62 protein-coding genes and 1 riboswitch (2 of these 63 only partly in view) are annotated in these 56,112 nt (G+C 45.7%); of the genes, 28 read left to right on the top strand and 34 right to left on the bottom strand.

Annotated elements, in window-relative coordinates; all coding sequences use genetic code 11:
- The 3 genes in view from DN730_RS13440 to DN730_RS13430 are tightly spaced (at most 37 nt apart) and all read left to right on the top strand, a layout consistent with a single transcriptional unit that may run on beyond the window.
- Nucleotides 1-471, top strand: partial view of an NADH:flavin oxidoreductase gene (locus tag DN730_RS13440; protein ID WP_115468663.1) — the final stretch only. 1,566 nt of this gene lie to the left of the window's left edge; 471 of the gene's 2,037 nt are visible here — the last part of the coding sequence; the start codon falls outside the window, past its left edge; it ends in the stop codon at nt 469-471.
- A gap of 37 nt (nt 472-508) precedes the next feature.
- Complete coding sequence (locus tag DN730_RS13435) at nt 509-1,273, top strand: electron transfer flavoprotein subunit beta/FixA family protein (RefSeq protein WP_115468662.1); 765 nt, start codon at nt 509-511, stop codon at nt 1,271-1,273.
- A gap of 16 nt (nt 1,274-1,289) precedes the next feature.
- Complete coding sequence (locus DN730_RS13430) at nt 1,290-2,222, top strand: electron transfer flavoprotein subunit alpha/FixB family protein (protein WP_115468661.1); 933 nt, start codon at nt 1,290-1,292, stop codon at nt 2,220-2,222.
- A gap of 1 nt (nt 2,223) precedes the next feature.
- On the opposite strand, the gene cpxA is transcribed toward DN730_RS13430, so the two are convergent.
- On the bottom strand, nt 2,224-3,642 hold the full coding sequence (cpxA, locus tag DN730_RS13425) for an envelope stress sensor histidine kinase CpxA (RefSeq protein WP_115468660.1): 1,419 nt from the start codon (nt 3,640-3,642) through the stop codon (nt 2,224-2,226).
- Nucleotides 3,642-4,331, bottom strand: a complete 690-nt coding sequence (locus DN730_RS13420; protein ID WP_115468659.1) for a response regulator — start codon at nt 4,329-4,331, stop codon at nt 3,642-3,644. Before DN730_RS13420 ends, cpxA begins: the two co-directional genes overlap by 1 nt.
- 180 nt (nt 4,332-4,511) lie before the next feature.
- On the opposite strand from DN730_RS13420, the gene DN730_RS13415 reads away from it, so the two are divergent.
- From DN730_RS13415 to galU, 3 genes are all read left to right on the top strand, one after another.
- Nucleotides 4,512-5,021 carry a Spy/CpxP family protein refolding chaperone gene (locus DN730_RS13415; RefSeq protein ID WP_115468658.1) on the top strand — a complete coding sequence of 170 codons (510 nt, stop codon included), beginning with the start codon at nt 4,512-4,514 and terminating at the stop codon, nt 5,019-5,021.
- A gap of 288 nt (nt 5,022-5,309) precedes the next feature.
- A complete protein-coding gene (locus tag DN730_RS13410) occupies nt 5,310-6,596 on the top strand; it encodes an MFS transporter (RefSeq protein ID WP_115468657.1) in 1,287 nt (428 codons plus the stop codon).
- 358 nt (nt 6,597-6,954) lie between these two features.
- Nucleotides 6,955-7,788, top strand: a complete 834-nt coding sequence (gene galU, locus DN730_RS13405; RefSeq protein ID WP_115468656.1) for a UTP--glucose-1-phosphate uridylyltransferase GalU — start codon at nt 6,955-6,957, stop codon at nt 7,786-7,788.
- Nucleotides 7,789-7,857: 69 nt separating this feature from the next.
- Here the strand turns inward: galU and DN730_RS13400 are convergent, their stop codons facing one another.
- Nucleotides 7,858-8,649, bottom strand: coding sequence for an inositol monophosphatase family protein (locus DN730_RS13400; protein WP_115468655.1), 792 nt, complete (start codon nt 8,647-8,649; stop codon nt 7,858-7,860).
- A gap of 241 nt (nt 8,650-8,890) precedes the next feature.
- Between DN730_RS13400 and DN730_RS13395 the strand changes: the two genes are divergently transcribed.
- Nucleotides 8,891-9,613, top strand: coding sequence for an RNA methyltransferase (locus tag DN730_RS13395; protein WP_115468654.1), 723 nt, complete (start codon nt 8,891-8,893; stop codon nt 9,611-9,613).
- A 102-nt stretch (nt 9,614-9,715) separates the two neighbouring features.
- On the opposite strand, the gene gndA is transcribed toward DN730_RS13395, so the two are convergent.
- The gene (gndA, locus tag DN730_RS13390) at nt 9,716-11,242 is read right to left on the bottom strand and encodes an NADP-dependent phosphogluconate dehydrogenase (protein WP_115468653.1); all 1,527 of its coding nucleotides are present in this window, start codon (nt 11,240-11,242) and stop codon (nt 9,716-9,718) included.
- A gap of 496 nt (nt 11,243-11,738) precedes the next feature.
- On the opposite strand from gndA, the gene DN730_RS13385 reads away from it, so the two are divergent.
- The 4 genes from DN730_RS13385 (at nt 11,739) to DN730_RS13370 (ending at nt 15,503) form a co-directional block, all read left to right on the top strand.
- Nucleotides 11,739-13,295 (top strand): phosphoenolpyruvate carboxykinase, encoded by a 1,557-nt coding sequence (locus DN730_RS13385; protein ID WP_115468652.1) that lies wholly within the window; start codon nt 11,739-11,741, stop codon nt 13,293-13,295.
- A 112-nt stretch (nt 13,296-13,407) separates the two neighbouring features.
- Nucleotides 13,408-14,190, top strand: a complete 783-nt coding sequence (locus DN730_RS13380) for a TatD family hydrolase (RefSeq protein ID WP_115468651.1) — start codon at nt 13,408-13,410, stop codon at nt 14,188-14,190.
- Nucleotides 14,183-15,064 (top strand): sugar nucleotide-binding protein, encoded by an 882-nt coding sequence (locus DN730_RS13375; RefSeq protein ID WP_245957968.1) that lies wholly within the window; start codon nt 14,183-14,185, stop codon nt 15,062-15,064. Before DN730_RS13380 ends, DN730_RS13375 begins: the two co-directional genes overlap by 8 nt.
- Before the next feature lie 25 nt (nt 15,065-15,089).
- Nucleotides 15,090-15,503 carry a hypothetical protein gene (locus tag DN730_RS13370; RefSeq protein WP_115468649.1) on the top strand — a complete coding sequence of 138 codons (414 nt, stop codon included), beginning with the start codon at nt 15,090-15,092 and terminating at the stop codon, nt 15,501-15,503.
- 70 nt (nt 15,504-15,573) lie between these two features.
- Here the strand turns inward: DN730_RS13370 and DN730_RS13365 are convergent, their stop codons facing one another.
- Both DN730_RS13365 and DN730_RS13360 read right to left on the bottom strand, forming a co-directional pair.
- Nucleotides 15,574-16,425: a hypothetical protein gene (locus DN730_RS13365; protein ID WP_115468648.1), complete on the bottom strand. Its 852-nt coding sequence runs from the start codon at nt 16,423-16,425 to the stop codon at nt 15,574-15,576.
- An 11-nt stretch (nt 16,426-16,436) separates the two neighbouring features.
- Nucleotides 16,437-16,976, bottom strand: a complete 540-nt coding sequence (locus DN730_RS13360) for a YceI family protein (RefSeq protein WP_115468647.1) — start codon at nt 16,974-16,976, stop codon at nt 16,437-16,439.
- Nucleotides 16,977-17,118: 142 nt separating this feature from the next.
- Between DN730_RS13360 and DN730_RS13355 the strand changes: the two genes are divergently transcribed.
- Nucleotides 17,119-18,012, top strand: coding sequence for a LysR family transcriptional regulator (locus DN730_RS13355; protein WP_115468646.1), 894 nt, complete (start codon nt 17,119-17,121; stop codon nt 18,010-18,012).
- Between the two features lie 27 nt (nt 18,013-18,039).
- Here the strand turns inward: DN730_RS13355 and DN730_RS13350 are convergent, their stop codons facing one another.
- From DN730_RS13350 to DN730_RS13340, 3 genes are all read right to left on the bottom strand, one after another.
- On the bottom strand, nt 18,040-19,956 hold the full coding sequence (locus tag DN730_RS13350; protein WP_115468645.1) for a beta-ketoacyl synthase: 1,917 nt from the start codon (nt 19,954-19,956) through the stop codon (nt 18,040-18,042).
- Nucleotides 19,957-20,098: 142 nt separating this feature from the next.
- Nucleotides 20,099-21,022 (bottom strand): glucosaminidase domain-containing protein, encoded by a 924-nt coding sequence (locus DN730_RS13345; protein WP_115468644.1) that lies wholly within the window; start codon nt 21,020-21,022, stop codon nt 20,099-20,101.
- Nucleotides 21,023-21,198: 176 nt separating this feature from the next.
- The gene (locus DN730_RS13340; RefSeq protein ID WP_115468643.1) at nt 21,199-22,173 is read right to left on the bottom strand and encodes a glutathione S-transferase family protein; all 975 of its coding nucleotides are present in this window, start codon (nt 22,171-22,173) and stop codon (nt 21,199-21,201) included.
- 104 nt (nt 22,174-22,277) lie between these two features.
- On the opposite strand from DN730_RS13340, the gene DN730_RS13335 reads away from it, so the two are divergent.
- Both DN730_RS13335 and DN730_RS13330 read left to right on the top strand, forming a co-directional pair.
- Nucleotides 22,278-23,408, top strand: a complete 1,131-nt coding sequence (locus tag DN730_RS13335) for a GGDEF domain-containing protein (RefSeq protein ID WP_158541215.1) — start codon at nt 22,278-22,280, stop codon at nt 23,406-23,408.
- A gap of 430 nt (nt 23,409-23,838) precedes the next feature.
- Nucleotides 23,839-24,567, top strand: coding sequence for a hypothetical protein (locus DN730_RS13330; RefSeq protein WP_115468641.1), 729 nt, complete (start codon nt 23,839-23,841; stop codon nt 24,565-24,567).
- 10 nt (nt 24,568-24,577) lie between these two features.
- Here the strand turns inward: DN730_RS13330 and DN730_RS13325 are convergent, their stop codons facing one another.
- The 20 genes from DN730_RS13325 to DN730_RS13235 all read right to left on the bottom strand — a co-directional run bounded on the left by DN730_RS13325 (nt 24,578) and on the right by DN730_RS13235 (nt 34,888).
- On the bottom strand, nt 24,578-24,766 hold the full coding sequence (locus DN730_RS13325; protein WP_115468640.1) for an HP1 family phage holin: 189 nt from the start codon (nt 24,764-24,766) through the stop codon (nt 24,578-24,580).
- Entirely contained in the window at nt 24,766-24,930 is a 165-nt protein-coding gene (locus DN730_RS19095; protein WP_158541214.1) for a hypothetical protein, read from the bottom strand. The genes DN730_RS13325 and DN730_RS19095 overlap by 1 nt, the downstream gene beginning before the upstream one ends.
- Nucleotides 24,927-25,403 carry a structural protein gene (locus DN730_RS13320; RefSeq protein ID WP_115468639.1) on the bottom strand — a complete coding sequence of 159 codons (477 nt, stop codon included), beginning with the start codon at nt 25,401-25,403 and terminating at the stop codon, nt 24,927-24,929. Before DN730_RS13320 ends, DN730_RS19095 begins: the two co-directional genes overlap by 4 nt.
- Nucleotides 25,403-25,609 (bottom strand): hypothetical protein, encoded by a 207-nt coding sequence (locus tag DN730_RS13315; protein ID WP_115468638.1) that lies wholly within the window; start codon nt 25,607-25,609, stop codon nt 25,403-25,405. Before DN730_RS13315 ends, DN730_RS13320 begins: the two co-directional genes overlap by 1 nt.
- A complete protein-coding gene (locus DN730_RS13310; RefSeq protein ID WP_115468637.1) occupies nt 25,609-26,151 on the bottom strand; it encodes a hypothetical protein in 543 nt (180 codons plus the stop codon). Before DN730_RS13310 ends, DN730_RS13315 begins: the two co-directional genes overlap by 1 nt.
- A complete protein-coding gene (locus DN730_RS13305; RefSeq protein WP_115468636.1) occupies nt 26,151-27,185 on the bottom strand; it encodes a hypothetical protein in 1,035 nt (344 codons plus the stop codon). The genes DN730_RS13310 and DN730_RS13305 overlap by 1 nt, the downstream gene beginning before the upstream one ends.
- Nucleotides 27,185-27,844 (bottom strand): hypothetical protein, encoded by a 660-nt coding sequence (locus DN730_RS13300; RefSeq protein ID WP_115468635.1) that lies wholly within the window; start codon nt 27,842-27,844, stop codon nt 27,185-27,187. Before DN730_RS13300 ends, DN730_RS13305 begins: the two co-directional genes overlap by 1 nt.
- Nucleotides 27,844-28,221 (bottom strand): hypothetical protein, encoded by a 378-nt coding sequence (locus DN730_RS13295; RefSeq protein WP_115468634.1) that lies wholly within the window; start codon nt 28,219-28,221, stop codon nt 27,844-27,846. The genes DN730_RS13300 and DN730_RS13295 overlap by 1 nt, the downstream gene beginning before the upstream one ends.
- Nucleotides 28,218-28,421 carry a hypothetical protein gene (locus DN730_RS13290; RefSeq protein ID WP_115468633.1) on the bottom strand — a complete coding sequence of 68 codons (204 nt, stop codon included), beginning with the start codon at nt 28,419-28,421 and terminating at the stop codon, nt 28,218-28,220. Before DN730_RS13290 ends, DN730_RS13295 begins: the two co-directional genes overlap by 4 nt.
- An 80-nt stretch (nt 28,422-28,501) precedes the next feature.
- On the bottom strand, nt 28,502-28,651 hold the full coding sequence (locus tag DN730_RS19090) for a hypothetical protein (protein ID WP_158541213.1): 150 nt from the start codon (nt 28,649-28,651) through the stop codon (nt 28,502-28,504).
- Nucleotides 28,648-28,947, bottom strand: coding sequence for a hypothetical protein (locus DN730_RS13285; protein ID WP_115468632.1), 300 nt, complete (start codon nt 28,945-28,947; stop codon nt 28,648-28,650). The genes DN730_RS19090 and DN730_RS13285 overlap by 4 nt, the downstream gene beginning before the upstream one ends.
- Before the next feature lie 10 nt (nt 28,948-28,957).
- Nucleotides 28,958-29,755: a major capsid protein P2 gene (locus DN730_RS13280; protein ID WP_115468631.1), complete on the bottom strand. Its 798-nt coding sequence runs from the start codon at nt 29,753-29,755 to the stop codon at nt 28,958-28,960.
- 270 nt (nt 29,756-30,025) lie between these two features.
- A complete protein-coding gene (locus tag DN730_RS13275) occupies nt 30,026-30,718 on the bottom strand; it encodes an ATP-binding protein (RefSeq protein ID WP_115468630.1) in 693 nt (230 codons plus the stop codon).
- Nucleotides 30,715-31,200 (bottom strand): hypothetical protein, encoded by a 486-nt coding sequence (locus tag DN730_RS13270; protein ID WP_115468629.1) that lies wholly within the window; start codon nt 31,198-31,200, stop codon nt 30,715-30,717. Before DN730_RS13270 ends, DN730_RS13275 begins: the two co-directional genes overlap by 4 nt.
- Nucleotides 31,197-31,619 (bottom strand): hypothetical protein, encoded by a 423-nt coding sequence (locus DN730_RS13265; protein ID WP_115468628.1) that lies wholly within the window; start codon nt 31,617-31,619, stop codon nt 31,197-31,199. The genes DN730_RS13270 and DN730_RS13265 overlap by 4 nt, the downstream gene beginning before the upstream one ends.
- Nucleotides 31,612-31,830 (bottom strand): hypothetical protein, encoded by a 219-nt coding sequence (locus DN730_RS13260; RefSeq protein ID WP_115468627.1) that lies wholly within the window; start codon nt 31,828-31,830, stop codon nt 31,612-31,614. The genes DN730_RS13265 and DN730_RS13260 overlap by 8 nt, the downstream gene beginning before the upstream one ends.
- A 13-nt stretch (nt 31,831-31,843) precedes the next feature.
- Nucleotides 31,844-33,553, bottom strand: coding sequence for a replication endonuclease (locus DN730_RS13255; RefSeq protein ID WP_115468626.1), 1,710 nt, complete (start codon nt 33,551-33,553; stop codon nt 31,844-31,846).
- Entirely contained in the window at nt 33,546-34,100 is a 555-nt protein-coding gene (locus tag DN730_RS13250) for a hypothetical protein (protein WP_147290583.1), read from the bottom strand. Before DN730_RS13250 ends, DN730_RS13255 begins: the two co-directional genes overlap by 8 nt.
- 215 nt (nt 34,101-34,315) lie before the next feature.
- The gene (locus tag DN730_RS13240; protein ID WP_115468623.1) at nt 34,316-34,585 is read right to left on the bottom strand and encodes a DUF3850 domain-containing protein; all 270 of its coding nucleotides are present in this window, start codon (nt 34,583-34,585) and stop codon (nt 34,316-34,318) included.
- Between the two features lie 12 nt (nt 34,586-34,597).
- The gene (locus DN730_RS13235) at nt 34,598-34,888 is read right to left on the bottom strand and encodes a hypothetical protein (protein ID WP_115468622.1); all 291 of its coding nucleotides are present in this window, start codon (nt 34,886-34,888) and stop codon (nt 34,598-34,600) included.
- 132 nt (nt 34,889-35,020) lie between these two features.
- Between DN730_RS13235 and DN730_RS13230 the strand changes: the two genes are divergently transcribed.
- The 6 genes from DN730_RS13230 to DN730_RS13205 all read left to right on the top strand — a co-directional run bounded on the left by DN730_RS13230 (nt 35,021) and on the right by DN730_RS13205 (nt 42,210).
- Nucleotides 35,021-35,683 (top strand): S24 family peptidase, encoded by a 663-nt coding sequence (locus DN730_RS13230; protein WP_115468621.1) that lies wholly within the window; start codon nt 35,021-35,023, stop codon nt 35,681-35,683.
- Complete coding sequence (locus tag DN730_RS13225; protein WP_115468620.1) at nt 35,673-36,674, top strand: phage integrase; 1,002 nt, start codon at nt 35,673-35,675, stop codon at nt 36,672-36,674. Before DN730_RS13230 ends, DN730_RS13225 begins: the two co-directional genes overlap by 11 nt.
- 198 nt (nt 36,675-36,872) lie before the next feature.
- Nucleotides 36,873-37,523: a TetR/AcrR family transcriptional regulator gene (locus DN730_RS13220; RefSeq protein WP_115468619.1), complete on the top strand. Its 651-nt coding sequence runs from the start codon at nt 36,873-36,875 to the stop codon at nt 37,521-37,523.
- Nucleotides 37,520-38,137 carry a LysE family translocator gene (locus DN730_RS13215; RefSeq protein ID WP_115468618.1) on the top strand — a complete coding sequence of 206 codons (618 nt, stop codon included), beginning with the start codon at nt 37,520-37,522 and terminating at the stop codon, nt 38,135-38,137. The genes DN730_RS13220 and DN730_RS13215 overlap by 4 nt, the downstream gene beginning before the upstream one ends.
- Before the next feature lie 138 nt (nt 38,138-38,275).
- On the top strand, nt 38,276-40,705 hold the full coding sequence (gene lon / locus DN730_RS13210; RefSeq protein WP_115468617.1) for an endopeptidase La: 2,430 nt from the start codon (nt 38,276-38,278) through the stop codon (nt 40,703-40,705).
- Nucleotides 40,706-40,818: 113 nt separating this feature from the next.
- A complete protein-coding gene (locus DN730_RS13205) occupies nt 40,819-42,210 on the top strand; it encodes an MATE family efflux transporter (RefSeq protein WP_115468616.1) in 1,392 nt (463 codons plus the stop codon).
- Here the strand turns inward: DN730_RS13205 and DN730_RS13200 are convergent, their stop codons facing one another.
- The gene (locus tag DN730_RS13200; RefSeq protein ID WP_115468615.1) at nt 42,211-42,969 is read right to left on the bottom strand and encodes a TlyA family RNA methyltransferase; all 759 of its coding nucleotides are present in this window, start codon (nt 42,967-42,969) and stop codon (nt 42,211-42,213) included.
- A 108-nt stretch (nt 42,970-43,077) separates the two neighbouring features.
- Here DN730_RS13200 and DN730_RS13195 point away from each other — a divergent pair, with 108 nt between their 5' ends.
- The 3 genes from DN730_RS13195 to DN730_RS13185 all read left to right on the top strand — a co-directional run bounded on the left by DN730_RS13195 (nt 43,078) and on the right by DN730_RS13185 (nt 46,124).
- Entirely contained in the window at nt 43,078-43,923 is an 846-nt protein-coding gene (locus DN730_RS13195) for a sulfurtransferase (RefSeq protein ID WP_115468614.1), read from the top strand.
- 68 nt (nt 43,924-43,991) lie between these two features.
- Entirely contained in the window at nt 43,992-45,161 is a 1,170-nt protein-coding gene (locus tag DN730_RS13190) for a nucleotide sugar dehydrogenase (RefSeq protein WP_115468613.1), read from the top strand.
- A 75-nt stretch (nt 45,162-45,236) separates the two neighbouring features.
- The gene (locus DN730_RS13185) at nt 45,237-46,124 is read left to right on the top strand and encodes a glycosyl transferase family 90 (protein WP_245957967.1); all 888 of its coding nucleotides are present in this window, start codon (nt 45,237-45,239) and stop codon (nt 46,122-46,124) included.
- Nucleotides 46,125-46,203: 79 nt separating this feature from the next.
- Here DN730_RS13185 and DN730_RS13180 read toward each other — a convergent pair whose 3' ends face one another.
- Nucleotides 46,204-47,238: a glycosyltransferase family 4 protein gene (locus DN730_RS13180; protein ID WP_115468611.1), complete on the bottom strand. Its 1,035-nt coding sequence runs from the start codon at nt 47,236-47,238 to the stop codon at nt 46,204-46,206.
- Nucleotides 47,239-47,320: 82 nt separating this feature from the next.
- On the opposite strand from DN730_RS13180, the gene DN730_RS13175 reads away from it, so the two are divergent.
- Nucleotides 47,321-48,061, top strand: coding sequence for a glycosyltransferase family 2 protein (locus tag DN730_RS13175; RefSeq protein WP_115468610.1), 741 nt, complete (start codon nt 47,321-47,323; stop codon nt 48,059-48,061).
- 57 nt (nt 48,062-48,118) lie between these two features.
- Here the strand turns inward: DN730_RS13175 and waaF are convergent, their stop codons facing one another.
- From waaF to DN730_RS13160, 3 genes are read right to left on the bottom strand one after another with little or no spacing between them, the layout of a single operon-like run.
- Nucleotides 48,119-49,117, bottom strand: a complete 999-nt coding sequence (waaF, locus tag DN730_RS13170) for a lipopolysaccharide heptosyltransferase II (protein ID WP_115468609.1) — start codon at nt 49,115-49,117, stop codon at nt 48,119-48,121.
- Nucleotides 49,110-50,057 (bottom strand): ADP-glyceromanno-heptose 6-epimerase, encoded by a 948-nt coding sequence (gene rfaD / locus DN730_RS13165; RefSeq protein WP_115468608.1) that lies wholly within the window; start codon nt 50,055-50,057, stop codon nt 49,110-49,112. The genes waaF and rfaD overlap by 8 nt, the downstream gene beginning before the upstream one ends.
- A gap of 13 nt (nt 50,058-50,070) precedes the next feature.
- Nucleotides 50,071-51,210, bottom strand: coding sequence for an AGE family epimerase/isomerase (locus DN730_RS13160; RefSeq protein ID WP_115468607.1), 1,140 nt, complete (start codon nt 51,208-51,210; stop codon nt 50,071-50,073).
- A gap of 80 nt (nt 51,211-51,290) precedes the next feature.
- Here DN730_RS13160 and hldE point away from each other — a divergent pair, with 80 nt between their 5' ends.
- The 4 genes from hldE to thiB form a co-directional block, all read left to right on the top strand.
- Nucleotides 51,291-52,718, top strand: a complete 1,428-nt coding sequence (gene hldE / locus DN730_RS13155; RefSeq protein ID WP_115468606.1) for a bifunctional D-glycero-beta-D-manno-heptose-7-phosphate kinase/D-glycero-beta-D-manno-heptose 1-phosphate adenylyltransferase HldE — start codon at nt 51,291-51,293, stop codon at nt 52,716-52,718.
- On the top strand, nt 52,718-54,481 hold the full coding sequence (gene msbA, locus DN730_RS13150; RefSeq protein ID WP_115468605.1) for a lipid A export permease/ATP-binding protein MsbA: 1,764 nt from the start codon (nt 52,718-52,720) through the stop codon (nt 54,479-54,481). Before hldE ends, msbA begins: the two co-directional genes overlap by 1 nt.
- 8 nt (nt 54,482-54,489) lie before the next feature.
- Nucleotides 54,490-55,722: a 3-deoxy-D-manno-octulosonic acid transferase gene (locus DN730_RS13145; RefSeq protein ID WP_115468604.1), complete on the top strand. Its 1,233-nt coding sequence runs from the start codon at nt 54,490-54,492 to the stop codon at nt 55,720-55,722.
- Nucleotides 55,723-55,759: 37 nt separating this feature from the next.
- Nucleotides 55,760-55,865, top strand: a riboswitch (TPP riboswitch).
- A 45-nt stretch (nt 55,866-55,910) separates the two neighbouring features.
- Nucleotides 55,911-56,112 carry the start of a thiamine ABC transporter substrate binding subunit gene (gene thiB / locus DN730_RS13140; protein ID WP_115468603.1) on the top strand. 791 nt of this gene lie beyond the right edge of the window, so only the first 202 of its 993 coding nucleotides appear in the window; the start codon lies at nt 55,911-55,913; its stop codon lies beyond the right edge, outside the window.

The raw sequence follows: 56,112 nt of genomic DNA, 5'->3' as shown, positions 1-56,112 counted from the left end.
CAGGCGGCTGAAATTATCGCGCGTTCTGGGGCTAAGGTCGAAATCATGACGCCGGACCGGTCATTCGCTCCAGAAGTCATGGCAATGAATCTAGTGCCTTATATGCGTAGCTTACAAGCCTTAGACACCACATTCACAGTGACGTACCGATTGCAGGCATTAGAAAAAGATGGATCGGTTCTGAAAGCTCATATTGGCAGCGATTATGGCGGCATTTCTCGCGTGAAAGAGTTTGATCAGGTGATTGTGAACCACGGCGTTATTCCCCTCGATGAGATTTATTTTGATCTCAAGTCGAATTCATCCAACCACGGTGAAATCTCTCATGATCAACTGATAGAAGGTCATCCGCAAAGTGTTGTACGCAATAGCGAAGGAACCTATCAATTGTTCCGTATTGGGGATGCCGTCGCAACGCGCAATACCCATGCCGCGATCTACGACGCACTTCGATTGGTTAAAGATCTGTAACGTATGAGTCCTATGGGCAATATGAAGGGAGATAAACATGAAAGCACTAGTCGCTGTAAAGCGCGTGATTGATTACAACGTAAAGCCTCGACTGAAGTCTGATGGCTCGGGTGTAGATCTGACAAACGTAAAAATGTCCATCAATCCGTTTGATGAAATAGCGGTAGAAGAAGCGATTCGGCTCAAAGAGGCAGGTAAGGTCTCAGAAGTGGTTTTAGTCTCTATTGGTTCGAGCAAGTCGGAAGAAACGATCCGAACAGGGTTAGCGATGGGCGCGGACCGAGGTATTTTAGTTAATACGGGCGATCCGGCCATCGAGCCGTTGGCGGTTGCGAAAATCTTAAAGTCGATCGCAGAGTCGGAACAAGTTGGCATTGTGATTGTAGGCAAACAAGCCATTGATGATGATTGCAATCAAACGGGGCAAATGTTGTCAGCTTTGCTGGATTGGCCTCAAGGAACGTTTGCTTCCGTTGTGGATATTCAAAGTGCTGATAAAGTCCTCGTCACCCGTGAAATTGATGGGGGGTTGCAAACCCTTGAGCTGGACTTACCAGCGGTTGTGACAACGGACCTTCGTCTTAATGAGCCTCGTTTCGCATCATTACCCAACATAATGAAAGCGAAGAAAAAACCAGTTTCTAAAGTATCGCTTGCCGATTTAGGTTTACCTGAAAACTTTATTGAGCCAAGACTAATCGTACAGAAAACGGAAGCGCCTGAAGTACGCCAAGCGGGTGTAAAAGTAGCGGATGCAGCAGAGCTGATTGACAAGCTGCGTAATGAAGCAGGCGTTTTGTAAGTAGGAGATACGTCTAATGAAAGCATTATTGATAGCAGACCATGATAACAACCATCTTTCAGAGCAAACGGCTAAGGCACTTTCGGCTGCGTCCCAGTTAGGGGCTGTAGATGTCTTGATCATGGGACATGACTGCACGGAAGTAGCGAGCCAAGCGGCGTGTTTATCTGGTGTAGGGCGTGTATTACTTGCTGAGCATGAAGCGCTCAAGCATCAGCTTGCCGAACCCTGTGCGGAGGCTATTTTGTCGATCGCATCGGAATATCAAGCAATTGTTTCGGCAGCGTCTACCACAGGTAAAGGCGTGTTGCCTCGCATCGCGGCCAAGCTCGATGTCATGCAAATTTCAGAGGTGATTGAAATATTGGATGAGAAAACTTTTAAACGCCCTACGTATGCTGGAAACGCGATTCAGACGGTTCAATCAAATGACTCGATTAAGGTGCTAACCATACGTACCGCGAATTTTGCGACCACTGAAAATGCCCCAACGAGTGCCGAAGTGGTTGCGTTAGACATCACGCTGGGTCAACAGAGGTCGGTGCATATCTCGGATAAAGTTTCCGATTCAGAACGACCAGAGTTGCAGTCAGCGAAAGTGATTGTATCGGGTGGGCGAGCGCTGGGTTCGCAAGAGAACTTTAACGCAACGATTTTGCCTGTAGCAGATAAGCTGGGCGCAGCCGTTGGGGCTTCACGAGCGGCGGTTGATTCAGGCTTTGCTCCAAACGATTGGCAAGTCGGCCAAACCGGTAAAATTGTTTCGCCTGATCTCTACGTGGCGTGCGGTATTTCGGGTGCGATTCAGCATTTAGCGGGTATGAAAGACTCTAAAGTTATTGTCGCTATTAATAATGATGAGGATGCACCAATTTTTCAAATTGCGGACTATCGTTTAGAAGCTGATTTATTTGAAGCGCTCCCAGAAATAACTCGACTATTGTCATGAGTTAAATAAGCGGCAATTCAATCACGATCTTTAGGCCACCTAAATCACTTGAATGTGCGTGGATGCGACCATTGTGCTGCTGAATCGCGCTTTCGGTGATGGCGAGTCCTAGCCCTGTCCCTCCACTGTGCGGATCACGTGCGGTGGAGACCCGATAAAATGGGCGAAAAATAGATTCACGTTCATCTTCCGGTACGCCTGAACCATCATCTTCTACGGTAACTGTGAGTAAGTTACGATTGTCTTTCATATCAACGTTTACACTGGATCGACTGTAGTAGATCGCATTACGAACAGTATTTTCTAGTGCGCTAATGAGTAACGGTGGGTAGCACAGGATGTTCCGATCAGGGATGTTGGAAAATGTTAGAGATTTCCCTGTTTGCTCTGCTTCGTATTGCGCATCGTCCAATAAAGCTTCCCATAAACTTTGCAGGGGTTGCTTCTCACGCTTCTGGTGACTGTCAACTTGCATGCGAGATAGCTCTAGTAAATGGCTGATCATTGTTTCAAGGCGTTGGGTTTCGGTTTCAATGCGTTCAAGTTCAGGGCTGCTACCTTGCTTTCGCTTGGCAAGGGAGCTGGCCATGCCCAGTCGAGTCAGCGGCGAACGTAATTCGTGGGAGATGTCAGAAAGCAGTCGTTGTTGTCGCGAGATCATTTGATTTACTGCTTCCACCATCTTATTAAAGCTCGCCCCTGCTTGACGAAACTCAGCACTGCCACGCTCTAGACTCGGGTCAATATTGAGCTCCCCCCGAGCGACGCGTCGAGCCGCTTGTTCAAGGCGTCGGGCGGGTTGACTGAGTGCCCAAGCTAACCATAAGAGAAGCGGGGTGCTGACCAGCATTGTTACTAAAAGCAATTGGATAGGATGATCAAAGAGTTGCAGCAAGAAACTAGGTGGGCGTCTTGAATTGATGCCAATATAGAGCTGGTAGTTTTGCTTCGCAAACTGGATTGGAAGCGGCCCTGCGATAAGAAATTGGCCATACAATCGTTGTTGTGGGATGCCGCTGTCGTCAATGTTGGTTACGAAATTGCGCAAAGCCTGTTCTTTCATTGAGCGTCGTTCTTCTGGCGCAATGAGTTGGCCGTCAGGTGTGGTAATGAAGAAATCCGCTCGTTCAGCGGGTTGAGGGTGTTTGTCGTGTTCATGTCTATCATCCCGCTTTGGGCGGTCGCGGGATTCTCGCCTTAACTTCTGTGCAATCAAGTAAACATTGGATAGTTGAGCAAAACGATTTTGGATGTTATCCCGAGTCTGTAGGAGCTGTTGATAACGCTCTTCAGGGATGACGGTCATTTTTCGGGGATCAAAGTGTTGGATGGATAACACGATGATCAAGACTAACAACATGGTAAACCAGAACGTGGCAAATATGCGGCCGTATAGGCTTGAAATGGAGGGCATTCGCATTAAGAACCGCCTTCCGTTAATAGGTAGCCACGACCGCGTAACGTTTTAATGCGTGCGTTGCCATTGCTCCAATTAGGTAGCTTTTTTCGTAGGTTTGAGACATGCATATCGACAGCTCGATCAAAAGGAGTCAGTCGTTTGCCAAGTACTTCCAGGCTGAGAGTGTCCTTGGTAATGGTTTGACCCGGATGCAAAACGAAGTGGTGCAGTAGGGCAAACTCAGTACCAGTGAGATCCATAAGCCGATCATTGCAATAGGCTTCTAGCTTGCCTGGGAAAAGCTTTAGATCAAAGTATTCAACAGTATCCGCTTGCGGAGTTGTTTGTCGGGTTTGCGCCCGTCGTAAGATGGCGCGGATTCGGGCTAACAGTTCTCGTTCGCTAAATGGTTTTGCCAGATAGTCATCCGCGCCAAGTTCTAAACCTATGACTCGATCTATTTCTTCCCCTTTAGCCGTCAGCATTAATACGGGTATGTCAGAGTGCTGTCGCAATTGTCGTAGTGTCTCAATGCCATTTAATTTGGGCATCATGACATCAAGCAATATTAGATCGATGGTTGAAGACAGCTTGGCCAACCCGGATTCACCATCGTGCGCAACTGACACAGTGATACCTTCGTATGAGAAAACCTCTGAGAGTAGTTCTGTCAGTTCTACGTCGTCATCGATTAAAAGAATATGTGTCATGGTTGTCTCACGTTCAGTAGCCGGTAAATTGCGCGTTTCTAGTTTACTGAGAAACTGCTAGCTGTGTCTGCTCTTTACGTTATTTTACCTTCGTTAGACGTCGGTTTACGCTACAGCGGCTAATCTAACCTCAAGTGCAGAACGCACCCTGAAAACCCTATTAGCCTTGAGGTGAATGATATGAATATGAGTAAAAGAGTATTAGTTGTAATGATGGCATTGCCGCTGTTAGTTGGGTCTGTTGCCTATGCAGATGGCGAACATCGAGAAGGCGGACATTACGGGGGAAAAGGTGGTAGCGCTTGCGGTATGCATGGTGTGATGGAACAACTTAATTTAACGGACGAGCAGAAAGCAGAAATGAAGGCGTTGCGAGAGTCTGGTAAAGAACGTATGCATGCCAAAGGCTCGGACGATAACCGGAAAGCTCATCATGAAAAAGTCGACAAGTTGATTATGGCCGAACAGTTTGATGAGGCACAGGCACAAGAAATAGCAGATGAAATGGCATCCATGCATTCTCAGAGAATCGTGCAACGGTTTGCTAATCAACATCAAATGATGAGTATTCTAACTCCTGAGCAAAAAGAAAAGTGGTTGGAGCTGAAACAAGGCAAAGACTCCATGGAGTGTGATCGCAAGAAGGGGCGAGATAAACACCATCACGATATGCGAAAAAAACATGGTTAATCGTTAAGAATTTGTAGTGCAAACGGCTTCGAGAAAGGGCAGCGTTGACGCTGCCTTTTTTGCGTTTACGAGAACACGATTTATGAAAGAACATGGGCTAGGAATGCGATGATTAAAACTTCCTTATTAGGTGTGTGTTTTTGAATGATTTTAACGCTAATTAGGGGTTTTATTTTGGGTCTAAATCTCCTAACGTACTACACTTTATTTCTCTGGTAATCAGAGCACTTTAATGTACTTATCAGCGCATTTTTATCCCATTTCAGACAAATTGGACAAATAGACTACATGTTTAAGCAAACCCTACTGCCAATCTGGAGCCTCTTATTCGGAGTCGCCATCATTACTATGGCCAGTGCTTTACAAAGCTCGTTGATCGGTATTCGTGCGTCTATTGAGTCATTTAATACGACAGCTACTGGTTTGATTATGTCGTCTTATTACGTTGGCTTTATATTGGGCTCGTTGCTGGTGCCGACATGGGTGAAAAATGTCGGCCACATTCGGGTGTTTGCAGCCGTAGCATCGTTAGCTTCCATTACTATTTTGATGCAGTCTGTCGTGGTAGAAGCCTGGTTCTGGATGCTGATGCGCATGGGGACCGGCTTATGTTATGCAGGGCTTTTTATTGTGACGGAAAGCTGGTTGAACGCCATTGCATCGAATACTACTCGTGGGCGTCTGTTTTCCATTTATATTATTGAAATTTGGGCAGCCCAGACATTAGGTCAATTTTTATTGAACGCCGCATCGCCAAGCGGCTATGACTTGTTCATTTTGACATCTGTTTTAATTTCCATGGCATTGGTGCCATTGTTATTGGTGCGTACACCTTCTCCTACGATTGAGGTGCCAGAGAAGCTTAATTTGATTGGACTTGTGAAAACTGCGCCGCTTGGGGTGACGGGTGCCTTTATTGCAGGCGTGACATCGGGTGCAATATTGGGTTTAGGGGCACTTTACGCTAAGTCAATTGGGTTGAATATTGCCGAGATCTCCTTGTTTATTGGCGCGAGTTACGTTGGCGGTATGTTGTTACAATGGCCTATAGGGATGTTGTCTGATCGCCAAGATCGACGAGTAACCATTCTTGTAGTTTGCTTGGTGGGTGCTATTACCGCGTTAGTAGTGCCTTTAGGAAATAACATGGGAAGCGTAACGGTGATGATGGTGGGGATGTTCTGTGTCGGAGCGTTCACTTTCCCTATGTATGGCTTGTCTTCGTCTCATGTAAACGATCAGTTGCGTCCAGAGCAGGTATTGTCGGCAGGCAGTGGATTGATCTTATTAAATGGTGCCGGTGGGGTGTTAGGCCCTGTGATTGCATCTGCGGTAATGGATATCTTTCATATTGACGCTCTGTTTATGTTCATTGCATTGATGAACTTGTTTGTCGCTGTGTTTGCGATTTATCGTATTCAAAACAAACCGCCAATGGTTGTTGAGGATCAAGGTGACCATGTCAACGTAGGCTTGACCGTCTCGTCAGTCGTGGCATCTGAGATGCTCGTTGAAGCGGACTCAAACTCTCCTGCTCCAGAACCGGAGTCTCATGAGGTAGAGATTAAACTATAGCGAATCTGCTACTGTGGGTTTTTAATGCGCAAAAGCATCGTTGAATAATCCGCTTTTGCGCATTGTTTTCCAAAGGGCCTTACACCCTTACACTGTCATATTATTTGGATATAACTTTAAGTATTAGGTTTCTACAAATACAAGTCTGTGTTTTTGATAATGCTTTGTTGGCATGATCCGTGCTTCGGTGAAGAGGCTGTTTTAAAAGAAACATTTAGTTAGGTAGGGGCTTATCTATCCCTAGCTGTTATCCAGATATGTTATTCAATATGTCATAGGATCAATGTTATTCTAATTTGGTTTGCCGTGCTTTATTCGTTTTAGGCGACCCTCGTATCGGTTGTATAAGGAAAAAATTATGATTCGTAAATGTTTGTTCCCGGTTGCGGGCTATGGAACGCGCTTTTTACCAGCGACAAAGTCTATGCCTAAAGAAATGCTACCTGTTGTTAATAAGCCTTTGGTGCAATACGGGGTTGAAGAGGCAGTGGCGGCTGGTTTAGATAATGTAACGTTCGTAACGGGACGAGGTAAGCGGGCAATAGCGGACCACTTCGATATTAGCTATGAGCTAGAGCATCAAATTGCGGGCACGGCTAAAGAAGAATACTTAGAAGGTATCCGTAGTCTAATCGACAATGTTAATTTTTCGTTTACGCGCCAACACAATATGTTGGGGCTTGGGCACGCTATTTTGACCGGTGAGCCTTTGATTGGAGACGAAGCGTTTGGTGTGGTTTTAGCCGATGATTTATGTATCGGTGAAGACGGTGTGAGTGTGATGGAGCAAATGGCGAAGCTATACAAACAATTCCGCTGCTCGATCGTTGCGATTCAAGAAGTTCCTGAAGATGAAGTGCATAAGTATGGCGTGATTGCAGGCGATTCCATGATGGAAGGTCTATTTCGCGTCACAGATATGGTGGAGAAGCCAAAGAAAGAAGATGCGCCATCAAACCTTGCGATCATCGGTCGTTATATTCTAACGCCAGATATCTTTGATAAGATTCGCGAAACGCCGCCAGGGGCGAATGGAGAGGTCCAAATAACGGACGCCATTTTACGCCAAGCCAAAGAAGGCTGTGTATTAGCGTATAAATTCAAAGGTCGTCGCTTTGATTGTGGTAGTGTTGAAGGGTTTGTGGACGCGACGAACTACTGCTTTGAGCATTTTTACAAGCAGTCTAAATAATACTTATTGTTTGACCTATTCGGAAATAAAAAAGCCAGCATCAAATGCTGGCTTTTTTATTGAAAACAATTACTTGCTTAAATTTTTGTTGAGCAGGGGTAGTAGAGATTTAAATAGACGAGCGTTAGCGCAAAGAACGTTGCCACTTTCGTAATTCGGTGACCCGTCAAAGCCTGCAAATAGGCATCCCGCTTCTTTTGCAATAAATAGCGGCGCTTGAACTTCCCAATCACGTAGCTCCAATCCCCATGCGGCATCTAGACGACCCGCAGCGACGTTGGCGAGCATTAAAGAAGGCGCATCTTGGATGACAGCTCGTGCGCCTTTATTAGCAATCTCGTTAAGGACTGCAAATTGGCCAGCAGCATAAGGAACGGTCGATTCTGTACCAGGGAATTGAGTACCAACAGTGGTACCTTCTAGCGCGCGTGCATTGCCCGTGCGGATACGAGAATTGTTTAGGTATGCACCACGACCTTTGCTAGCATAAAACTCATCGCGGGTCATCGGATTTAGGACAATCGCGTGTTCCACTTTACCCGCAACGAGGTAACTTAATGTCATCACGTAGCCAGGTAGACCGCGTGAAAAAAGATGCTGCCCTTGGATCGCATCGATGATCCATTCCCCTTCTGAACCTTCTTGTACGGTCCCTTGTAGACGGGTTGTGATGGTGTCTGCTGGGTAAGCTTTTGCTAAATGATGGACGATGCTTTTTTCGGCACCCGTACATACGTTGTTGTAGACTTCGGTTGCGTTTGAACCTTGCTCTTTATCGAACAATAATTTTTCTTGCGTATGAATGATGAAATCTGCAGCGGTACGCGCTGCTTTCATTGCGACATTAATTCTAGGTTGCATGAGATACCAATATAATACAAATAGGGCAGTCCTTACCCAATGATAGGTAAAGAGTTGCGGTTAAAGTGTTAAAGAGCGCGCCAGACGGAATCGTCAGCGATATGGGCGCGAATTCTAGCCCAATTATCGATGCTAAGCCAGTTATTAAATGGTTAAATTCTGTTCAAAATGTATCCTGTGAATCAATATTTGATACCATAACGGCCTTTAAGATTGATTTACTTTCGTAATAAGGCTCGACATGCACCAAAATATAAAAATTGTACTAGTGAATACCTCACATCCAGGCAACATTGGCGGCGCCGCGCGCGCGATGAAGAATATGGGGTTGGCAGATCTAGTACTGGTGGAGCCAAAGCAATTTCCTGACCCAGAAGCCGACAGTCGTGCGTCCGGTGCAACGGACATTTTAGAGAATGCGACGGTTGTTGCTACTCTAGAGGAGGCGGTTGCTGATTGTCAGTTGGTTATTGGTACCAGTGCTCGAGAACGACATATTCCTGTTACGTTGGTCGATCCTCGCCAAGCGGCGGAATTGGTTTTTAGTGATACGTTAAAGACAGCATTTGTCTTTGGTCGAGAAGATCGTGGTTTGACTAATGAAGAATTACAGCGCTGTCACTACCATGTTCATATTCCATCGGTAGAAGAATTTAGCTCGCTCAATCTGGGAGCCGCGGTTCAAGTCATTGCTTATGAGCTACGTATGCAAGCGCTGAGTTTAAAAGGTGGGCCTATTGTAGAAAGTAAGTGGGATGTACCTGCAGCCACGGCTGAACAGCTTGATTACATGCTGGAACATTTAGAGAAAGTACTTGGGGATATAGAGTTCTTGGATCCGAAGGCCCCTCGACAAGTAATGACGCGCTTTCGACGCCTATATCAGCGCTCACAGCTTGATCAACAGGAAGTCGGTATGCTCCGTGGTATGCTTACTGCCATTGAAAAGCAGACGGCTAAGTAGTTGTAAAGGGCTGCTGCTAATTTGGTCTTAGTTCAGCCCAAATAGAAAAGCCCACACTATACTCATGTAATAGCGTGGGGCCTTATGAAATAAAGACGATGTCTATTTTACTTTTGTCTCTGGTCGACCTTTTTGTTGCCAATGAGTATGAAATTTGACGCCAGGCTCTGCATCAATGCGCTCATAAGTATGGGCACCAAAGTAGTCGCGCTGTGCTTGCAGCAAGTTGGCAGGAAGTACCTCCGAACGATAGCCGTCAAAGTACGCTAAAGCTGAATAGAAAGAAGGTGTTGGTATGCCTGACTGAGCAGCTAAAACGACGGCGTCGCGTAGGCCTTTTTGCTTATTGGCCATTGCATCGGCGAAATAATCATCTAACAAGAGGTTTTCTAAACTGTGATTCTTATCGAAGGCGTCAGCAATTTTCTGTAAGAATGAAGCGCGAATAATACAACCACCACGCCAGATCTTCGCGATATCCGTGAAATTAAGTGTCCAGTCGTACTCGGTTTGCGCAGCACGCATGATTTGGAAGCCTTGTGCGTAAGCGCAGATTTTCGCGCAATACAGTGCATTCTCGATGGCCTTCTCGACAGCTTCTGCATCTATTTCTGAGCTTTCTACTTCAGCGGTTAAAAAGCCCGCCGCCTTTTCACGCTCTGCGGTGAGTGTACTCAAGGCGCGAGCATAAACAGATTCACTAATAATGCCTGCTGGGACGCCCATCTGTGTTGCGCTAATTGATGTCCATCGTCCAGTACCTTTTTGTCCAGCGCTGTCTAAAATCATATCGACCAACGGTGCCCCAGTTGCACCATCGTACTGTTGTAAAATATCAGCACTAATTTCGACTAAATAGCTATTCAGAACGCCTTCATTCCATTTTTCAAATAGTTTTCCGATTTCTGCTGGCTCATAGCCAAGCAGTGAACGAAGTAAATGGTAGGCCTCACAAATAAGCTGCATGTCTGCGTATTCGATACCATTGTGAACCATCTTGACGTAGTGGCCGGCACCGTTGGGGCCTAAATATGCTGTGCAGGGCTCACCTTCTTTAACGGGCTTTCCAGGAATACGAGTTTCTATTGGTTTTCCGTCGACATCAACTTTCGCTGCGACGGCTTCCCACATAGGTTGCAAGTATTTCCAGGAGTCTGCGTCGCCGCCCGGCATCAACGAAGGTCCGAAACGAGCACCCACTTCTCCCCCCGATACCGCTGTTCCAAAGAACTTAAACTTGTCCTTGTAATCACGTTCACGACGGATCGTGTCAGTCCACTGGCTGTTGCCGCAATCTACCACGATATCGTCCGGAGCAAGGCCTGCTTCAATAAGACTTTGGCAAACAGCATCCACAGGGTTGCCTGCAGGGACTAATACAACAACGACGCGTGGGCTTACGAGTGTGTCGAGCATTTGTTTGAGGTTGTCGCAACCAATGATTCTCGCTTCATTGATAGAGTCGGGGCGTTCAGTTGCTTCAGTACTAAGAACGTCTTGGACTTTATCGTTATCAAGATCAAAACCTGCAACGCGATAACCATGGTCGGCAAGGTTAAGAGCAAGGTTTTTGCCCATGACACCGAGTCCAACGAATCCAATGTTGCAGCTCTGATTCACGTTTTGCATAGCGTAAGGTCTACCTTTGTTTAGAACAGGGGAAGGTTAGAAATAATCCTACCATTGAGCAGGCGGAGGTGCCTGTAGATGGTGAGTGCCTAAAGTTTAAAAATTACGGAATTTATTATTATGAGCACGATAATCATCAGAAATCGCGGCAGTTTTTCTAATAATAACGTATTAATGGCTGCGTATAAATCTAATTTCTTTTTCAATATCGTCATAATTAGCCATACATTTGAGTAGCAAAAAAACAAATATGTAATTTTTTTACATATAAATAGGCGAGACCATAATGCTAACAGCGGCTGTAAATAGCTCAAAAAATGTAAAAAAACTTATAAAACAATTGCTTGCACCTACATGAGTGAGTGATAAAAATGAAATAAAATAACACTTCGTTATATCAATATTTTTTTTTAGATTGTTTTGTTAGTATGTATTCTATCCCTTTTTACTAACTGACAAGAACATTGAACCTTTTTGTTCAGAGGACTACAGCAACATGAACACCAGATCAGACGACCACACTATTTTACGTAACCTTCCTACTTCTAAACTCGTAGAGTTTGCGATTGCAGATGGTGAAGGCGTGCTAGCGGACTCAGGAGCACTGGTTGTAAAAACAGGTGCACGTACGGGTCGCTCTCCAATGGATCGTTTTATCGTTGAAGAGGATACGACGAAAGACTCTATTCACTGGGGGCCTGTTAACCGCCCATTTCCAGAAGAGAAATTTGCCCCACTTTGGGAGCGAGTTGAAGCGTATTTAGATGCTAAGAAGTCGTATTTGTCAGATGTTCATGTCGGTGCAGGTGATGATTACTATATTCCTGTTCAAATGCGAACAGAAACAGCTTGGCAGCACTTGTTTGGCCGCAATCTATTTATCAATCCAGAATCATACAACCCAGCTGATAAAGGCGAGTGGCAGATTCTAAACGTGCCAACATTTGAGTGTCAGCCTGAGCGTGATGGCACCAACTCTGACGGTTGTGTCATTCTGAACTTTAAAGAGCGTAAAGTCCTGATCGCAGGCATGCGCTACGCTGGTGAAATGAAGAAGGCAATGTTCTCAGTACAAAACTACCTGCTTCCAGATCACGACGTCCTACCGATGCACTGTGCAGCAAACGTTGGCTCAGACGGCGACGTAACCTTGTTCTTTGGTCTTTCTGGTACAGGTAAAACGACATTGTCTGCCGATGAATCTCGTTTTCTAATTGGTGATGATGAGCACGGTTGGGGTAAAGGCACAGTCTTCAATATCGAAGGTGGGTGTTACGCTAAAACAATCGATTTGTCTGAAAAGAATGAGCCCGTTATTTGGAAAGCGATCAAATTCGGTACGATTCTAGAAAACGTTGTGTTAGACGAAGAGACTCGTACCGCTGATTACACAGATACATCTCTGACGCAAAATGGTCGTGCTGGCTACCCACGTCTTCATATTGATAAGCGTGCAGAAGGCAACCGTGCGGGAGAGCCAAAAGCGGTTATCTTCTTAACATGTGATTTAACAGGTGTTTTGCCTCCTGTTTCTGTCTTGAGCAAAGAGGCGGCGGCATACCACTTCTTGAGCGGCTACACAGCGTTGGTTGGTTCAACAGAAATGGGTGCAGGCAGCGGTATTAAATCTACTTTCTCTACGTGTTTCGGTGCGCCATTCTTCCCACGTTCAGCGGACGTTTACGCAGATCTATTGATGAAACGTATCGAAGAATTTGGTAGCAAGGTTTACTTGGTCAACACTGGTTGGACTGGTGGTGCACATGGCAAAGGTGGCAAGCGTTTCAGCATTCCTACCACTCGTGCAGTGATTGCTGCTATCCAATCTGGAGCTCTAGCAAATACTGAGACGACACACTTGGATCAGTTGAACGTAGATGTTCCTGTTGCGGTCGAAGGGGTAGATAGCGTGCTACTTAATCCGCGTGATACTTGGGAAGATAAGGCCGCTTATGATGAGCAAGCAAAAGGCTTAATCACTCAGTTTGTAGAGAACTTTAAGAAGTTCGAAACTGTCTCTGAAGATATTGTTAACGCTGGCCCGAAGCTTTAATTTAGCTTTTACAGTTGTCTTTACGAAAAAGCCGCGCATTGTGTGCGGCTTTTTTACACTCCCATAGTTCTCTACTCTAGAGACTTTTTATGTGTTCATGTAATCTTTCCTGATGTACACAGACAGCCATTGCCATTTAGATTTCGCATGTTTCGACGATATACTGGACTCGCTATTGTTAGACTGTGCCCAGTCCGATGTTAATTCGTTTATTGTGCCGAGTACAACGGCAGCGTCTTGGTCCAAAGTGGTGGCGTTACCGCATCGTTATCAACAAATCTCGATTGCCTTGGGGTTGCATCCATATTTTTTAGAACAATATGAGGATAGTCATCTATCCCTCTTAGAGCAGATTTTGTTGAATACCTCTGTGGTTGCAGTCGGTGAGATAGGTTTGGATAAATGGCCAAATATGCCCGCCTATAGGTTGCAGGAGCACGTGTTTATCGCGCAACTTGAACTTGCGCAAAGTCATCGATTGCCCGTCATTCTCCATGCGCGTAAAAGTGAAGATGATTTGTTAAAGTATATACGCCAGCTTCGATTCACCCAAGGTGGGATCGTGCATGCCTTTAACGGCAGTTTGCAGCAAGCTCAGCAGTTCGTTGAGTTGGGCTTCGTTATTGGTGTTGGTGGCACAGTTACATACCCTAGAGCAAAGAAAGCTCACCGGGTACTTAGGGCATTGGACGACTCGGATTATGTGTTAGAAACGGACTCTCCAGATATGCCTCTTAAAGGCTTCCAAGGGCTGGTAAATACTCCCAAAAATATTCCGTTGGTAGCGGAGTGTGTTGCGAGCCTACGGGACCAGTCATTAGAGCAAATCGCGCATGACACTCGCGTGAATTTACAACGTGTGTTGCCAAACTGGCATGAGGTTGAAGTTGACTAAACAAAATGACATTAATGCGCCGATGAAGGTTGTATTACTTGGCAGTGATACAGAATTAGGGCGAGCGATTCGTAACTATTATGATAATGACTTTGATTTTGACTGGTTGGAAACACCGTGTGATGACGTAATTTCTATCGTGTCTTCCTCGGTATTAGACAGCTTTTACTGTGATGCCATAATTGATGCTTACTCACTACGAAGCGTAACGCAAGACGAGTACACCGAGTATCTCCAATTGTTAGAAGGTGTTGTCGCCCGTAAAGCGTGTCCGCCTTTGTATATGCTGAGTGGAGTGCAAGTATTTCTTGGTGATAAAGAAGCGTCTTACTTGGAAACAGATGAAACAGATGGTCGCAGTCGTCACGCTAAACGGTTAATTCAAGCGGAAAATATTGTGTTGTCATCAGACAGTAACATCGTGCTGCGCACTGGCTGGTTGTTTAGTGGGACGCAAGACGACTTTGTGTCGAATACTATTAACCTGGTGAAAAAAGGTGCAAAAATAGAATTTCATGACACCGCTATCGGTTGTCCAACGCCCGTCACAGATGTGGCAAGGGTTTTGCTTTCTGTTGTTAAGCAGCGCCATTATGGGGCGCTGAATACCGGAATTTATCATTATTGCTGTTCTGAAGAGGTGAGCTGGATGGGGCTCGTAGAAGCCGTATTGACGACATCCAGTCAATTTGATGCGCGGGCGCAAAATGCGTTGGAGAATATAGGGGACACCGCATCTGCTTTAGAGATGGCAGTGGATGTGAAGCGCCAGTCTTTATCGTGTCGTAAAATATTTAATCATTTTGGGATTAAGCAGCGTTCTTGGCGTCCTGTTCTACGAGGACTTATTAAAGAAATGTATCAGCGTGCCTGAAAAGTAGAAGGCAAAGGGTGAATACGTGTATAAAGTGAATCTCAAGGCTGTGTTGTTGGTGTATGTATTGCAGTTGATCGTAGCGGCAATATGGTATTCAGCGGCACCATCCGATGTCTCGGAGGTAATGCAAAGAGGTGCTCTAAGGCAGCTTGGAACCGAGAGTTTGGCTGTATTTGCGCTAGCTCTGCTGTGTTATACGTATTTCAGTGCTTGGGTGTTGGTCAAAACTAATTTGACGTCAGGCCTAGATATGATGCTACTTACATTGGGAAGTTGGGTCTTTATTGTTGTGCCGAATATGATTTTCTTGAGTGTATTTTTAGATGTTTCCCACATCAGCATTGGCTACTTACTTACCTTTGGTTTTATTAGTAGTTTGATTGCTGCATGCATATTGCCGTTTTGGCGTGCTACCCGAACTATATTTAAAAGTTAGGTTTGATTAGAAATGAAGATAAAATGCCCGCTACATGCGGGCATTTTTTTGTTGATAGCATCTTACTCGATTAGTAGAGGCTACTTTCTGGCCAAACGTACCAAAGTGATATGGCAGCAATGGCGCCACTTATAATAACTTGAGGTGTAATAGCTTTAAGCGTGCTGATTATTGAGCCGTCTTCTTTAAGTATCCAGCCTGAAATGACCGTCGTTAGAAGAGAAATATATGCCAGCGCTACTGTCCATGCAGGAAGGTCTGCTAAAACGTGTGCTTGAGCTAACAGGCCTGCTAATACAAACGAACCAAGTGTGACAGTCGAGATGCTGGAAGCGTTCCAAATAAAGCGCTGTATTACTACGACGCCAGCAAGGCTCGCAGCCAGTACGCCAAGTAGCTGTCCTAACAGTAGGCTTCCACCGATAGATACTACGGGTGCTGAGGTTGCTGCGACAATAATTAATGATATCGCTGGCGCATGAGAGTATTTGGCGCTTGCCTCATGTGTTTGAAGTCGACTGATGACAAGTACCAGAAATGCTGCACTAGCAGCCCATACTAAGCTTATTGCTTGGCTTTGATGTTTTAAAACTGGGTTTAGTAGAAGGTAGAAACTAACCCACAATGCAGCCATTAGGAATAAGTGCTTGAACACAGGACTGAACTTCGTCGGTTCAATTAGAGTACTTATTATGCCAAGTAGCACTGTTACTGTTAAAAAATCTAATGCCTTAGAGGGAGGAATATTTAATCCCTGGTGAATTAGGCTTAACCCAATTAAGAAGCCAGCCCCTAGACTAGTTGTGATCAAGACGCGATTGACCTTGCTTAAAAGCAAGGTCAATATCGCTGCCACAAGAAAGGGGTAAACCGCTGTATTGAGCAGCATTATGAGATTGGAATTACCTGCTTCCTCGTACATCATCGCTCCTATTATTGGCGAATGCCTTCGATGAACACTTCAATCTCGGTTTCATCGGTTACGCCTGGGATGAAGTAACTGACACCAAAATCGCTGCGTTTGATAGTTGTGCTGGCTTCGAATCCAGCGCGGTAGCCACCCCATGGATCTTTACCTTCTCCAACTTTTTCAACATCAAACGTCACGGACTTAGTGACACCATGCAGGGTTAGGTCGCCTGTTAGCGATTTGCCATCGAAAGCCGTGCTTTTGAATGTCAGAGTTGGGAATTGTTTAACGTCTAAAAAGTCTGGGCTGCGAAGATGCTTGTCACGAGCTTCGTGATTGGTGTCTACACTGTCTGCTTGAATCGTGAATTCTACCTTGCCTGACTTGTTCCCTTCATCTAAAGAGAAAGAGCCTTCGAATTCATTGAAGCGGCCCGGTGTAGTGCTCACACCTAAATGGCCAACTTCAAATAATACCGCTGAGTGGGCTGGGTCAACATTGTAATCCGCAGCAAGTGCGCCACCGGATACAAGCAGTGCTGTCGTTAGTGCGAGTGCTTTCATGTATTGTCTCCTAGATTCATTGGTAAGTGTTGAAGCAGTATAATAGTTTTTTATCGATACATAATTACACGAATTTACAATACACTATTTCGCCAAGTGAAATAGTTGTGCGGAACTTTTGATTAAAATTGGGAGTGAGATAGTGGATAAGCTGCAAGCGATGAAGGTGTTTTGTCGAGTATATGAGGCGGAGAGCTTTAAGGTTGCAAGTGAGTCGCTAGATATTTCACGTCCGATGGTGACTCGTTACATAAATTCGTTAGAAGAGCGGCTGGGAACCAAGCTGTTGCATCGTAATACGCGTAATATAAGTATTACCCATGCTGGCCGCCAGTATTATCGCCACTGTATTCCTATCCTTGAGGCGATTGAGGAATCTGAAAACGAGCTTAGCGATTTAGCACATCAGCCAAAAGGACATCTTCGGTTAAGTGTGCCAATGGACTTTGGTTTGACGCACATGGTGCCGATCCTTAGTGAGTTTTCAAATATGTATCCAGACATTACGTTAGAGCTTGAGTTCAGTGATAAACGCGTTGATTTAACTGAAACCGGTATTGATTTGGCGGTTCGAGGTGGGGATTTAGGTGGAGATCAATTTATTGCTCGCCCGTTATGCAGTATGAAAGGGCATGTATGCGCGTCCCCCGAATATATCGCAAAGTGGGGGAGGCCAAAAATACCAGCCGACCTGCTCAAGCATAATTGTTTGGTGTATACGAATGCCCCTCTGTCAACAAAATGGTATTTTCAAAAAGGTGGGCTGCGAGAGGATGTGACTATTAAAGGGTCTATTCTAGCTAATAATGGAAGTGCACTAACGCGATTATGCTTGGAAGGGGTGGGCATCATTATGCAGCCTGATTTTTTAGTTGACCCCTATATAAAAAGTGGGCAACTGGTCCCTCTTTTAGGTGAGTATGAAACATTTTCCGGCAAATTTTATGCAGTTTACGCAGAGCGTAAATTGCTGCCACGGAAAGTGCGGCTGCTGATTGATTTTCTAATGGAAAAATTGAAGATGCCTTCCACTTAACGCGAGTTTAAGAGGAAGGCTTTGTTACTAAATAAGGTCTTCAAAATCGTTTGTAACATTTAAGTCTACAGGGATTTCATAGCCAGGTAGCTTAATTTGTTGTTCTGATATGTCGAGTTCTTCTCCGCCAAGAACGTTAAACCCGAAGCGGTAGATAGGTTTAATCTCCCCTCGTATCATCGCTTCATTGTAGGCAGTCGCAGCACTTTTGATGGCGGCGTTTTTCTCATAGTATTCTTCAATTTGTTCTTCAGAATAGCGTTTCTTGAGAAGCTCTATAGCCTTATGGGGCGCTAATAACACAGCGGTAGCATTGTTGCCCCCAAACCCTTTTGAATTTAGCAGTGCAGCGTCGAAATGCGTTTTGCCATACTCTTCATGTTTTAGCTGGAACTTCAGTCCTGCTTGATAAACATCGTCGGCGACTTCGCTTGAAGTCACAATGCCTGGCAATACACCGTGTTCCCAGACACCCAAAGATAAATGGAGTTGATCGCCGCCAGCAGTACCTTGCGAGTGGCCTAAATAGGCTTTCATTGCGGTAACAGGCATTGCATCCGCGCCGAAGCTGGTTGCTGCTTTACTTAGAACATGAGATTCCGTGACTCGGTTCTGCGGGGTACTTGTACCGTGTGCTTGAATAAATGTGTGTTTGGTTAGGCCTTCTTTGCCGATGATATTCTGAAGGTAAGCCATGGCTTTACTAACGGTTAGATAGTTGCCTACACCAGGTGCTGAGATCGATTTCTTGTAGCCATCTGCAAATGCATACACCGCTGGGATAGCGCCATAAATAGTCGCACCTAGATCAATAGCGAGTTCATCATCCATTAGCAGTGTCCACTGACTTGACTCGCCAATTGTAAATCCGCAGTTTTGAGCAAAAGGGCGGCAACTACGAGTGTGGTCAGGCTCTTTTTGGTTTTCTAACAGATCTAAAGCCAATAGCGCTGTGTCTTCTGCTAGCGCTCCCATTGTTCGGAAACCTTCTATGATTTCTGGGGTGATTGGTGCGTCGCTACCGCCAACCATTGCAACACGGATTTTGCCGCTTTTGATGGATTCAATGGCACGCTCTAAATTGAAAAAGTAAGTGGCGCATGCGCCTATAGAGGTACCGACGTTACCAACTGAACCTAATACATAGGCATTGACGAAGTCCGCTGGCATCTGGGCGTAACCCAAAGGTAAGTGCTTAGAGGTTGTGCGTTTACCCATAAGAGCCGACTTTAGCATACCGCCAAATCCGAGATCGTCCATTTGCCCAATTGAATTGGCTGCATAGACAGCAATTTGGTCGGGTGCGACTTGGTTGCGTACAACATCCCAGTCGAGACCGCTGCTAAGAATTGCGTCAGATGCACCGTAGACTGTCATTTGTAAGCCACGAGGGTGGTTTCGACTCTGGTAAAGTTTTGCTGGGTCAAAGCCGGTTGGAAGTTGCCCTGCCGCTTTAACCGAAAGTGATTTTGTATCTTTAATAAAAGTCTCCAGCGTGCCATCAACAGTGATTTCACTGTGAGTATTGGAGAGTGCTTTTACTTGCCAATTTGCTGGAATGTTATCGGGTAGTGAGCGTGTCTTGACACTGAAACTTAGCTTCTCTCCTTCGCTCACTGGGGATAGTGCGGAGCTTTTGTGAAGTACGACGTTATCTACATCAAATAGGCTTGGGTGAATGCGACGAATCAAAGTGCGTGCGAGAATTTCTTCTCCAAATGTGTCGATTAATGTCTCAGCGTCAAGGGCCTCGCCATCCGCCGTTAACCATAAACCGTTTTGAAACTCTGCAATTTGAGTAATGTTTGCGAGGTCTAGGAGAACCTCCTGTTGAAGGTCATTGGGAAGTAGATCAAAAATAATTCGACGATATGCTTGATGAAAAGAAGTTCGTCCAGCCGAATTGATTCCGCCAAAGCCTACAATAACAGGTAAACGGGCCAAAGGAATGTCCTCGATTTAAAATTGGAATGATGGTGGCAAGTATTGTAAAGGAAGGGAGGGAGCCACTGCCACCCTAGTAGTCACGAATTTGTATTGAATTACAGTCTAGAGGGAAAAAAGCCATCTAGACTGCACTTTTTAATCATTCGTTATTAGTGGATTGGTCATCAGCATGAACATTGAAACGCCACAATTCATTGTAGTCGATTAAATTTTCAATTTCGTCGACGTATGCTTGACCACGTTGGGAGTATTTATCCAAGCCGTGAACAAGCGCGAGGCCTGAGATAGGCTCGTCTTGATGACGTAGCTCTGCGCGTATCGCACGGAGTTCTTTATAAGCTGGATTGCTATTTAGGTTGTCTATGTACGCAAACACAGATTCACGTGCATCATTAAATTTACGAACTTCATGGTCCGCGTCTTCGGATCGGGAGTTTGGTACGAGGCCACAGCCTTTGCGGAAACACCATTGACCGAAGTAATTGTTACCTTCTGTTGCGAAGCGAGAGGTTCCCCATGCGGATTCATTCGCAGCTTGGGCGAGCACCAAGGAAACGGGGATGATGTCGATATATTTTAAGAGAATTTCGATGTCTTTATGCTCGTAGACATCAACTTTGTTTAGGCGATGAATCTTGCGGAGCGCCCCTATCCAGCTTTTGTCTTCTCTACTCGGTGGATTGTCGTTCGCAAGTATTTGTTTAATTCGTTCTCGATCTTGAAGCAGCAGAGTGTTCTTTTCATTAACAAATGGTGTCAAGAAATCAAAAAAAGTTTGCTTACGCGTTTTGATATCACTGATTTCTGCGAAATTTGGTGTCTCCACACTGATTGGATGACTTTTGAAATACGCCTTTTCTTCTTCGGTAACAGGCGTCTCAGTATCTTCGTTAGCGGTATCCGAATCGTTGTCTACGCTATCGTCTTGGACCTTTTCTGCCGGTTTACTAACGCTACTTTCTTGTTTGTTCGTTTCTTTCGGTTGCGAACTCTGTGGATCAATTTTTATCCATAAAATAAAAATCACAACACACGAAATAACCCAAAGTAATTTACGTTCCATAATCAACCATCTTTAATCAGTGCGTATACAAAAATGAGCAGCCTGAAATGAGGCTGCTCGCTTCGTACTTACGATCTATTGATCTTGCATTATCCAAAAAAATGTAACGATTTGATAGTTGATCGTATGGAGATTGTCAAAAACTACTCAATTTTCCCTTAATTTCGGTGACTACGTTAAGTTCGAAACAGTTCATTGGGCCCATTCGGTACGATACGAGTTGGGTTTATGGTGTCATGACTGTAATAATAGTGCTGCTTTATGTGATTCATGTTTACTGTTTCAGCAATATTCTCGGTTGTGTATAAACGTTTGAGATACGCATTCAAATTCGGGTAATCAAGAATACGTTTCAAGTTGCATTTGAAGTGACCGAAATAAACAGGATCAAAACGAATCAACGTGGTAAATAAGCGCCAATCCGCTTCGGTCTGTTGATCGCCCAGCAAATAACGTTGGGAGTCGAGTGTCGTTTCCAAAAAGTCTAGCGTATCGAACAGTGGTTTCACGGCTTCTTCATAAGCGTCTTGAGTTGTGGCAAATCCAGATTTGTATACACCGTTATTGACCGTATCGTAAATTCGATCATTGATGGTGTCTATGTCGTCTTTTAAGTGGTCTGGATAGAAATCGATTGTGTTACCAGTCAGTTCATTGAACGCCATATTAAACATTCGAATGATCTCTGCTGATTCATTGGAGACAATGGTGTTGGTTTTTTTATCCCACAGAATGGGGACCGTTACTCGGCCTGAGTATTCAGGATCTGCTTTTGTGTAGATTTGGTAAGCGAAATCGAAATTATGCAGAGGATCTCCGCTTTCTACCTGAGAATCTATAAAACGCTCTTCATGCTTGAACTCCCAACCGTTTTCTAGCATATGAGGATGCACACAGCTGACACTAATGTGCTCGGTTAGGTTTTTAAGCTGACGAAATATCAATGTGCGATGTGCCCAAGGACAAGCGAGTGATACATACAAATGATAGCGCCCAGACTCCGCTAAAAAATGATGGGGGTTGTTCTCGTCATAGTCTTGAGGTGCGACTAACCAGTTTCTAAATTGTGATTGTGAACGAACAAACTTTCCGTTTGTTGCTTTTGTGTCGTACCACTGATCGTGCCATTTGCCTTCTACTAGTAAACCCATAATATGCTCTCATTTAGTCTTTGTATCTTATTATTAATGAAAATGTATGCTTTTCGGTGCAAGATATTGATTCAGTATAATCGAAAGGTTTGATGAGTTTGACGATGCCTCAAAAAATGGGCTCTCTTTTAGTGCCACTGTTTATCCTCTTGATCAGCTTGTTTGCCAGTGCTTATGTGTTGGAACTACCAGAATTAGCGATTAGTGTGCTGCCTTTATTACCTTATATCCTTGCTTTCGTTATGGTGTTTTTAGCATGGCATTTTAACCGAGGTAAAGTACTGCTTGCGGGTGGTTTGCTGCTGCTACCAGTAATGTTCCCTTATGTGACGACATCGTCGATACCGTCGAGCGCCACATTGATTACAGCGATTGGGTTTGGGCTCTTGTTGATGTTGAAAGAGCGTGGCTTCTTTAATCGCTACGCCTTCAATCGCATGCTTTTCTTAATAATGCTGGTTGCGTGGAGTGTGTTTTATGAAAGAGGGTGGGTTAATTTTACGTTTCTAAACATGCATTTGCCGTGGTTAGGTTTGTCCTTCTCAACGTTGATAAGTTGGTTGGTCGTGTTGACGACTATTGTCGCGAGTACGATCACGTGGTGGCGGCATGCAGATGGCTTTTCTGCCGCGGTTCTTGTGAGTTTGGTGACATTGCTGCTAATTGAGCTGATGACATTTACCACGCAACAAGAATCGTCTTTACGAAGCGCTCAAATGTTGATTTGGATTTGGTTTGTTGTGGCTGAGAGTCACCGTATGGCATACCGTGATGAATTGACTCAGTTGCCTGGACGAAGAGCTCTTAATGAGGCTTTGGTGGCATTACCCAAGCGCTATGCAGTGGCTATGTTGGATATTGATCATTTTAAGAAATTTAACGATTCGTATGGACATGATAAAGGTGATGAAGTGTTGAAATTGGTGGCGCGCGTGTTACAGCAAGAATCAGGTCCCGCATCGGTCTACCGCTATGGTGGCGAAGAGTTTACGGTTCTGTTTAAGGGGCGAGTGCTGGAGCAGGCTCAAACGATTCTAGAAAATTTGCGTGAACACATTCATTTGCAGCAATTAAATGTCACCGTGGGAGACAAAGAAAAAATGGTCTCTGTGACGGCTAGTATTGGTATTGCAACTGCCGAGGAAGGGGAGCTCCCCGAAGATGTGATAAAAAGAGCGGACGTCGCGTTGTACAAGGCAAAAAAGAAGGGCAGGAATTGCATAGTGATGAACTGATATTTTTTTGTACGAATGGTCAAAAAATATTGCGATCCTAAGTTGTATTTTGTATTCTGACCGAATGATCAGAACGTGCTCGAAATGTATATTTCAGCAAACCAGTTTGTCCAAGTAGTGATGTCGACAATCGGGGCCAACGTGGTACAGCAGCGCTAAAAGGTGTATGCCTAACACCGAACTGCTGTGAGGGGAACGGGGAGCTTTGCTCCCCTTTTTAATGCCTTGAAAACGCCCAGAACACGGGCGTTTCAGGGTTTTAAAGCTTTACTTTTACTGTTTATTTATACAGTTTTTACCCATATTTACCCCTCTAAGTGGACACTATATGGACACTTGATTCCTCTTTTAGCTTTTCCCGTTGATCTTTATCTAATGCCTAGCTGTGCTACTATCCCCGCCGTTATTTGGATAACAAGGAATCAAGGATATGAAAGCACTTCTTTTGCCCGTTGCGGCGTCTGTTTTTCTTACTGCTTGCGGTGGCGGTGGTAGTTCTAGCGAGTCAACTTCTACGAATACCGTTATCAATGGTGCGGTGGGTTATTGGCATGGCACTTCAAGCATTTACGATAATACATATGAGTCGGTGGCGTTTGTGAACGAATCAGGGTTCACGTTTATTAACGCCGAAGGCTCTATTGTATATGGTGACCTTAATTGGAACGGTAACACGGGAACGGGGATTCTTTACGAGATAGACGGTGATGATAAATACACCTATGACTCTACCGTTTCATTTAATAATGGCGCTTTGTCTGCCAGCCTAAAGTATGGTTCTGATACGTTCACTTTTGCTGGCACAGGTGATGCCGAAAATAACAACCAGTTTAAAAAGAGTCGTGATTTATCAGACCTAAATGGGACGTGGTATCAGTACGATGATGGGGCTAGCGACACGTTTACGATGACAAATGGTGTTGCTTCGTTGCGTTCGTTAGAGTTGGGGTGCCTAGTCACAGTTGTGCTAAAAGATGAAGACTACCGTTATTCCGCATTCTCAATGACCGCCACGGCGTCAGAATGCACCGATGATAGCTTGAACGGTTCTTATTCTGCTGGTCTTGCTGTTAGTGGTTCGGAGGATGATGTGGAAACGCTGACACTTTTTGCATATAGGGACGATGCCTGGATAGGTGGCGATTTCTACCGAGAGTAAAAAAAGGGGCTTAGTTTAGCCCCTTTTCTAATTTCTCTTTTGCTAGTTTTAGGTGTTGCCGTTTGTACCATACGTTGGCCGCGAATGTTGCGGCGGCAACCACTAGGCCACCATAGGCCGCTACATCGTTAGCCGTCATGCTTCCCATCCATGCCGTAAAAGCACCGCCGTATGTGGTCGGGCTTAGTATCTTTTCCATTAGTCGCACTCAATCTCAAACGCTGTACAAATGCTGCTGTAAGCAATTGATGAAGCGGGTGTGCCTAACCATGCTGGAACGCCAATAGCCCCAGATAGACCAAGCAAGATAACCATGATCGGCTTTTTCTGATTTGCCCAAATGGACTTTAGTTTTTCCTTCATGCTGTCAGTTCCTTTATTGAGTTTTTGATGTACCACGCCGAGAAGGGAACCGCGCCGATCTCAAACTTGATAATGGCTGCAACCAGTTTGTATAGGTTGGCTTGTACGTCTATTGGTTGGTCAGGCGCTACACCTACCGCCGCCGCTACGTGGTTTATATACGCGCTGGTTGGGTTTTCGTGGCTAGGCGCATAGCGGTTGATCAAGCCTTGCACGGTGTTGATGCCGTATAGCTTTTGATAGTTCACTAGCAATTTAGCCCCCGCACGAATGCCGTATGAATACGTTTTGAACGTCTCAAATGTAGGGTCTTCGCCTTCTGTTTTTCCGTCCCATTGAATGTTGGTTTTCACTACGTTCATGGGGTTTTTGTTGCGCATACCGCGCACGTCATCGACTGCAAGCATTTTGCTCCCCCGATAAATGATGTAAACAAGCCCCAGACCAGCTAGGGCTAGGGCTGGTTTGTTCATTAGGCTGCTTCTGCTTGGCCGATTTTGATTAGATCGTAATAATTACGATCACCCGCCACCCATGCCGCCGCCGCGTCTGTGTCGGACTGCGGTGCTGCTTCGAGTGAGCCGTGTTTTTTGATCAAGTAATCGTTTGCCACTTGCTGGGCGTCTTCTGCGTACACAATAGCTGTGTTTTGTGCGATAGATTCAAAACGTGAAATCATCAGATGGACTCCTGTGTAGAACGGATAATCTCAAAATCACCTTCACGAAAAACCCGACCACCGTCTAAATAAATGGAATCGAGAACGAGATTCAAGAAATATGTATTTGTAAAATGCATGCGCAACGTTACATAACCATCGCTAGAAATGTATGAGTGAGGAACGCCATTCGCATCATGTGTGCCGCTACCTCCGACACTGATCAACGTATCATTAGGGCCATAGCAGAATCCCGCAAACGTGTTAGATACGTCCCTCGATTCGCCATAACAGTAACCCGTTAATGTGAAGTGATACATAACGTTATCTACAGTTGGTTTTAGCGGTGTTTTGATATGAATATAAGCCGCTCCAGATTCACCAGTGAAGAAAAACGCGGCGCGTTCTGTGCGCATTCCTCGTGCTGCATTTCCTGTTACTGCGGAAACGTCGCCGATCAATCCAGCAGATTTTTCCGAATTTAGCTTTTGTTCTGTTTGATCCGCCTGCCTCTTTAATTCAACCAAATCGTTTAGAACAGATTGTTGCCCTACTTTTTCCATTATTTAATGACCTCTGTAATCAGAATTACATCTGCAGATACCGCGCTACATTGCACAGTACCCACGTATTTTTTAAATTCGATTTGTTCACCTGCGGCCAATTCAACGCCGCCAACTGTTACCAAATCAGTATTTGTTTTTGCTGCCGTAACTCTTACATCACGGCGGTTTGCATTCGCTGGGATCGTGTAAGACTCGCCAGCAATGAACGTCTTAGAACTACTCGCCAACGATGTGGCGGGTTTTTCCAGTATTTCCAACGTTTGGGCCAGCGCCGCAACGATTGGGTTACTAATGTCACCAGTGTTGGAGACGTTCGCCGTCAGCGTTTGGGCCAGTGCCGTAACGATTGGATTGCTAATGTCACCTGTATTGGAGACGTTCGCCGTCAGTGTTTGGGCCAGTGCCGTTACGATTGGGCTGCTAATGTCGCCAGTGTTGGAGACGTTCGCCGTCAGCGTTTGGGCCAGTGCCGTAACAATTGGGCTGCTAATGTCACCAGCGTTGGAGACGTTCGCCGTCAGCGTTTGGGCCAGTGCCGTAACGATTGGGCTGCTAATGTCGCCAGTGTTGGAGACGTCAGCCGTCAACGTTTGGGCCAGTGCTGTTACGATTGGGTCGCTAATGTCGCCAGTGTTGGAGACGTTCGCCGTTAGCATTTGGGCCAGTGCTGTAACGATTGGGTTACTAATGTCGCCAGTGTTGGAGATGTTCGCCGTGACCGCTTCAACGATTCGTTGCACTTCGTTCACTTCCACAGGGTCGGTGATCGACTGGATACGAACCGTTGAACCTTCGGCCAGCGAACGGAATTCCCCTTCCACCACGAGCAATTCAGCCGAGACAGGGCTTTCACCCTTGTTCTGTACGGTGAACTGGTCGAATGCTGGGAACGTGATTTGTGAACCACTGGGGATTTCTGCTCGTTTGCTACTCGCCATTAATAACAGTGGTTCGCTACCGGACACATAAACAACGGTTTCACCACGTCCTGAAATTGTCGCCTCTTCTAGAGGCTGTAGAGTGACAAACATTACTTACCCCCTTTGATCAGTAGTAACCCCAGCACCACGGCCACGCTTACACCGCCAATTGTGTACACGGTCTTTAGCGATTGGCTTGCAATGTCCGAAGCGCCGCCCGTTGATACGGATTTAGCGAGTTCTTTCATTGCCAAGTTGTTTGCCGCCGCATTTGCCGTGTTTTGCTGCACCAGTGATTCCGCAAAACCAAAGCCCGTTTGCAGTGCTTCGTTATTTGACTCAATCGCTGTAGTGCCGAATTCAAAGCTGTTGTTTAGCGCCTTGGTGTTTGCATCTAATGCTTCAGAGCCGAATACAGAAACCTGTTTTAAAGCGTTATCCGCTAACGTGCTGTTGGCTTCTAGCGCGCTTTCGCCAAAACCAAAACCCTGATTAAGCGCGTCTTTTGCCAGTTCGCCATTTGCATTAATTGCCAGCTTGGAAACTTCTGTATTACCGTTGATAACTTCGCCGCCGATCTCTAGGGCATTTTCAGCAAAGCCTAGTGCCTCAGACCCAAGAGCAAAGGCACCATCAACCGCACCATGGTCGGTGGTGGTCACCGTGTTGCCGTCACCCGCTACAACCGTTTCAGCGCTTTCCATACCTTGCAGTGAATAGTTGGTGACGTTGTTAACGGTTTTGTTTGAGCTTTTAGAACTACCGCCCATCACTCACCCCCTAACGCGACTTTGTAGACACGCTCGATTTCATCACCGCCAAAGCCATAGGCTGAGTAAAGACGGTGAGTGGCTTCGCTTGCGTGATAGCGAATGCAGTCAAAGCCCAGACGACTGGCGTTATCAATCAAGAATTGCCCCGCGTCTTTCATGCCATGACCCGCTACACACACAACCACGAACTCTCTACCGCTTGGCGTTTCTTCGCCGCGTGTCACCACCAACAAATCAGTGTTGTTTGATTCGAGCTTGTACAAATGGGCAATGCCGTCTTGCACTTGGTTACGAATGGTTTTGAAATCGTCACCACAGGCTGTAAGCAGTTTTTCAGGCACTTCATGAGGCCAATTAATGCGCTGTACCTTCATCGCTTGCCCCCTTTGAACATGAACCAAAGTGCAACCACCACAACGCCGCCAATCAATAACGGGCTAACGCCTTTTGACTTGGAGTAGTTACCAAATGCAAAACCACCCAATGCGTTAGTGCCGCCTGTGTTGGTAGCCGTTGCGCTTAAGTCGGGGCTAATGTCACCACCACCCGAACTGATGCCAGGAATAGAAGTCATTTAACCCCCCAACTTCTTCGTTAAGAAAAACGACACTACAGCCAACATGACGGACTTGATCAAAAAGGGAATGAACCGCATTAGATCACCCCCATTTTCTTAAGGCCGACAAACAATAAAGCCGCAATAACTAACCACTTAACCCAGCCGAACGAATCACCCGCCCACCAGCCAGCACCGAAGCCGACCACACCCGATAAAAGAGGCGCTAAGAAAACCAATGGCATCATTTACCCCCTTTCATCATCATGGCGAAGACAGCCAACACGACCACCAGCACACCGCCACCGATCAACCAAGGCGAATAGGGCGGTAAAGCCGAAGCAGTGACCACAACGGTCTCCCCTGTGGCATTACTTGCCGTTTCCACTTTGGGAAGGGCGGAGCCCTCCGCTAGCTTTTCCGCTTGGGCTTGCTGTTGGTAAGACTTAGGCGCGCCCTCGCTGTCTTCGGTGTCATTCCACCACTCAGAAACGGCTTGTTCCTTTTCATCGACATAAGCGGTTACGCTGTCCCTAATACCCATAGCCGCCCCCTTAAGCCGTTGCTGTTAGCGGTGCGACTTGTTGAATGGACTCAACCAAAACGGGAATAGGCTTCGCTTCATTCACTTCCACACGGAAAACAAACTCAGAGCTGTAACCTGTGTTCAGCACGTCCGCTTGCTCAAAGCCGTACATGGTCGGATCAAAGGTAAACACGCCCTCTTGAGGGAAACGCCCGATTCGTTTTTGCTGTAAGCGCTGTAGCGAATCCTTTGCATCAAACAGAATGAGGTTGTCGCGTTCCACTTTCAGACGATTGATCCCCGCCTTGAAGTAGGCACGGCGAATAGACGTAGCCGCGTTCGCTGGAAAAGTCGTAAAGTCGTTCCAGCCTGCCGCGTTCGCTGGCATGACGTGGGTACGAATACGAGGCACCCAAACACGGCGAGCCTGTGCAGGGGTTTGGAAGGCGTAAGCGTCCAGAGTCAAAGCCCCCGAACCTGCACCGATTTCCACTTCTAAGGTGATGTTCTCACCCGCCAAAGTGACCAATCCGCCAAAGTTCGCACCGTTCTGGTTTTTCGCTGTTGGGTTGGTAAATGGGATAACAAACGTACCTTCATCAACGAAGTGACCTTTGTAGTTTTCCATCATGACCAAATCGTCACCGCTTACTTGGATGATGGTGTCACCATTCAGCACCACCGACACTTGGCGGATTTGCGCCGCAGTCAATGACGTGACTAAATGGATCTCGTTGTAAGTGGGGCCCACTGGCAAAGACATAGACGCCTTAGAGTTAAAGCCCACACCGTTGAAACTGTTTAGGGGTTTCACTACCTGTAACATAATGCCCCCTTAACCGATTGCGTCTTCGACAGCATCGACATTGTTTGACGCCCAGACAACCGCCGCCGCTACTGCTAGCGCGACCATTACCATAGGCATGTATTTTTTAACGTCTTTCATATTGTTGAATGTTCCTGTTCGTGATTAATGTTTGTTGAACAGGACGAAACATACAAAACCGCTCTAGGCTTCCGTCAAGTCACAAAAAAGCCCCGATACCTAAAGGTATATCGGGGCTTTTTATCCTTATTGTTTGCACACTATATCAAGTTAAGCGGCCAGTTTTCTAAGCTTGCCTTGATCAAATTGACCGATATTGTGATCGGCGGTTTTCATCAAATAGTGGTATCGGGGTAACTTGATAATGTTATCAACGGGTAAATCCAGTTCGTCCGCCAGATACACCGCATCTTTTTTACGCTCCTGTCGTCCTACCCATTTAATCGAACATTGCCCCATTACCGTTTTAGGCACTTCTTGCCCACGCTGAAAAATACAAATGGCATGAAGCCCAAACTTGCGACCACCCGTTAGGATTTCACCGAACGCACCACGCGCCGCGCCGCTGGTGTTCACACACTTGGCAAGCTCTTCAAAGATCACTTTCAAAGGCTTCTTATGTAGGCCGTCCCCAGCACCCCAAATGATTTTTGAAAAGGCTTCAAGGTTCTTTGGGTTTGCGCCGTCTTTGGGGCTGTAGGCGATCTTAAAACCGCGCCCCGCTTTGGCGGCACGGGCAGAGTAAAGTGCACGGGCAAACCCCGCCAATGAGGTATAACGGCGCACCTCACGACCACATAGGGTTTCATAATCGTTGTAAGGGTCGAACAAGGCCACCTGATCGGTGGCTTTGATCACGCCGACTTGCTTCACCGCCGTGGTTTTGCCAGAGCCAGAGGAACCAACAAAGAGCGCATGTTCCGCGCTCAATCGGTTATTGGGGTTACGTGGCTGTAAGCTCATGCCGCCACCTGATCACGCTGGTTGTCTTGCGCGTCCTTTTTGGCCTTGGCTTCGGCGGCATCTTTGGCTTTTAGCTCGCGGCTGGTGTCCATGCCCTCAGATACCAGTTTGCCTACGGCCATGGCCGCTTTAATTTCGGCATCGTATGCGCCCATCCATTCAGGAAGCAAAGCGCCGTATTTGATCAATGCAGGGCTAAGGTTCTCAATGGCATACGCCTTGGTTTCAGGGGTGAATTCAAACTCAGGGTGAATGAAGCGCTTAAGCGCAAATTCAATCGTTCCCAAGCCCATGACCGCTGTCATTTGTGCGGTCTGCTCGTCCATTTCAGCCTGCTGTTCTGCCGCCTTTTCTTCGGCCTTGGCTTGCTCAGGGTCGAAGTCTTCCGCCAGCTCTTCGGCTTCCAAAGCCTTTAGGTATTCCGCTTGCTCGGTAGGTAACTCGCCAGTGTGTTCAAGTTCTAATTGCTCTTCGTCTTTCATGCTGTTTGTTCCTTGTGTTTACTTGGTTTACGAGTGGCAAAAACTGCCGTGATCACTGCCGCCCCCAGAGCTAAAACGCCCAATAAAACAGGCGGGGCAGTGGGGGAGCCTTTAGGTATCGTTTCGGTATCCGCTTTAGGCTTCGGCTTGGTATCCTCCGAAACGCTGGAAGCCGCTTGTTTACTTGGTATAGCGGTTTTTTCTTCGGTATCCGTTTTTGGCTTAATTTCCAGCTCTTCGCGGGTAGCCTTTAGGTTATCCGCTAGGTATTTTTGACGGGCTACGCCGTTGCCTTGGTTCGTACCGCAAGCAGGGCAAACGGTGTAAAGGCTGGCACGTTTGCCAGCCGCTTGGCGTACTTCCGCCACTTCGTTGCAATGCCGCTCGGGGCACTTGATGTATCCGATTGTGTTAGCCATTTTCTAACGCCCTCCGTGCTAGTTCGTTGATCACTTCATCATTGAGAAATGCCACGCTTTCAAATTGCGCCGCTACCCCTTCCAGTGATTTAAAGCCGCCCGTCATCAGCGACACAGGATTAAGGCCGCTTAGTCCCTTCATTGCGTCTTTGAGCTTGGCTTGTGCTTCGGTTCGTCTTTCAAGTAGTGCTTCTAATTCTTCGTTTTCCATTGGGTTGGTTCCTTTAGTGATAAACGGGTATTGGAATAGGGGCGGCTTCGCCCCCCGTACAGTTATTGACACGAGTCCAAGGGACGACTTCGTCGTCCTCTAAAACCTGAGCCCCGACCTTTTGCACTGTCCACTCATACAAACGAGTGACGGCAACCTCTAAACCACGGGAAACGCCCATGATTGAAGTGACCATTTCACCGAATTGGTTTTCTTCTGGTTCTGAGTAGTAAGGCTTTAAGGTCTGGTTTCGGCCAGCGAAGACGCCGCCCATAAGTTCGGTAAATGCTTTCCAATCGGCACGTTTGGCCGCGTGAAAAATATCGGTGCATAGGGCGGGGGCGTTTTCGACTTTGAAGCGGCGAAGCTCACGCCACACCGTGACGGATACACCGCCAAAGAATTGAAATTGACGGATACCATGACGGCGTGACCATGCCGTGATTCGTTCCGCCGCCTCTGTACCGCTTTTGCCTGTCTCTAGGTCTGTATCAATGTGCTTGCCGTCAATGTTCTTAGAAACGTATTTAGCGACATAGCCAGAGGCTTGACCTTTTTCAGGGTCGATTCGTACAACGGTTACACGATGCTTTTTCGCGCCTCGCTCCTTGCCGTCTTCCATGAGTCCGTAATACTTGAAAGCGTTGATGACAGCGCGGCTATGCTCCTTGTCACAAAACATAAGCATGTGCCAGTGTGGGCACCCATCATGGTTAGGCTCTACGGTTCGGATACCGTAAACAGGCAAACCATTGCGTTTTAGATAGGCGCGGATTTTTGCCCATGTATCACAAAGATATTTTTGGCCGTCTCGAACCGTTGGGCGTGATTCGTCAAACTTACGCACTCGCGTTCCTTTCTTGCGGACTGCGTGATATTTAGACGGGCAAGTCAGGGTGATGAATAAGCCCTCATGCCCCAACTCTGTGGCAAGCTCTTCGGTGCCACGAATGCGGACCATCAATTCATTGCGGCGGTTTTCAGGGTTAGAAATGCCTCGGTCTGACAGGTCGGCCAGTGTGTAGGATTGGTTGTATTGGTTTACGGCTTCCCAGCTTTCTAGGAATGAGCGGTTAGATTGTTGTTGCTTACGAAACCTGTTTAGGGACCAGACAGACACGTAAGGCGAGCCCTTAGCGCTCACTTGGCCGCATTCCCTTAATATGTCCTCAACAACACGAAATTGTTTCTTAGCGTTACGTATCCACCATTCTGGCAAGATCATACGAGCGGCCATAGCCGCGACTTTGTCGCCGTCTTCCCAATCAGTAAACGTGACACCAGCGGCTAAAAGGTTTTCGGCCATGTATCGGCGCGCATAGGCCGCACCACTTTCCATAGCTTCACGGGTTAAATCCACCTCAAAGCGGCGGCTTTTTTCTTCTGCCCACTTTGCCAGCTCTTCACCGTTTAGATCGGTTATCAGTCGGTCAATGTAACGTAGGCGTTGAACGACACCGCGCAACCACTCAAGGGCGGCATGTTGCCCCATTTGTTCCGCCAATCTGTCAGCTTCTTTCTCTACTGCGGGGCGCATAATTGAAACACGGTTAAGCAACTGCAGGCGTTCAATAACGCTACGTAGCCACGTATTAGCGGCAACACACCCCTCAGACTGGTCTAACTCGTCAAGACGCTGGCGCAATTCGGCAGCGTCTTCACGGCTTACATCAGATAAGAGTTCATTACGCCATTCAATACAGTGGGGAGTAGGATTAAACACGCTCCACCCCCTTAGTACGCTCAACGGCGGTTAAGGCTGTTTGATAGGAACTGTGGCCGTCAGACATTCCCGCGAAGTGTTGTAACAACTGGAGCTTTTCAGCCAATGCAATTGCAGTGCTGTTGCACGTCCACGACTGAGTAAGATATGAACCTAAAACATCGTTCATCACGCCTTCATCTAGCAACAAAAAGCGGTTTAATCGGCCCTCAATTGCAGCGGTTACCATGTTGTTAAGCATTTCCAATTCCCAGCGGGTTAACGGTGCGTTTAGCTGTGCGCCGATTTCGCCTAGTTCATAATGGTGTTGAGTAAGTGAGCTGGTTTTAAATGACGGTTGTCTTTGAATTTTGCTAATGGTTTGCTCAGGGTCCCAAACTGTAATAAACGTCCACCCCGCCACTTCACCACGGTCAATTTCGTGGCATACGTACATTTTTCGCCAGTGGTTACCGATCAACCGTGCAACGTTGATTTCAGACGCTGAAAAACTGAATAAAAGGCAATTCACTTTGTCTAGGGCGTTGGTTCTTGGCTGGTTTGACATTGATTACTTCTCTCTTGGGTTGCATGGCGTGGTAACTGGTAGCGATTTTTTTAAGGACGGGATCAGGCGGAAAAAGCAACATCCACGCTAGGAGCTGCTTTCGTTGTTCCTCTAATGGGGTCATGCTTCCCCCTTGCTGACGTGGCGATAAGCAAGCAACGCAACGGCACTAAACACCGCGCCCCAGCCAAACCCAATGACAAAGAATTCCATTTTTAAGCCACCTCTTTTGATAACCCTGTGAACTCAAAACCGAATACAACGTGGTTTTCTTGTTGAGCCCAGCTAGTTAAGTAAGTGATTTCCACTAGACAAGAGCGGCCTGTGTAGCCGTCCCCTAAATGGTCGAATTCTTCCAAACAGACCAATTGACCAACAGCAAAGCCGCGATCATCTTCACGGATTTCAAAGCGCTTACGACCATCAATGACAGCGCGGTAAAACTCAGGCCAAATTTTTAATTTGTGGTAAGGAGGTTTAATCATGCGAATCACCCCCTAGTAATCTGGTGCGTCTAAACAGATTTGCTTTTGTTTCGCCATGTTCACGTAGACATTGCCTCGCGCTACTGGCTGGAAACGAGCAAGATCACCATCCTGCAGGTCTTTTTTAATGGCTTTCTCTGTTTTTCCTACGATCATGGAAAACAGCTCAGCCGTCATGAAAGGAGGCTCAACAACGACAATTGCCTTATCCACTTCTTTCACTTCTGCGAACACAGCTTCCCCGTTTTCGTCTTCAACATGTACAAATGACACCCTTTTGACCACTTTTGCATTCTTGTTCATTGGTATAGACTCCATAAATAGACGGCAATACTCTTTTTAAACACGTTTATGTTTAATTTGAGTTCTTAGGTGAATGCTATTCCCCAAAAATGTCCTTGTAAAGTCTCAAATTAAATATGGAGTGTTTTAGACATGAATAATTCGATTGATGTTATTGATAGGTTGAAAGAGATTCATGGTGCAGATCATTACAAACACCTAGCCGAGATTCTTGGAGTAAGTAAAAGCGGCGTTCAAAACTGGAAAGATAGAAATGTCATTCCATACAAAGAGGTTTGCACCACAGCATTAGAAAAAGGAATTTCACTTCAATGGCTACTAACAGGGAAAGGCGACAAAATGGAATCAGGAAGTAACGCACAACAATTCACAGTCCCACACTATGCAATTCAAGCCAGCGCGGGTGGTGGCTCGCTCGTTGAGGCCGAAAAGATAGAACAACACCTAACCTTAAGCCGTGATTGGCTGGCTCGCGAAGGCATTTCAAGCACTGACCTAATCGGCATCTATGCGCAAGGCGACAGCATGGAGCCAACCATTCATGACGGCGATTCGCTGTTAATAGACCGGACCAAAAATATTATCGGCAGCGATGGTGGCATTTACGTTATCAACTATGAAGGTGAATTGTTTGTTAAGCGGGTGCAAAAGCTTTTAGACGGGAAAATTGCCGTCACCAGCGACAACAAGAATCACATGAGTATTGAAATATCTAAGCACGACCTAGACCGCTTAACCATCATTGGCCGTGTTGTCTGGTTTGGCCGCAAGGTTGGGCGTAGCTATGTCAATTAAGCAAACAAAGGACGGCTGGAAAGTTGATTTCCGTGCTGGCGGTGCCAACGGCAAACGCTACCGCAAGACGTGCAAAACCAAGGCAGAAGCCGAGCGTTACCAAAAGTTTGTAGAAGCGCAATTGGTAGCAACGGGGAAACCGTGGCAACCTCGTCCAGCCGATCGGCGTACCCTTTCTGAGATCATTGCTATTTGGTATCAGCATCTCGGTCAGCACTTGCGGTATAACGAACCCCGTTTAAGGAAAATACAACGTGTTGCTGAGGCTATGGGCGACCCCATTGCCTCAGAATTGAAGCCTAGTCAGTTTAGTCAGTATCGCTCCCAGCGTATTGCCTCGGGTACAGCCCCGTCTACTGTTAACCGTGAGTTTCATTATCTGATCAGTGTCTATAACGGTTTGAATGACCTGGGGGAAATCGACTACGAAAACCCGCTTAAAAAGGTCACTGCGTTAAAGCAAAAAGACACCGAAATGCACTATCTAACGCGTTCTCAAATTGATGATTTATTGGCGGCACTACGTGACAGCTATAAACCAGAAACGGAACTGGTTGCCCGTGTTTGTCTTTCGACTGGCGCACGTTGGGGGGAAGCGGAGGGTTTAACGGCCAGCCGTATTATCAATAACAAGGTAACTTTTACGGATACCAAGGGCGGCAAAAATAGAACCATTCCGATAGATCGTGATTTGTACAAATTGCTTAGAGCTAGGGCGAAAGAGCGCCCTTATGAATTGTTCGACAATTGTCGGGTGTGCTTTCGTAAGACAATAGCGGAAACAGGAATTGAGTTACCAAGAGGGCAGAATACACACGTTCTACGCCATACGTTTGCCAGCCATTTTATAATCAATGGCGGTAATATTTTGGCACTACAACGGATACTTGGACACTCTGACATTTCCATGACCATGCGTTATGCCCACCTTGCCCCAGATCACCTACAGGACGCTGTAAAATTTAATCCCTTTAAATCAGATGGACACTAAATGGACACTCTGAAAACTGAAAAGACAAAAGTCTTTTAGTTTCAATGTCTTGAAAATCGCAACAAAGTTGCTTTGCTCCCCTTTTTATTTTATTACCCATCTTCTTTACCCTTGAATGCTGCTTCCCTTCTAGCTAGTACGAAAGAATGGTATCTTATCGCCTCAATCTAATACCTGTTTGCTTTGTCGAGGCTCACTTTGTCTGAATCCGAAAAACGTCCCAAAGATCAACTTAAAGCCCATATCCGTGCCCAAAATCAGGCGTTGATTTTGGAAACTGCCGAGCGCGTTTTTGCTCGCCAAGGTCTAGCAAAAACGACGACCCAAACTATTGCAAATGAAGCCGGTTTACCGAAGGCTAATATTCATTATTACTATCGTTCTAAAAAGGACCTTTTAGAAGCGGTGCTTGAGCAAATTATGCAAGCATGGTTGGAGTCAGTAAGCCGTTTTAATAGTGAAGATGGGCCTAAGGTAAATTTGACACGTTATATCAGCGAAAAGATGGATCAATCGCGATTACGACCGAATGCGTCTAAAGTCTTTGCAATGGCGCTGATTGGGGAAGAGCCATTTGTGCTCGATTTTCTGCGCCAGTACTTTGTGGAAGAATTAAAAAAAGAGCAGGCAATTATTGCTTCGTGGGTAGAAGCTGGATTAATGAAGCCCGTTCCCGTAGAGCACCTTTTCATTAGCATGTGGGCACTTACTCAGACGTATGCAGATTTTGGTGCGCAGGTAAAAATATTGTTAGATAAGGAAGAGTTGGCCGAAGCTGATTTTGAAGAAGCCAAGCGCTTTGTAACGCAAATGGTATTGCAGGTTTGTGGGGTTGAGTACTCGTTATGAGTTTAGAAAGTGGATTAACTTTTTTTATTGCGATTTTCGTATTTAGTATTTCCCCAGGCCCCGGGGTGTTCGTCGTGTTGGCAAGCAGCTTGAGTCGTGGAGTGCGCCGAACATTACCGTTATCGGCGGGTATGGCATGCGGTGATATCTTGTATCTCGTCATGGCATGTTTTGGCTTGGCGACCATTGCAGAGCAATGGGCATCCTTATTTTTGTTAATACGTTATTTTGGTGCTGCATATCTCATTTATTTTGGTTGGAAGCTATGGCAGTCTCGTCCAGAACAGCCGTCTGATCTTAACGTTGAGACGCAAAAATTGAATCGAAGCGCTGCTTTACAAGGCTTTTTGATCTCCTCATCTAATCCCAAGGTGATTTTGTTTTATATTGCATTTTTACCAACCTTTATGGATGTCACTGTATTGGAAGCTGGCGATATTGTCATAGCTTCAGGGCTTGCGTTTACCGCTCTGATGGCGGGGCTAACGCTTATTTCGGCGGGTGCCTCGCGCGCGCGTCGGTATATGAAATCTGAGCAGTCTATGAAAATGTTAAATCGTGGTGCGGGCTCTATGATTATGGGTGCTGGCTCGTATTTGGCCCTACGAGGTTAAGCGATTGTCACGTTAGAAAAACAAGGACTAATGCTGCACGTTGCATCTTTTGCGTTGTAATTTGCTTAACTGACACTACATAAGTTTTAACTGTACATAACTAACACTATTCGTTGGATTCTGTTGAGATTTAAATTTATGAGTGAAGAAGACAAATACATAGAGAAAACTGATGACATGACTGACAACGAAGAGGTGACCATCAGCGATCCGCGCGCCTTAGCGTTGCCGGATGATGTGTTGCCAGACATACTGCATATCTTACCTGTGTCCAGTCGACCCTTTTTTCCGGCCCAAGTACAGCCTGTTATGGTTGATGCAGATCCTTGGGAGGACACTTTAGAACAGATCTCTGACCAATCGCAGGCTGTTGTTGGGCTCATATATGCAGAGCGCGCCGGTAAAGGTGCGCCGAGTGTGGATACATTTAATCAGATTGGTTGTGTGGCTCGTATTCATCGTGCTGAGAAGCAAAATGATAAAGTGACATTTCTAGCACAGGGCTTAAAGCGGATTGAAGTAATTGAGTGGCTAGACGAAGAGGCGCCTTATCGTGCTCGTGTCCGCTACTTGTCGGATTCAACAGTGAAAGACGATGAATCGAAAGCGTACTCAATTTCAATATTGGATGCGATCAAAGAGCTTATACGTCTTAACCCTTTGTTTAGTGAAGATTTACGTCAGTATTTAGGGCGCTTTTCGTTCAATGAACCTGGGTTATTAGCAGACTTCGCGGCGTCGATTACCTCCGCTGATCCTAAAGAGTTATACGACGTATTGGCGACTTTACCTGTGGTGCCGCGTTTGAATGCGTCACTCATGCTACTACGCAAAGAGCTAGAAATCGCACGTCTTCAAAATGAAATCAGTGCTGAAGTAAATGACAAAATCAGTAAGCATCAGCGCGAGTTTTTCCTAAAAGAACAGCTTAAGGTCATTCAGAAAGAGCTGGGTATTTCCAAAGACGACCGTACCAGTGACGTAGAGATGTTTGAAGAGCGTCTAGAAGGTAAAGTGGTGCCTGAGGCTGCGTTCAAAAAGATCGAAGAAGAGTTGCATAAACTCAGTATTCTAGAGGTTGGTTCGCCAGAATACGGTGTGACACGAAACTATTTAGATTGGGCCACGGCATTGCCTTGGGGAGTTCATTCGGAAGACAACCTCGATATTAATAAAGCCAAAGAAGTATTGAATCAGCATCACGCTGGATTAGGTGATGTGAAAGATCGAATTACAGAGTTTCTAGCGCTTGGTGCGCATCGAGGCGAGATGGGCGGCTCTATTTTGCTCTTAGTCGGGCCCCCGGGTGTAGGGAAAACTTCTATAGGCAAGTCCATTGCAGAGGCATTGGATCGTGAGTTTTACCGGTTTAGCTTGGGGGGTATGCGAGACGAGTCTGAGATCAAGGGGCATCGACGTACCTACATTGGCGCACTCCCAGGCAAATTTGTTCAGGCTTTGAAGGACGTCGAGGTCGAAAACCCAGTTATTATGCTTGATGAGGTCGACAAGATTGGGTCATCGTTCCAAGGTGACCCCGCGTCGGCCTTGCTCGAAGCGTTGGACCCAGAGCAAAACTCCGAGTTTCTAGATCATTACCTTGATATGCGCATCGATTTATCGAAGGCGTTGTTTGTATGTACGGCGAACCAGCTAGATACTATCCCAGCACCTTTGTTAGACCGTATGGATGTAATTCGCTTGTCTGGTTACATAGCCGAAGAGAAACTGGCCATTGCTAAACAACATTTGTGGCCTAAGTTACTGAAAAAGAATCAGTTGTTGAAAAAGCAGCTGAACATTACCGATGCGGCACTGAAACATATAATTGAGTCTTATGCTCGCGAGGCAGGGGTTCGAGGCTTAGATAAGCTACTTCAGAAGATTTTACGTAAATGTGTGGTGCAGCTCGTCACCGGCGAGAAAGAGAACATTAATGTCGGTGTGAAGGACGTGGAGAGCTTTTTGGGAATGCCATACTTCCGTGCTGAGAAAACGCTTAAAGGCGTTGGTGTGGTGACGGGGTTAGCTTGGACTTCGATGGGGGGCGCAACACTTCCGGTTGAAGCAAATAAAGTCCATGATCTAAGCCGAGGGTTGAAGCTCACTGGGAAGTTAGGGGATGTGATGAAGGAGTCGGCTGAAATTGCCTATTCTTACGTACTTTCACATACCAAAAGTTATCAACAAAATGCTGAGTTCTTTGACAAGTGTATGGTGCATTTACACGTTCCAGAGGGCGCGACGCCTAAGGATGGCCCCAGTGCAGGGATTACCATGGCAACCGCGCTGATGTCATTGGCAAAAGGTGAGCCGATTCAGCGTGCTCTAGCCATGACGGGAGAGCTTACGTTGACAGGGCAAGTGTTGCCAGTAGGCGGTATACGAGAGAAAATTATTGCTGCGAAACGTAGTAAAATTAATGAGGTGATTCTACCTGAAGCGAATCGTCGAGATTTTGAGGAATTACCTGAGTCCGTTAAAGCCGACATGACAGTTCATTTTGCTGAGCGTTTTGCAGATGTTGAAAAGGTAGTATTCGCCAAAACAAATCGTGGAATTCACTAAAATCTCCTTAATCGAGTCGTTCTCACTGTTATAAAGTCGTGAGACAATAAAACGCCGAGTTGTTAACAGCTCGGCGTTTTTTTATCTGATGCCTATCTTTTTAGAGGAATGACATGCCCAAGCAGGCAAAGCTGACGCAAGGTTCAACGTTTAAGCATGTTGCTGTGATGTCTTTTACAGGTGCTTTAGGGTTGATGGCCATGTTCCTCGTCGATCTCGTTGATATGTTGTTTTTATCGATGCTGGATGAACGTGAGGCGGTCGCAGCGGTTGGATTCGCGAGTACGGTCATGTTCTTTACTATTTCTCTTAGTATTGCGATGTCGATTTCCGCGTCCGCTCTGGTTGCTCGAGCGGTAGGCCGAGGAAACATAGAACTTGCTCGTCGCCGCGCGACGAATGCGCTAGGCATTGGAGTGATTTTTTCTAGTTTGGTCGTATGGATTTTATGGCCAAAGATCCCGGCGATCCTGCATTTTCTAGGTGCCGACTTTAAAACGTTAGACCTTGCAACGGGATACTTGCAGATACTATTGCTAGGTATGCCTGCCGTTATGATAGGTATGATTGGCTCTGGGATTATGAGAGCACTTGGGGATGCAAGACGGGCGATGTATGCCACGTTGTTATGCAGTGTTGTCAACGCGCTTTTGGATCCAATCTTCATATTCGTATTTGGTTTAGGAATTCACGGTGCCGCAATCGCTTCTTTGATCGCACGTTTGTCTATGGTAGTTGTGACTTACTACGGTGTCGTGAGTGTTCATAAAATGCTTGGACAGTTTGACCTAGTTGAGTGTCTTCAGGATTTAAAGCCGATTGCTTTAATCGCTGTTCCCGCTATGTTAACGAATATGTCTTCGCCTCTAGCGAACGCTATAGTGATGTCCCATGCTGCCAGTTTTGGCGATGAAGCTGTGGCGGGTGTAGCGATCGTTGGGCGTATTGTTCCTGTCGTGTTTGGTGGTTTGTTTGCGTTATCAGGGGCGGTCGGCCCAATTTTGTCCCAGAATTATGGCGCAAAGCAGTTTCAACGAATGCATCATGCGTTGACCAGTGCAGTCGTATATGCATTTGTGTACACCGTAACACTTTGTCTATTGCTGTATTCAACGCAGGGCTTTTTGGTTGCAATGTTTAATGCTAGTGATGAGACCGCAAACCTGATTCGTTTCTTTGCGACATATGGCTCGTATAGTTTTTTCTTTCAAAGTTTATTGTTTATTGCCATCGCAGTTTTCAATAACCTCGGAAAGCCGTTAAATAGCACGCTATTAAATTTTGGTAGGGCGACGCTTGGTACTTGGCCTTTGGTGAGTTTCTTTGGTTTTTTGATGGGGGCGGAAGGAATTATAATGGGGCAAGCAATTGGATCCGTTATATTTGGTTGTATCGGGTTCATCATGGCTCGCCGTTACTTACAAGAACTTGAAACTCGTGAAGAGTGGGCGTTGATAGAATCTCTTCCTGAAGACGATTTGCTGGCCTCACAAACTAGAGGATAGTTATTTCTTTTGTGCCAAAAGAACAAATTCTTGGTTCCCGTCCCCGCCTTTAATCGTACTTTTTTCGTAGCTTAGTACCTCAAATCCTAACCCAGACACAAGCTGTTTCATTGAGTTTTCAAGTGCTTCAATGCCGCGCTTGTCTTTGACAATGCCGCCTTTACCTATTGCGTCTTTACCAAGCTCAAATTGCGGCTTAATTAAGGTGATTAAGTAGCCACTTTCTTTTAAAAGTGGTGGAAGCTGGGGTAGGATTTTTGTTTGTGAAATAAAGGATACGTCCATGACGATGGCATCAAAGCCCGTACTTGGCAGATGCTCAGCGAGGTCATCCTTAGTTAAATGTCGAGCATTAAGCCCTTCAAGACACACCACGTCGCGTCGCTCTCGTAGGCGTTTATCTAGCTGGTCATGTCCGACCTCAACCCCCACAACTTTTTGGGCGCCATGCTGTAGTGCGCAATCGGTGAATCCACCAGTGGACTGGCCGACATCAAGCACCGTATAACCGTTTAAGTTCATGTTTGCATGATCTAGAGCGCCTGCTAGTTTGAGCGCACCTCTCGATACATAGCGATCTTCTTCCGTAAGCGTTAATTTTATCTCGACGTTGTCATCCACTTTTAAACTTGGTTTCGCAACGGGTCGCCAATCATTTCCTTGAGCGATCAACACTTTGCCTTGGCTAATGAGAGACTGTGCTTGTGAGCGTGATTTTGTAAGCTGCTTATCGGTGAGTAGTTGATCGATACGTTTCATGTTTTTCGGTTCTTGCGTAAATCGGGAAGCATAGCAAAATCAGTCGATTCAAAGTAGGCTAGAGTTCTCTCCGCCATCAAATAGAGCATGTAAAAGGAGGCCTTTCGTATGGCTTTGCCAACTATGATTACCGTTGAAACATTGCAGGAAACCTTAAACCAAAGTGATGTGGTGGTGTTGGATTGCCGCTTTTACCTTACTGATCACGGTAAGGGGTATCAGGAATATCTTTTGGGGCACATTCCGGGTGCGATATTTGTTGATTTGCATACTGAATTAGCAGGCAAAGAGTCGGACACTTCTGGACGTCACCCGTTACCGAGTGAGCAAGTCTTAGCGAATTCGATTCAGAATTGGGGGATTGATACTCACACACAAGTGATTGTTTATGATGACATGGGGGGAGCGATTGCTGCGCGAGCTTGGTGGATGCTGGTTCAACAAGGGATCGAAGTATACGTATTGGATGGTGGTTTCCCTGCTTGGACAGCAAGTGCTTTATCAATAGAAACTCAAGAACATAAAGCTGTTATAGCAAAAGAGAAAATTGAAGTGAGCTACCCTTGGTTTATTTCAGAAGAGAATGTTGCGGAGAATCTTGTAACTGAGCAATTTCAGTTAGTGGATTCGCGTGACAATGCTCGTTTTCAGGGATTAAACGAAACCATGGATCCGGTAGCCGGCCATATTCCCGGTGCACTAAATAGGCCATTCACCGATAATTTAACAGATGCAGGGACAATGAAATCACCTTTGTTGCTAGCTAAGGAATGGGGAGCTTTATTGGGCGAGATAGAGATTCCGATCGTGTACTATTGCGGCTCTGGCGTTACTGCCTGCCATAACATTCTAGCGATGAACCATGCAGGTCTAGAAGCTAAGCATGTCTATATTGGCTCATGGAGCCAGTGGGCGAAGCGTATCCAGCGTAGCATGAGTGAGTCAAATGAGTGATTGCCATAGAGCTGTAAACAAAGACTCTGTAAAATACCGTACAGATTGTATTTATTTAGGATAATGTAATGAAAATTGCTGTGGTCGGAACAGGATATGTTGGTATCTCAAATGCATTATTGCTAGCAAAGCATAACGAGGTAGTAGCGCTTGATGTGGTGCCTGAAAAAGTAGCGATGTTGAATCAAGGCATATCTCCAATTCAAGACCATGAGGTGGAGCAATACTTGGCGGAAGAGTCACTTAATTTTTGTGCGACATTAGACCCTAATGTCGCGTTTGAAGGTGCTGAGTTCATCATTATTGCTACTCCAACGGACTATGATCCTGAAACCAATTATTTTAACACGCAGCATGTAGAATCAGTGATTGAGCTTGCAACTAAGCTTAACCCCGAGGCAACTCTGATTATAAAGTCGACTGTTCCTGTAGGGTTTACGGCAGATGCTCGGACGAGATTTGGTACACAGAATCTTATTTTTTCTCCAGAGTTTTTGCGAGAGGGGAAGGCGTTATACGACAACTTATACCCCTCGCGAATTATTGTTGGAGAGCGCTCGGATAGAGCAGAGTTATTTGCCAGTATACTGGCTCAAGGGGCAATCAAAGACAATGTTGATGTATTGCTAACGGACTCGACAGAAGCAGAAGCGATTAAGCTCTTTGCGAACACTTATCTTGCGATGCGAGTGGCGTATTTTAATGAGCTAGATTCTTATGCTTCGACTCATGGTCTTGATACGAAGCAGATTATCGAAGGCGTATCGTTAGACCCGCGTATCGGAGGACACTACAATAATCCTTCGTTTGGCTATGGTGGCTATTGTCTTCCTAAAGATACGAAGCAGTTGTTGGCGAATTATGAACAGGTGCCGAATAATCTTATTAGAGCTATCGTTGATGCGAATGCGACACGCAAAGATTTCGTGGCCAATGAGATCATTAAGCGCGCTCCCAGAGTGGTAGGGATTTATCGACTAGTCATGAAAGCTGGATCAGATAACTTCCGCGCTTCCGCGATACAAGGAGTTATGAAACGGATTAAAGCGAAGGGGATTGAGGTCATTGTCTATGAACCAGTGTTGCAAGAGGATCATTTCTTCAACTCTCGTATTGTGAATGACCTGACAGCATTTAAAGCGGAAGCTGATGTCATTATTGCAAACCGAGTCACAGATGATTTATCAGATGCAATAGAGAAAGTTTACACTCGCGACTTATTTGGCGGAGATTCTTAAGTGTCAAAGAAAGATCTAGCCTACTTAAAAAAGCGTTTTGCGAGGATTCGGTATTATATTGGTGAAACATTTGAGTTGAAGAAAAAAGTATCTTCTGTCGATACGCTTCTTAGCGAAGTTTCTCTGACCCCTGATTTACAAGCACGTGTGAATTATTACTGCCAGTTAAACGAGCCTTTTATCGTATCAAGTCGCGCGGTTCGTAATGATAAATTCGTTAGAACCAAAAGCTTTGCTTACTTCGCAGATTTAAAACGAATAACGCGACATTTTCCGGACTATTATCGTTTTGACTATTTGTTTGGTGATGTGGTCGATATCCCTTCGGTGCCGACTTTTGTTAAAAGTCGCCCAATTTGTAATGGTAATGAAAACTCTGTTTTGTTGAAGCTTAATGCTATTAGACATTACCAGTTTGTTGAAGATACTAAGCCATTTGGCGATAAGCTTCCTTTGGCTGTTTGGCGAGGTATGGTCTATCATCAACATCGTCGAGAGTTTGTGGACAGGTACTATGAGAGCAAGTTTGCCAATATTGGTCACAATGATGACTCTCTCGTGCATGAGCCTGCCTACAAAGGTTTTATGTCTATTCAAGAGCAACTAAATCATCGCTATATTGTTAGTGTTGAAGGGAAAGATGTCGCGACAAACTTGAAATGGGCAATGGCATCAAATTCGCTTGTGATGATGCGTAAGCCTAAATTTGAAACATGGTTTATGGAAGGTCAGCTTATTGCTGGCGTTCATTATGTTGAACTTAAAGAAGACTTTTCAGATTTGGAAGAAAAGGTGCAGTTCTATAATGAGCATCCACAACAGGCAGAAATCATTGTTCGTAACGCGCAGGCATATGTGAAGCAATTTTTAGATGAAAAGCAGGAGCTTATTGTTTCACTTTTGGTTGCACAGAAATACTTTAATCTATCTCAACTTTCGGATACTTCTTATTGTCAAAAATGAGGGCAAGAAATTGGTATTTTGGGGAGAAGCTTAACCTGCCAATCAATATCAGAATTAGGATGTAGTTAGAACAAAGCGGTTACTTCAATGCCGCTTTATAAATAGTCATGTAGCTTTGCGCCATGCTCGCAGGAGTGAATTTTTGTAAATGCGCGCTCGCGCCTGCTGTAAGCTTTTCTTGTAATTCTTTATCTTTATCTAGGCGTGCGATTGCTGAGCATAAGGCGTCAGCATTTCCATTTTGTATGCTAAGTCCCGTCTGCTCGTGCTGAATAATGTCGGGTATACCCCCTGCATCCGAGGCAATAATAGGAATTTTCGCATCAATTACATCTAATAAGGTGGAACCTAAACCTTCATTCCTAGATGGAAAGATAAAGTAGTCAAATGCGTGAATGTAGTCGCCTACATTGTTTTTGAACCCTAACCAAGTCACATTACTCAAATCTACGCTGAGAGACTCTAATTCCTCTCTATCTTTGCCATCCCCTAAACATAAAAATTGCATATGAGGGTGGCTCTGCGCCATTTTGCGAGCGCAATCGATAATCAGCTTTTGGCCTTTATGTTTATCGACTAGGGCTCCAATATGACCAACGAGTGTTTTATTTGGAAATTGCTGTTTTATCTGCGCGGAAGATTGGGGATTAAACCTTAGATCACCTTTTACACTAAAGACTAAATCCGTGGCTCCCCACTTTTTTTTGTCGATGATATTACGAATAACATTTGATATCGCCACGCGAGCATGGGCTGAGGTATAGGTTTTTTTATTGAGCCATTTATCTTTGATGGGGGCATCTACACGACGGGTTAGAATATAAGGCGTGTGATGCATCAGGTGATGTAACCATGCCCAATGAACCGCTTTCGCTTCATGCGCGTGTATAACGTCAGTTTTAGCTGCGCTAAAGTGGCCATCAAGTTGATTGCTTGCTACAGAGAATGTCAGGTTTGGGACGGCTTTTAAGTGTTCTCGGAGAGGGGAATCTTTGCGACACACTAATTGTTGCTTTATGTCTGGTTGCTTGCCGAGCTCTGTAATCAGGATAGCAGTCTGGCGCTCACCACCACGAAAGCCTTTTGCTAAGTTGATATGCGAGATATGAAGCATTTAATTCCCTAAGAAAAACTGATTGTTAAACGTTATAATACCTCAACTAGGCTATCTGATTCGATATTAAGTGAAGAGTGTAATGATTGAAAATGTTTCGGCGGTATTAATCACCAAGGATGTCGAGCACTGTATTGAAAAAGCTTTGGATTCTCTCAGTGACTTTCAAGAAGTGATTGTTTATGACAATGGGTCTACAGACAGAACATTGGACATCATAAATTCATACAGCAATGTTCGTTGTATTCAAGGTGAGTTTTTAGGATTTGGGCCTACAAAAAGAAAAGCCGTAAGCTATGCATCCAACGACTGGGTACTGTCACTTGATGCCGATGAAGCGGTCTCCCCTGAGTTGATAGGTAATTTATCGGCGTTTATCGATACCGATCCGAATGTTGTGGGCATTATTTGGCGTCATAATTACTTTTTAGGGAAACGTGTAAGATATTCTGGATGGGGTAATGATTGGTTAGTTCGTCTATTTAATCGCCAACGTCATAATTTTAATGAGGCGATGGTGCATGAGAATGTAGAGCTATCGAGCGCAAGTGTGCGCCAGCGTATAGATGGAGTGATTGTACATGATGCCGTCGTTGACGTTGGGCAGATGTTGGAAAAAGTGGCTCGATACTCTTCAATACGTGCCTCGACTCAACGTAAACGTTATTCCATATCTATGATTGTATTCAAGTCGATATTCGCTTTCTTCAGAACATATGTCTTGCGCCTAGGCCTACTTGATGGAAAGGCCGGTCTCGTTATTTCTGTTTCAAATGCGAATGGTGTGTTTTGGAAAAATATAAAACGCTATTTTCGTGCTTGAATAACATGGATCGTGAGCGCAGGCCTTTTTGTTAAAAGGCCCGCGCTCCCATCTGAACTAGAGACTTTTAATAATCAGTTCTGGTGTGATATCTCGTAAGCAATTGGTATGCCCTAGTGGACATGTACGTTTGAAGCATGGTGAGCAATCTAAATGTAAATTGTGAATCACCTTATTGTCCGTTAGTGGTGGGGTAAATAGTTCGCTGGTCGAACCATAGATACCATGTACAGTCGTGCCGACTGCGGCGGCTACGTGCATCAATCCAGAGTCGTTGCTCACTGCAAATTCAGCTGCTGCCAAAAGATCGATGGCGTCCACAAGCTTCGTGGCTCCGCACAAATTAAATGCGTGCTCTCCCAGGCCGTCAAGAATGCTATTTCCGTCCTCTATGTCTTTCGGTCCGCCTAATACCCATACCTGATAACCACGTTCGATAAGCTGTTGAGCTAAGCTGCGGAAATGTTCCAAAGGCCACTGCTTTGCTGGACCATATTCCGCACCTGCCATCATCGCAACAGCGGGTCGCTCTGGGTGAAGTTTGTGCTTTTGATAAAGCGTTGCTTGATTCTGAGCATCTACCCTGAGTTCTGGTTGAGGAAGATCGGTTGGCGGGTAGGCGTCCTGCACACTCACGCCAAGCGAGACAAACCGTTTGACGGTCTGGTTCAGAATGTTTTTATCTAGCTTGCGGCGTTCATTTAGCAGGATATAGCGTTGCTCTCCGTGAAAGCCAATACGTTTAGGGATCTTAGCGAAGAAAGGCACAAGTGCACTTTTCCACGAACGGGGGAGTGTGATGGCTTGGTCGTATTGCTCATTGCGTAAAGATTGGCCGAGTTCACGACGTGTGGCTATGCCCCATTCGCCGTGCCCCGTTTTCAAAGTTAGCGCGTTACGAACTTCAGGCATACGCGCCAATATTGGGCTCGACCACGCTGGGCCGATGACATCAATAATGGCGCTTTTGTCTTGCTTGGCAATGGTTTTGAACAGGCTTTGCGCCATGACCATGTCGCCCACCCAAGAAGGGCCTACAATTAAATATTTAGCCACGTTGATCTAACCATCTCATGTAGTCTTTAACCCCTTGTGCTAGTCCGCGAAAGGTACCTTGATAACCTGCGTTACGGAGTTCTGTAATATCGGCTTGGGTAAAGCTTTGGTACGCACCTTTCAGGTGTTCAGGGAATGGAATGTATTCAATCTCACCTTGTTGATAGTGCTCGATTACGGTTTCGGCGATGGTTTTAAACGGTTCAGCATTGCCTGTTCCTAAATTGTAAATGCCAGATTTATCAGGGTTGTCTAAGAACCATAGCTTGGTGTTAACAAGGTCCTCAACATAGATAAAGTCGCGGCTTTGGCCGCCGGCTTCATAGCCATCGTAGGCGCCGAACAGTTTAGGGTTCTCTCCCGCCAATACTTGATTGCGTAGATGGAATGCAACGCTCGCCATACTGCCTTTGTGGTTTTCACGTGGGCCATAAACATTGAAATAGCGAAATCCCACAATTTGTGAGCTGGCATTAGGCAGTATTTCACGGACGTATTGATCAAACTGAAATTTAGAAAATGCGTACATGTTGAGCGGCTTTTCATGTGCACGGCTTTCTTTGAATATAGGTCCCGCCCCATAAACAGACGCTGAAGAAGCGTATGAGAAGGGGACTTTATGATCCAAACACCACTTAAGCACCGCTTTCGAGTATTGGTAGTTCACGTCCATTACATACTTGCCGTCCCATTCTGTTGTGGCGGAGCAGGCACCTTCATGAAAGACGGCCTTAGCTCGAATATTGAGCGCATCGCTTTTGATCAGATCTAAGAAATCGTACATATCCATGTAATCGGCGATGTCGAGGTCGGAAAGGTTTAAACATTTCTTGCCATCGGTTAGATCGTCTACCAGAAGTATGTCGCGAATGCCGCGATCGTTGAGAGCTTTGATAATGTTGCTGCCGATAAAGCCAGCGCCGCCAGTTACGATATACATACTGATTGTCCCGTTAAATTTGCGAATCTTGCCATTTTAGCACTTCTGCTAGGCCAAGGAATATATGGTAGCCAGTGGTGCCTGGCAAAGGGTAGCCTTTGCTATTGTTGTGGCCATCTAGGTATTCGATCCATCTACCATCGTCAATAAAGTAGTGGTTTCGTATAAAAGAAAGTGCCTCTTCTAGACGTACGTTTTTTTCAGCGGCTGGTAGAGCCATCACGCAACAGGCTTTTAAATACTCGGTGATGGGCCAAATGCGTTTTTCTGAATCGATGGGCTGTAGCGTGTCACCTGAAATAGAGTTATAGACACCGCCATTTTCAGCCAACCCATGTTCTATTGCTGTTAACCATAGTTCCTCCGCTAGCTTTAGATCTTGCTCACGTCTGGTAATGGTGTGAGTTTGGTATAACAGCCATACCCATTCGAAATGGTGTCCAGGCTCCACTAGGGTGCCATCATTTGCGTCGAGGGCGAAGTCATCTTGGAAAAACTCACGAAGAGTCTTAGATTTCGTATCGACGAAGGCGTTGTGAGCCAAGTCACATAATTCGATAATGTTGGCTATATACTTTGTATCATTGGTAGCTTGATACGCTGCAACATAGCCTTCAAGTAAATGCATGTGCGGATTTTGACGACGTTGTTTGACTTCGCATGGGTATGATTCAAAAACTCCACCCTTAGGATGTCTCATGTGTTGTTCTATAAAGGCGTGAGTCAACTCAATATAGCGCAGCGCCTCGTTGTTACGTGTTAGTCGGTAGTAGTGGCTGAAGGCAAGGAGGACAAACGCCAACGCGTAGGCGTCACTTTGTGTGTCTTTAATCGATAAGTCGTCATTCAGCGAAAAAATCCAACGGCCATCAATATAGTAACGTTGGATGATAAAGGTAAACAGTGTGTCTATCTGTTTATCGTAGCCTTGTATTGCACCCATTTCAGAGGCATAGGAAAGAGTAAAGAGTTGGCGACATTGAGTCAGTAAGCGTATTCGGCCAACGAGGTTAGGTTGCCAATCTATTGTCAGGCTTTCTCGGCTATAGCCTTGATCAGTTAAACCATAATTTACCCAGTTTGGAATCAGGTCTTGGAATACGTGTTTCGCACAAGCGTCAATGTGTTTGTGCAGTATTTGAGGTATTTCCATGTCGCGTCACTTCGTGTGAGTCCAATTTGAAAGACAGGTATGATAAGATGCCTGCCTTTAAAAATCGATGAAAAAGCGCTATGACCTCTTCACATTTGAATTTTAAGAACAAACATATTCTTGTCGTTGGTGATGTAATGCTCGATCGGTACTGGCATGGCGGGACCTCTCGCATTTCCCCAGAAGCCCCCGTGCAAGTGGTTAAGGTATCGAGCGTTGAAGACCGACCCGGTGGAGCCGCAAACGTAGCGCTGGGACTTGCAAAGTTAGGCGTTCGTGTATCGCTAGTGGGCGTGGTAGGTAACGACGAAAATGCCGCTGCGCTTGAAGTGGCTTTGAAAAAAGAAGGCGTCGATTGTCATTTTGTGGTGGCGGAGTCTTTGCCAACGATTACCAAGTTGCGTGTAGTAAGCCGTCATCAACAACTGATTCGCTTGGATTTTGAAGAGCGCGAAGATTCATTGAGTCAAAATCAAGCAATTGAAGAGAAAGTCGAGCAGTTACTTGGTGATGTTAATGCCGTCGTATTTTCTGATTATGCCAAAGGTTGTTTGGCTGACGTAACTACTCTCATTGCTCATGCCAATGCCGCTGACGTGCCGAGTTTTGTTGATCCAAAAGGTAGTGATTTTTCAATTTACCAGGGTGCCACCTTGGTAAAACCTAATTTAGTTGAGTTTGAAGCCATAGTAGGCGAATGCCGCGACAGTAAAGATATCGAACAAAAGGGCGTTGAGTTACGCGAACGTTACGGTTGGCAAGCATTGTTGGTCACGCGTGGTGAAGATGGACTGATGCTGCTGGAAAAAAATAAAGCGCCTTTTTCCTTAGCGACTGCCGCGAAAGAAGTCTTTGATGTGACGGGTGCAGGTGACACGGTTGTTGCTGTATTAACGGCGGTGTTTGCAACCAGCAAGCGTTTTTCCGATGCAGTGGATTACGCTAATCAAGCGGCAGGCTATGTTGTGGGCAAGCTGGGTACGGCGTCCATCGATGCGCAGACTTTAGATGCGATTATGTTCGCTCGATCTCACTCGAGCAACTTTGGTGTTCTATCACCGGATGATCTTAAAGAGCAAATTCGTATGGCGCAGCTTAATGGCGAGAAAATTGTATTTACCAACGGTTGCTTCGATATTTTGCATCCGGGCCATGTTGCCTACATTAAGCAAGCGAAAGCGCTAGGCGATCGTCTGATTGTAGCCGTCAATACCGATGCATCAGTGAAGCGTTTAAAAGGTGAGAAACGACCTGTTAACGACTTAGTCCACCGTATGGCGGTACTAGAAGGTGTGGGTGCTATAGATTGGGTGACTTGGTTTGATGAAGATACTCCGTTGGAGATCATTAAAATGTTAACACCTGATATTTTGGTAAAAGGCGGTGATTACACCGTAGCATCCATTGTTGGGGCGGAACATGTGATTGAACATGGCGGTGAAGTGAAAGTGTTGTCTTTCGTGGACGGCTACTCTACGACGTCAATTATTGAAAAGGCGAATTCTTAATGTCCCAAGCAAGTCAGCAAAAAGAATCTTCATCGGGCCTATCCGTTTATTTTAGGTTGCTTGGGTATTTGCGTTCATCGTGGTTGACGTTCGTAATCAGTGTGCTTGGTTTTTTGATGTACTCTGTAATGGAGCCTGCCTTGGCGGCGTTGTTGAAACATATTGTTGATGTGGTTTCCAATGGATTAATGTCTGAGAACCGTGTGACGATTCCACTTGCGATCTTAGGTATTTTCTTAGTACGCGGTGTGGGGACATTCTTAGGTAGCTACTTTATGGCGATTATTGCGAATAAAGTGGTTTATGATTTGCGCACGACGATGTTTGATAAACTGGTCCTGTTACCGTCTAGTTACTACAACGAGATGCCTTCGGGGCGCTTATTATCAAAGCTAACTTATGATACTGAGCAGGTCATTGGCTCGGTTACCTCAGCCGTCAAAACGTTGCTGCGAGAAGGTTTTACGGTCATCGGCTTACTAGGGTATATGCTTTATACCAACTGGAAGCTTTCATTATTATTTCTGTTGATCATTCCGATCATTGGTTATGTTGTCTCTTATGCTTCAAAGCGCTTTCGTAAGTTGAGTAAACGAATCCAAAACGCGATGGGAGGGGTGTCAGACGTCGCTTCAGAGTCAATAAAAGGCCAAGAAGTGGTCAAGATATTTGGCGGATTTGAGTACGAACGGCAGCGCTTTCGTGAGGCGGCAGATGACAATCGTCGCACCCAACTAAAAATGGAGCTTACTAAAGCTCTGAATATTCCGGTCGTTCAGTTCTTAGTGGCGATTGCCTTAGCCATACTAATTTGGCTGGCATTGGACCCGACCTTAAGTGCACAAATGTCTGCGGGGGATTTTGTCGCCTTTATTGGTGCCGCGGGTATGTTGAGTAAACCTGCGCGTCAACTAACTGACGTCAACAGTATATTGCAAAAAGGTATTGCAGCAGCTCAAAGTATTTTTGAGTTTATTGATATGACCGAAGAGCCCGATAACGGAAAGCGTGCGTTGTCACAAGCTCAAGGTAATATCGAATGGCGTAACCTAAGTTTTCAATACCCTAATACGGATCGTTTAGCATTAGATGGCGTGAATCTCTCTGTCCCAGCAGGAAAAACGCTAGCCTTAGTCGGACGTTCTGGGGGAGGGAAGTCGACACTTGCGAATCTTATTCCAAGGCTCTATGAAGTGACGGATGGTGAGCTGTTAATTGATGGACATGATATTCGTGATTATCCATTGCGAACTTTGCGCAGTCAGATTGCTTTAGTGAACCAAAATATCGTTCTATTTAATGGCACCATTCGCGACAATATCGCATACGGTTATTTGCGTGATGCTCCAGAAGAGACGGTGATCGAAGCGGCGAAAGCGGCTAATGCTTGGGAGTTTATTCAGCAATTAGAACTTGGTTTAGATACTGTAGTGGGTGAAAACGGTGTGCTGCTTTCTGGTGGTCAGCGTCAACGCATTGCGATTGCGCGAGCGATTCTAAAGAATGCCCCTATTCTTATTCTTGACGAGGCAACGTCTGCTCTGGATACCGAGTCTGAGCGTGCGATTCAACAAGCATTAGATACATTGATGAAAAATCGCACGACCATCGCAATCGCACATCGGCTTTCGACAATCGAAAATGCAGATGTTATCGCGGTCGTTGATAATGGCGTCATAGTTGAGTCTGGGTCTCATAAGGTTTTATTGGAACAAAATGGCGCCTACGCGAGCCTGCATCAAAAACAATTTAGCGAAGAGTAGATTGGAATATGTGGCTCTATCGCTTGCTGTTAGTAATGCTGTCTCCTTTTATTTTGAAGCGTCTGTTTGGTTATCGAAAACGTTACTCAAATTACCGATTAGAAGAGGCGTTGGGTCGGTGGCCTGAAACACGCGCGGATTTTTGGCTACATTGTGCTTCAGTCGGTGAAGTGTTGGCAGCTAAAGCATTGATTGAGCAGTGGCTAGCAGCGTATCCACATAAAACAATGTTAGTCACGACTGTAACGCCAACGGGAGCTAGCCAACTTAGCCGGTTATTTTCTGATCGAGTGCAACACCGTTATCTACCAATTGATCTAAGTTTCTGCGTGAAACGAGCTTTTAAACACATTCACTGTTCAGAGCTTGCTATTGTCGAAACTGAGCTGTGGCCAAATTTACTGTGTATCGCGAAACAAAAAGCAATGCGGGTGCAGGTTATCAATGCTCGCCTAAGTGAGCGCTCTGCTAAGCGCTACCAAACTTTTTCTTTTTTTTCACGAGCGCTCATGGCGTTACCCACACGATTCCTTGCTCACTCTCAAATTGATGCTGAACGCTTTAGAGTACTCGGTGCAAATGAGGTAAAGGTTGTAGGCAACATTAAATTTGATTTGCAAGTATTAGATGACCCTGTCGTTGCGGATTGGCGAGCAGGTTTTGCCGAATCTGGGGCACTTGTATGGGTTGCTGCAAGCACTCATGAAGGTGAGGATGAGCAAGTGTTACAAGCGCATCAATCCTTGCTTAAAGTGAACCAGCAAGCCAAGCTGATCATCGTCCCGAGACATCCTGAGCGTTTTGATCAAGTTTTTGAACTTGCGAGAAAAACTGGCTTGCGTGTTGCCCGTCGATCTAATATTCCGTATGAAAAATGGGTAGAATTCGATGTGCTGTTGGGAGACAGCATGGGCGAGATGATGCGCTACTACGGCATCTCTGATGTTGCGTTTGTCGGGGGTAGTTTAATCCAAAGAGGTGGGCATAACCCGATAGAGCCGGCGATTTTGTCTAAACCTATCCTTGTTGGTCCTTATACCTTCAATTTTGCTGATATCACTGAGTCGCTGGTCGAAGACGGAGGTGCATACCGATGTGCCGATGCGAACGAGCTTTCTTCCAAGTTGGTTGAATTGGTGAATCCTGACAAGCGCCTCTCTATTGGCGTCAACGCGCTGGCCAATGCGCAGCGTAATCAAGGGGCGCTTAAGCGAGTGTTACAATATTTAGACTTCTCGTAGGGTTTTGCTAGAATAACGCGCTCGTTGTACAAATCATCGAAATCTCATGGGGTGTGGCCGGTAGGGCTGCTGAGAAGCATTTCGCTAACCCATTGAACCTGAACCAGATCATGCTGGCGTAGGAATTGAGATAGCAAGCCAAAATGCTTTGCCTTTCCAGTTATACGCCGCTCATTTACGGAGCGACTATGTCTTTTAAATCCATTGTTTTTAGTGCTATGGCCTTATCTATATCGGCCTCAGCGGCTGCTAATACGTTAAATGTTTATACCTATGATTCCTTTGCTTCTGATTGGGGGCCTGGTCCGAAGATCAAAGAGAACTTTGAAGCTCAGTGTGAATGCGATTTGAATTTCGTCGCTTTGGACTCTTCAGTAGGGATTCTGTCAC

It is taken from the genome of Marinomonas piezotolerans, from assembly GCF_003362755.1.
GTDB lineage: Bacteria > Pseudomonadota > Gammaproteobacteria > Pseudomonadales > Marinomonadaceae > Marinomonas > Marinomonas piezotolerans.
Note: the sequence above shows the minus strand (reverse complement) of the source record. Positions and strands in the feature narration are given on the sequence as shown.

Bases quoted from the DNA above. Each gene is read 5' to 3' on its own strand.
- DN730_RS13435 (WP_115468662.1), top strand. From the start codon at position 509: ATGAAAGCACTAGTCGCTGTAAAGCGCGTGATTGATTACAACGTAAAG.
- DN730_RS13430 (WP_115468661.1), top strand. From the start codon at position 1,290: ATGAAAGCATTATTGATAGCAGACCATGATAACAACCATCTTTCAGAG.
- cpxA (WP_115468660.1), bottom strand. From the start codon at position 3,642: ATGCGAATGCCCTCCATTTCAAGCCTATACGGCCGCATATTTGCCACG.
- DN730_RS13420 (WP_115468659.1), bottom strand. From the start codon at position 4,331: ATGACACATATTCTTTTAATCGATGACGACGTAGAACTGACAGAACTA.
- DN730_RS13415 (WP_115468658.1), top strand. From the start codon at position 4,512: ATGAATATGAGTAAAAGAGTATTAGTTGTAATGATGGCATTGCCGCTG.
- DN730_RS13410 (WP_115468657.1), top strand. From the start codon at position 5,310: ATGTTTAAGCAAACCCTACTGCCAATCTGGAGCCTCTTATTCGGAGTC.
- galU (WP_115468656.1), top strand. From the start codon at position 6,955: ATGATTCGTAAATGTTTGTTCCCGGTTGCGGGCTATGGAACGCGCTTT.
- DN730_RS13400 (WP_115468655.1), bottom strand. From the start codon at position 8,649: ATGCAACCTAGAATTAATGTCGCAATGAAAGCAGCGCGTACCGCTGCA.
- DN730_RS13395 (WP_115468654.1), top strand. From the start codon at position 8,891: ATGCACCAAAATATAAAAATTGTACTAGTGAATACCTCACATCCAGGC.
- gndA (WP_115468653.1), bottom strand. From the start codon at position 11,242: ATGCAAAACGTGAATCAGAGCTGCAACATTGGATTCGTTGGACTCGGT.
- DN730_RS13385 (WP_115468652.1), top strand. From the start codon at position 11,739: ATGAACACCAGATCAGACGACCACACTATTTTACGTAACCTTCCTACT.
- DN730_RS13380 (WP_115468651.1), top strand. From the start codon at position 13,408: ATGTACACAGACAGCCATTGCCATTTAGATTTCGCATGTTTCGACGAT.
- DN730_RS13365 (WP_115468648.1), bottom strand. From the start codon at position 16,425: ATGTACGAGGAAGCAGGTAATTCCAATCTCATAATGCTGCTCAATACA.
- DN730_RS13360 (WP_115468647.1), bottom strand. From the start codon at position 16,976: ATGAAAGCACTCGCACTAACGACAGCACTGCTTGTATCCGGTGGCGCA.
- DN730_RS13345 (WP_115468644.1), bottom strand. From the start codon at position 21,022: ATGGAACGTAAATTACTTTGGGTTATTTCGTGTGTTGTGATTTTTATT.
- DN730_RS13340 (WP_115468643.1), bottom strand. From the start codon at position 22,173: ATGGGTTTACTAGTAGAAGGCAAATGGCACGATCAGTGGTACGACACA.
- DN730_RS13335 (WP_158541215.1), top strand. From the start codon at position 22,278: ATGCCTCAAAAAATGGGCTCTCTTTTAGTGCCACTGTTTATCCTCTTG.
- DN730_RS13330 (WP_115468641.1), top strand. From the start codon at position 23,839: ATGAAAGCACTTCTTTTGCCCGTTGCGGCGTCTGTTTTTCTTACTGCT.
- DN730_RS13325 (WP_115468640.1), bottom strand. From the start codon at position 24,766: ATGGAAAAGATACTAAGCCCGACCACATACGGCGGTGCTTTTACGGCA.
- DN730_RS19095 (WP_158541214.1), bottom strand. From the start codon at position 24,930: ATGAAGGAAAAACTAAAGTCCATTTGGGCAAATCAGAAAAAGCCGATC.
- DN730_RS13320 (WP_115468639.1), bottom strand. From the start codon at position 25,403: ATGAACAAACCAGCCCTAGCCCTAGCTGGTCTGGGGCTTGTTTACATC.
- DN730_RS13315 (WP_115468638.1), bottom strand. From the start codon at position 25,609: ATGATTTCACGTTTTGAATCTATCGCACAAAACACAGCTATTGTGTAC.
- DN730_RS13310 (WP_115468637.1), bottom strand. From the start codon at position 26,151: ATGGAAAAAGTAGGGCAACAATCTGTTCTAAACGATTTGGTTGAATTA.
- DN730_RS13305 (WP_115468636.1), bottom strand. From the start codon at position 27,185: ATGTTTGTCACTCTACAGCCTCTAGAAGAGGCGACAATTTCAGGACGT.
- DN730_RS13300 (WP_115468635.1), bottom strand. From the start codon at position 27,844: ATGGGCGGTAGTTCTAAAAGCTCAAACAAAACCGTTAACAACGTCACC.
- DN730_RS13295 (WP_115468634.1), bottom strand. From the start codon at position 28,221: ATGAAGGTACAGCGCATTAATTGGCCTCATGAAGTGCCTGAAAAACTG.
- DN730_RS13290 (WP_115468633.1), bottom strand. From the start codon at position 28,421: ATGACTTCTATTCCTGGCATCAGTTCGGGTGGTGGTGACATTAGCCCC.
- DN730_RS19090 (WP_158541213.1), bottom strand. From the start codon at position 28,651: ATGATGCCATTGGTTTTCTTAGCGCCTCTTTTATCGGGTGTGGTCGGC.
- DN730_RS13285 (WP_115468632.1), bottom strand. From the start codon at position 28,947: ATGGGTATTAGGGACAGCGTAACCGCTTATGTCGATGAAAAGGAACAA.
- DN730_RS13280 (WP_115468631.1), bottom strand. From the start codon at position 29,755: ATGTTACAGGTAGTGAAACCCCTAAACAGTTTCAACGGTGTGGGCTTT.
- DN730_RS13275 (WP_115468630.1), bottom strand. From the start codon at position 30,718: ATGAGCTTACAGCCACGTAACCCCAATAACCGATTGAGCGCGGAACAT.
- DN730_RS13270 (WP_115468629.1), bottom strand. From the start codon at position 31,200: ATGAAAGACGAAGAGCAATTAGAACTTGAACACACTGGCGAGTTACCT.
- DN730_RS13265 (WP_115468628.1), bottom strand. From the start codon at position 31,619: ATGGCTAACACAATCGGATACATCAAGTGCCCCGAGCGGCATTGCAAC.
- DN730_RS13260 (WP_115468627.1), bottom strand. From the start codon at position 31,830: ATGGAAAACGAAGAATTAGAAGCACTACTTGAAAGACGAACCGAAGCA.
- DN730_RS13250 (WP_147290583.1), bottom strand. From the start codon at position 34,100: ATGTCAAACCAGCCAAGAACCAACGCCCTAGACAAAGTGAATTGCCTT.
- DN730_RS13240 (WP_115468623.1), bottom strand. From the start codon at position 34,585: ATGATTAAACCTCCTTACCACAAATTAAAAATTTGGCCTGAGTTTTAC.
- DN730_RS13235 (WP_115468622.1), bottom strand. From the start codon at position 34,888: ATGAACAAGAATGCAAAAGTGGTCAAAAGGGTGTCATTTGTACATGTT.
- DN730_RS13230 (WP_115468621.1), top strand. From the start codon at position 35,021: ATGAATAATTCGATTGATGTTATTGATAGGTTGAAAGAGATTCATGGT.
- DN730_RS13225 (WP_115468620.1), top strand. From the start codon at position 35,673: ATGTCAATTAAGCAAACAAAGGACGGCTGGAAAGTTGATTTCCGTGCT.
- DN730_RS13215 (WP_115468618.1), top strand. From the start codon at position 37,520: ATGAGTTTAGAAAGTGGATTAACTTTTTTTATTGCGATTTTCGTATTT.
- lon (WP_115468617.1), top strand. From the start codon at position 38,276: ATGAGTGAAGAAGACAAATACATAGAGAAAACTGATGACATGACTGAC.
- DN730_RS13205 (WP_115468616.1), top strand. From the start codon at position 40,819: ATGCCCAAGCAGGCAAAGCTGACGCAAGGTTCAACGTTTAAGCATGTT.
- DN730_RS13200 (WP_115468615.1), bottom strand. From the start codon at position 42,969: ATGAAACGTATCGATCAACTACTCACCGATAAGCAGCTTACAAAATCA.
- DN730_RS13195 (WP_115468614.1), top strand. From the start codon at position 43,078: ATGGCTTTGCCAACTATGATTACCGTTGAAACATTGCAGGAAACCTTA.
- DN730_RS13190 (WP_115468613.1), top strand. From the start codon at position 43,992: ATGAAAATTGCTGTGGTCGGAACAGGATATGTTGGTATCTCAAATGCA.
- DN730_RS13180 (WP_115468611.1), bottom strand. From the start codon at position 47,238: ATGCTTCATATCTCGCATATCAACTTAGCAAAAGGCTTTCGTGGTGGT.
- DN730_RS13175 (WP_115468610.1), top strand. From the start codon at position 47,321: ATGATTGAAAATGTTTCGGCGGTATTAATCACCAAGGATGTCGAGCAC.
- rfaD (WP_115468608.1), bottom strand. From the start codon at position 50,057: ATGTATATCGTAACTGGCGGCGCTGGCTTTATCGGCAGCAACATTATC.
- DN730_RS13160 (WP_115468607.1), bottom strand. From the start codon at position 51,210: ATGGAAATACCTCAAATACTGCACAAACACATTGACGCTTGTGCGAAA.
- hldE (WP_115468606.1), top strand. From the start codon at position 51,291: ATGACCTCTTCACATTTGAATTTTAAGAACAAACATATTCTTGTCGTT.
- msbA (WP_115468605.1), top strand. From the start codon at position 52,718: ATGTCCCAAGCAAGTCAGCAAAAAGAATCTTCATCGGGCCTATCCGTT.
- DN730_RS13145 (WP_115468604.1), top strand. From the start codon at position 54,490: ATGTGGCTCTATCGCTTGCTGTTAGTAATGCTGTCTCCTTTTATTTTG.